General features: G+C 50.5%; 51 protein-coding genes (2 of these 51 only partly in view). 20 read left to right on the top strand and 31 right to left on the bottom strand.

Annotation, left to right across the window (positions count from 1 at the left end; translation table 11 throughout):
- Positions 1-48: the beginning of a flagellar brake protein gene (locus ACHHZ7_RS11575; protein ID WP_048235228.1), read on the bottom strand. The gene continues 687 nt to the left of window position 1, outside the view; only the first 48 of its 735 coding nucleotides appear in the window; its start codon is at positions 46-48; the stop codon falls past the left edge of the window.
- Between the two features lie 201 nt (positions 49-249).
- On the opposite strand from ACHHZ7_RS11575, the gene ACHHZ7_RS11570 reads away from it, so the two are divergent.
- A complete protein-coding gene (locus ACHHZ7_RS11570) occupies positions 250-504 on the top strand; it encodes a GlsB/YeaQ/YmgE family stress response membrane protein (protein ID WP_048212573.1) in 255 nt (84 codons plus the stop codon).
- A 41-nt stretch (positions 505-545) separates the two neighbouring features.
- Here ACHHZ7_RS11570 and ACHHZ7_RS11565 read toward each other — a convergent pair whose 3' ends face one another.
- The 19 genes from ACHHZ7_RS11565 to ACHHZ7_RS11475 form a co-directional block, all read right to left on the bottom strand.
- Positions 546-2,516 (bottom strand): TonB-dependent siderophore receptor, encoded by a 1,971-nt coding sequence (locus tag ACHHZ7_RS11565; protein WP_060682086.1) that lies wholly within the window; start codon positions 2,514-2,516, stop codon positions 546-548.
- 23 nt (positions 2,517-2,539) lie between these two features.
- Positions 2,540-3,397 carry a ModD protein gene (gene modD, locus ACHHZ7_RS11560; RefSeq protein WP_060682087.1) on the bottom strand — a complete coding sequence of 286 codons (858 nt, stop codon included), beginning with the start codon at positions 3,395-3,397 and terminating at the stop codon, positions 2,540-2,542.
- Positions 3,394-4,206 (bottom strand): class I SAM-dependent methyltransferase, encoded by an 813-nt coding sequence (locus ACHHZ7_RS11555; protein ID WP_071446210.1) that lies wholly within the window; start codon positions 4,204-4,206, stop codon positions 3,394-3,396. Before ACHHZ7_RS11555 ends, modD begins: the two co-directional genes overlap by 4 nt.
- A gap of 9 nt (positions 4,207-4,215) precedes the next feature.
- Complete coding sequence (locus ACHHZ7_RS11550) at positions 4,216-4,977, bottom strand: ABC transporter ATP-binding protein (protein WP_060682088.1); 762 nt, start codon at positions 4,975-4,977, stop codon at positions 4,216-4,218.
- Entirely contained in the window at positions 4,974-5,933 is a 960-nt protein-coding gene (locus tag ACHHZ7_RS11545; protein WP_375294534.1) for a FecCD family ABC transporter permease, read from the bottom strand. Before ACHHZ7_RS11545 ends, ACHHZ7_RS11550 begins: the two co-directional genes overlap by 4 nt.
- 26 nt (positions 5,934-5,959) lie before the next feature.
- Positions 5,960-6,982, bottom strand: a complete 1,023-nt coding sequence (locus ACHHZ7_RS11540; RefSeq protein WP_060682090.1) for an ABC transporter substrate-binding protein — start codon at positions 6,980-6,982, stop codon at positions 5,960-5,962.
- Between the two features lie 207 nt (positions 6,983-7,189).
- Positions 7,190-8,902: an alpha,alpha-trehalase gene (locus ACHHZ7_RS11535; protein ID WP_060682091.1), complete on the bottom strand. Its 1,713-nt coding sequence runs from the start codon at positions 8,900-8,902 to the stop codon at positions 7,190-7,192.
- A 170-nt stretch (positions 8,903-9,072) separates the two neighbouring features.
- A complete protein-coding gene (dhaM, locus tag ACHHZ7_RS11530) occupies positions 9,073-10,503 on the bottom strand; it encodes a dihydroxyacetone kinase phosphoryl donor subunit DhaM (protein ID WP_048235235.1) in 1,431 nt (476 codons plus the stop codon).
- A 10-nt stretch (positions 10,504-10,513) separates the two neighbouring features.
- A complete protein-coding gene (gene dhaL / locus ACHHZ7_RS11525; RefSeq protein WP_020996617.1) occupies positions 10,514-11,146 on the bottom strand; it encodes a dihydroxyacetone kinase subunit DhaL in 633 nt (210 codons plus the stop codon).
- An 11-nt stretch (positions 11,147-11,157) separates the two neighbouring features.
- Entirely contained in the window at positions 11,158-12,228 is a 1,071-nt protein-coding gene (dhaK, locus tag ACHHZ7_RS11520) for a dihydroxyacetone kinase subunit DhaK (RefSeq protein ID WP_060682092.1), read from the bottom strand.
- A gap of 275 nt (positions 12,229-12,503) precedes the next feature.
- Positions 12,504-14,615, bottom strand: a complete 2,112-nt coding sequence (locus ACHHZ7_RS11515) for a hypothetical protein (RefSeq protein ID WP_060682093.1) — start codon at positions 14,613-14,615, stop codon at positions 12,504-12,506.
- A 38-nt stretch (positions 14,616-14,653) separates the two neighbouring features.
- Positions 14,654-16,513 carry an STY4199 family HEPN domain-containing protein gene (locus tag ACHHZ7_RS11510; RefSeq protein ID WP_164091693.1) on the bottom strand — a complete coding sequence of 620 codons (1,860 nt, stop codon included), beginning with the start codon at positions 16,511-16,513 and terminating at the stop codon, positions 14,654-14,656.
- 396 nt (positions 16,514-16,909) lie between these two features.
- The gene (locus ACHHZ7_RS11505; protein ID WP_032943729.1) at positions 16,910-18,184 is read right to left on the bottom strand and encodes a Glu/Leu/Phe/Val dehydrogenase; all 1,275 of its coding nucleotides are present in this window, start codon (positions 18,182-18,184) and stop codon (positions 16,910-16,912) included.
- Positions 18,185-18,506: 322 nt separating this feature from the next.
- Positions 18,507-19,475, bottom strand: coding sequence for a spore coat protein U domain-containing protein (locus tag ACHHZ7_RS11500; protein ID WP_060682095.1), 969 nt, complete (start codon positions 19,473-19,475; stop codon positions 18,507-18,509).
- A gap of 13 nt (positions 19,476-19,488) precedes the next feature.
- Complete coding sequence (locus ACHHZ7_RS11495) at positions 19,489-21,774, bottom strand: fimbria/pilus outer membrane usher protein (protein WP_060682096.1); 2,286 nt, start codon at positions 21,772-21,774, stop codon at positions 19,489-19,491.
- Positions 21,775-21,829: 55 nt separating this feature from the next.
- Positions 21,830-22,552 carry a molecular chaperone gene (locus tag ACHHZ7_RS11490; RefSeq protein WP_003833508.1) on the bottom strand — a complete coding sequence of 241 codons (723 nt, stop codon included), beginning with the start codon at positions 22,550-22,552 and terminating at the stop codon, positions 21,830-21,832.
- 14 nt (positions 22,553-22,566) lie between these two features.
- Positions 22,567-23,097: a spore coat protein U domain-containing protein gene (locus ACHHZ7_RS11485; protein ID WP_003833507.1), complete on the bottom strand. Its 531-nt coding sequence runs from the start codon at positions 23,095-23,097 to the stop codon at positions 22,567-22,569.
- A gap of 309 nt (positions 23,098-23,406) precedes the next feature.
- Positions 23,407-24,138, bottom strand: a complete 732-nt coding sequence (locus ACHHZ7_RS11480) for a MerR family transcriptional regulator (protein ID WP_008784993.1) — start codon at positions 24,136-24,138, stop codon at positions 23,407-23,409.
- A 203-nt stretch (positions 24,139-24,341) separates the two neighbouring features.
- Positions 24,342-25,571, bottom strand: a complete 1,230-nt coding sequence (locus ACHHZ7_RS11475) for a diguanylate phosphodiesterase (RefSeq protein WP_060682097.1) — start codon at positions 25,569-25,571, stop codon at positions 24,342-24,344.
- A gap of 318 nt (positions 25,572-25,889) precedes the next feature.
- Between ACHHZ7_RS11475 and ycgZ the strand changes: the two genes are divergently transcribed.
- The 4 genes from ycgZ to ACHHZ7_RS11455 all read left to right on the top strand — a co-directional run bounded on the left by ycgZ (position 25,890) and on the right by ACHHZ7_RS11455 (position 27,425).
- Positions 25,890-26,126, top strand: a complete 237-nt coding sequence (gene ycgZ, locus ACHHZ7_RS11470; RefSeq protein ID WP_003833500.1) for a regulatory protein YcgZ — start codon at positions 25,890-25,892, stop codon at positions 26,124-26,126.
- 40 nt (positions 26,127-26,166) lie between these two features.
- Positions 26,167-26,439 (top strand): hypothetical protein, encoded by a 273-nt coding sequence (locus ACHHZ7_RS11465; RefSeq protein ID WP_060682098.1) that lies wholly within the window; start codon positions 26,167-26,169, stop codon positions 26,437-26,439.
- Between the two features lie 34 nt (positions 26,440-26,473).
- The gene (locus ACHHZ7_RS11460) at positions 26,474-26,740 is read left to right on the top strand and encodes a biofilm development regulator YmgB/AriR family protein (RefSeq protein WP_008784990.1); all 267 of its coding nucleotides are present in this window, start codon (positions 26,474-26,476) and stop codon (positions 26,738-26,740) included.
- Between the two features lie 133 nt (positions 26,741-26,873).
- Positions 26,874-27,425, top strand: coding sequence for a LuxR C-terminal-related transcriptional regulator (locus tag ACHHZ7_RS11455; RefSeq protein ID WP_060682099.1), 552 nt, complete (start codon positions 26,874-26,876; stop codon positions 27,423-27,425).
- A 76-nt stretch (positions 27,426-27,501) separates the two neighbouring features.
- Here the strand turns inward: ACHHZ7_RS11455 and ACHHZ7_RS11450 are convergent, their stop codons facing one another.
- The 3 genes from ACHHZ7_RS11450 to ACHHZ7_RS11440 form a co-directional block, all read right to left on the bottom strand.
- Complete coding sequence (locus ACHHZ7_RS11450; protein WP_003833490.1) at positions 27,502-28,761, bottom strand: MFS transporter; 1,260 nt, start codon at positions 28,759-28,761, stop codon at positions 27,502-27,504.
- A gap of 65 nt (positions 28,762-28,826) precedes the next feature.
- Complete coding sequence (locus tag ACHHZ7_RS11445) at positions 28,827-29,774, bottom strand: aminoimidazole riboside kinase (RefSeq protein ID WP_060682100.1); 948 nt, start codon at positions 29,772-29,774, stop codon at positions 28,827-28,829.
- A gap of 30 nt (positions 29,775-29,804) precedes the next feature.
- Positions 29,805-31,241, bottom strand: a complete 1,437-nt coding sequence (locus ACHHZ7_RS11440) for a glycoside hydrolase family 32 protein (protein WP_060682101.1) — start codon at positions 31,239-31,241, stop codon at positions 29,805-29,807.
- 174 nt (positions 31,242-31,415) lie between these two features.
- On the opposite strand from ACHHZ7_RS11440, the gene ACHHZ7_RS11435 reads away from it, so the two are divergent.
- The 7 genes from ACHHZ7_RS11435 to fucO all read left to right on the top strand — a co-directional run bounded on the left by ACHHZ7_RS11435 (position 31,416) and on the right by fucO (position 39,511).
- Positions 31,416-32,411, top strand: a complete 996-nt coding sequence (locus tag ACHHZ7_RS11435; RefSeq protein WP_048216224.1) for a LacI family DNA-binding transcriptional regulator — start codon at positions 31,416-31,418, stop codon at positions 32,409-32,411.
- A gap of 523 nt (positions 32,412-32,934) precedes the next feature.
- Complete coding sequence (locus tag ACHHZ7_RS11430) at positions 32,935-33,789, top strand: amidohydrolase (protein WP_060682102.1); 855 nt, start codon at positions 32,935-32,937, stop codon at positions 33,787-33,789.
- A 13-nt stretch (positions 33,790-33,802) separates the two neighbouring features.
- Entirely contained in the window at positions 33,803-35,182 is a 1,380-nt protein-coding gene (locus ACHHZ7_RS11425; protein WP_060682103.1) for a PTS transporter subunit IIC, read from the top strand.
- A 28-nt stretch (positions 35,183-35,210) separates the two neighbouring features.
- Positions 35,211-36,206 carry an aldo/keto reductase gene (locus ACHHZ7_RS11420; protein ID WP_060682104.1) on the top strand — a complete coding sequence of 332 codons (996 nt, stop codon included), beginning with the start codon at positions 35,211-35,213 and terminating at the stop codon, positions 36,204-36,206.
- Positions 36,207-36,253: 47 nt separating this feature from the next.
- A complete protein-coding gene (locus ACHHZ7_RS11415; protein ID WP_060682105.1) occupies positions 36,254-37,354 on the top strand; it encodes a mandelate racemase/muconate lactonizing enzyme family protein in 1,101 nt (366 codons plus the stop codon).
- Positions 37,355-37,383: 29 nt separating this feature from the next.
- Positions 37,384-38,280 carry a dihydrodipicolinate synthase family protein gene (locus ACHHZ7_RS11410; protein ID WP_057066760.1) on the top strand — a complete coding sequence of 299 codons (897 nt, stop codon included), beginning with the start codon at positions 37,384-37,386 and terminating at the stop codon, positions 38,278-38,280.
- Between the two features lie 79 nt (positions 38,281-38,359).
- Entirely contained in the window at positions 38,360-39,511 is a 1,152-nt protein-coding gene (fucO, locus tag ACHHZ7_RS11405) for a lactaldehyde reductase (protein ID WP_057066758.1), read from the top strand.
- Positions 39,512-39,564: 53 nt separating this feature from the next.
- Here the strand turns inward: fucO and ACHHZ7_RS11400 are convergent, their stop codons facing one another.
- Positions 39,565-40,176 carry a GntR family transcriptional regulator gene (locus ACHHZ7_RS11400; RefSeq protein ID WP_048216229.1) on the bottom strand — a complete coding sequence of 204 codons (612 nt, stop codon included), beginning with the start codon at positions 40,174-40,176 and terminating at the stop codon, positions 39,565-39,567.
- Positions 40,177-40,705: 529 nt separating this feature from the next.
- Between ACHHZ7_RS11400 and ACHHZ7_RS11395 the strand changes: the two genes are divergently transcribed.
- Genes ACHHZ7_RS11395 through ACHHZ7_RS11380 form a run of 4 tightly spaced genes read left to right on the top strand, consistent with a single transcriptional unit; the run spans position 40,706 to position 44,643 of the window.
- Positions 40,706-41,626 carry a YafY family protein gene (locus ACHHZ7_RS11395; RefSeq protein WP_060682106.1) on the top strand — a complete coding sequence of 307 codons (921 nt, stop codon included), beginning with the start codon at positions 40,706-40,708 and terminating at the stop codon, positions 41,624-41,626.
- A gap of 38 nt (positions 41,627-41,664) precedes the next feature.
- Complete coding sequence (locus ACHHZ7_RS11390) at positions 41,665-42,762, top strand: chemotaxis protein (RefSeq protein WP_395149085.1); 1,098 nt, start codon at positions 41,665-41,667, stop codon at positions 42,760-42,762.
- Positions 42,763-42,808: 46 nt separating this feature from the next.
- The gene (locus ACHHZ7_RS11385) at positions 42,809-44,380 is read left to right on the top strand and encodes a hypothetical protein (RefSeq protein ID WP_060682107.1); all 1,572 of its coding nucleotides are present in this window, start codon (positions 42,809-42,811) and stop codon (positions 44,378-44,380) included.
- Complete coding sequence (locus ACHHZ7_RS11380; RefSeq protein ID WP_060682108.1) at positions 44,377-44,643, top strand: YkgJ family cysteine cluster protein; 267 nt, start codon at positions 44,377-44,379, stop codon at positions 44,641-44,643. Before ACHHZ7_RS11385 ends, ACHHZ7_RS11380 begins: the two co-directional genes overlap by 4 nt.
- A 171-nt stretch (positions 44,644-44,814) precedes the next feature.
- Here ACHHZ7_RS11380 and ychF read toward each other — a convergent pair whose 3' ends face one another.
- Both ychF and pth read right to left on the bottom strand, forming a co-directional pair.
- Entirely contained in the window at positions 44,815-45,909 is a 1,095-nt protein-coding gene (gene ychF, locus ACHHZ7_RS11375; protein ID WP_003020818.1) for a redox-regulated ATPase YchF, read from the bottom strand.
- A gap of 115 nt (positions 45,910-46,024) precedes the next feature.
- On the bottom strand, positions 46,025-46,609 hold the full coding sequence (gene pth, locus ACHHZ7_RS11370) for an aminoacyl-tRNA hydrolase (RefSeq protein ID WP_003020814.1): 585 nt from the start codon (positions 46,607-46,609) through the stop codon (positions 46,025-46,027).
- Between the two features lie 274 nt (positions 46,610-46,883).
- On the opposite strand from pth, the gene ychH reads away from it, so the two are divergent.
- Positions 46,884-47,165, top strand: a complete 282-nt coding sequence (gene ychH, locus ACHHZ7_RS11365) for a stress-induced protein YchH (RefSeq protein ID WP_060682109.1) — start codon at positions 46,884-46,886, stop codon at positions 47,163-47,165.
- A gap of 126 nt (positions 47,166-47,291) precedes the next feature.
- On the opposite strand, the gene lysC is transcribed toward ychH, so the two are convergent.
- Positions 47,292-48,653: a lysine-sensitive aspartokinase 3 gene (lysC, locus tag ACHHZ7_RS11360; protein ID WP_060682110.1), complete on the bottom strand. Its 1,362-nt coding sequence runs from the start codon at positions 48,651-48,653 to the stop codon at positions 47,292-47,294.
- 608 nt (positions 48,654-49,261) lie between these two features.
- On the opposite strand from lysC, the gene ACHHZ7_RS11355 reads away from it, so the two are divergent.
- Together ACHHZ7_RS11355 and ACHHZ7_RS11350 are read left to right on the top strand one after the other, a co-directional pair.
- Positions 49,262-50,647, top strand: a complete 1,386-nt coding sequence (locus ACHHZ7_RS11355; RefSeq protein ID WP_008784983.1) for a diaminobutyrate--2-oxoglutarate transaminase — start codon at positions 49,262-49,264, stop codon at positions 50,645-50,647.
- Between the two features lie 15 nt (positions 50,648-50,662).
- Entirely contained in the window at positions 50,663-52,126 is a 1,464-nt protein-coding gene (locus ACHHZ7_RS11350; protein ID WP_060682111.1) for an aspartate aminotransferase family protein, read from the top strand.
- A 97-nt stretch (positions 52,127-52,223) separates the two neighbouring features.
- Here ACHHZ7_RS11350 and dauA read toward each other — a convergent pair whose 3' ends face one another.
- The 4 genes from dauA to lolB all read right to left on the bottom strand — a co-directional run bounded on the left by dauA (position 52,224) and on the right by lolB (position 56,719).
- Entirely contained in the window at positions 52,224-53,906 is a 1,683-nt protein-coding gene (dauA, locus tag ACHHZ7_RS11345; RefSeq protein ID WP_008784981.1) for a C4-dicarboxylic acid transporter DauA, read from the bottom strand.
- A gap of 124 nt (positions 53,907-54,030) precedes the next feature.
- Positions 54,031-54,978: a ribose-phosphate diphosphokinase gene (gene prs, locus ACHHZ7_RS11340; protein ID WP_001518537.1), complete on the bottom strand. Its 948-nt coding sequence runs from the start codon at positions 54,976-54,978 to the stop codon at positions 54,031-54,033.
- A 269-nt stretch (positions 54,979-55,247) separates the two neighbouring features.
- Entirely contained in the window at positions 55,248-56,099 is an 852-nt protein-coding gene (ispE, locus tag ACHHZ7_RS11335; protein WP_032943712.1) for a 4-(cytidine 5'-diphospho)-2-C-methyl-D-erythritol kinase, read from the bottom strand.
- Positions 56,096-56,719: a lipoprotein insertase outer membrane protein LolB gene (gene lolB / locus ACHHZ7_RS11330; protein WP_003833422.1), complete on the bottom strand. Its 624-nt coding sequence runs from the start codon at positions 56,717-56,719 to the stop codon at positions 56,096-56,098. Before lolB ends, ispE begins: the two co-directional genes overlap by 4 nt.
- Before the next feature lie 211 nt (positions 56,720-56,930).
- Between lolB and hemA the strand changes: the two genes are divergently transcribed.
- On the top strand, positions 56,931-57,671 hold the 5' portion of the coding sequence (gene hemA / locus ACHHZ7_RS11325) for a glutamyl-tRNA reductase (protein WP_060682113.1). It continues 516 nt past the right edge of the window; the window shows 741 of its 1,257 coding nt (coding positions 1-741); its start codon is at positions 56,931-56,933; the stop codon falls past the right edge of the window.

The raw sequence follows: 57,671 nt of genomic DNA, 5'->3' as shown, positions 1-57,671 counted from the left end.
CACCGCTAACGGATTTTGCTTCAGGAACTGCTCATTGTAGTTACTCACACCTAATGACTCCTGGATGCCTGGTTTGTCGTTGGGTTATCGGCATTAATCGACGGAACTTAATACAAATGGATGAAATTTTTTACCAAACCCAATGAATTAAGTCTGAGTGATAAAAGCATGTCGCGATGGCTTGCCTATACTTTAAGTGCTGGCGCAGGAATGTCTTGCGCGTGCGTTCACTGGAAAGAGGGCCTGAAAATGGGAATTATTGCCTGGATTATTTTTGGTCTGATTGCGGGGGTTATCGCCAAACTGATTATGCCGGGGCGTGATGGCGGTGGGTTTATCCTGACCTGTATTCTCGGTATTGTCGGTGCTGTGGTCGGTGGATGGTTGGCAACGATGTTTGGTATTGGCGGCGATGTCAGCGGATTTAATCTCCATAGCTTCCTGGTGGCCGTGGTCGGCGCGATTGTTGTGCTGGGTGTCTTCCGGCTTGTACGGCGAGATTAATCGAACGGCCCCTGTGGGGGCCGTTTCTCTATGTCGCTAAGTTAGAATTGATACTCAATTCCCGCCCAGTAATTACGGCCTTCTTCGATAAATCCTTCGCTGTACACGTATTGTGTATCGAACAGGTTATTGACCGAAGCGTTGACGCTAAACCCGTGACCGATGGCGTAGTCGGCGCGTAAATGGGTAATGGCGAAACCTGCGGCTTTCTGCGAGCCGTCGCTATTGCTATAGCTCGATGAGCGGGCCTCTTCAGACAGCGTAATGCTCAGCGGATCCCACGGTTTCAGCGTCATCCATGCGGTGAGGGTTTGCGTCGGCAAATCGGTTATTTTGCCGATGTCGCTGCGTTTGACGTCCGCATGAATCAGGCCATAGCTCAGCCCAACATCCAGCATATCAAAGACTTTACCTTTAACGCCTGCATCCAGACCGGTGTAATCCACCCGGCCGCTGTTCTGATTCTGGATGGTATCAGCATCAATATTGTGTGAAAGAATGGCATCGCTGATGCGGTTGTAATAGACGCTGGCTTCGAATCCCCAGTCTTTACCAAGTGAACCATTCCAGGTCAGATCCACGCTGCGGGCGCGTTCCGGTTTAAGCTGCGGATTGACCAGCGCCACCTGGTTATAGGCCGGTTTCGAGGTGGTGTAGCGCTCTTTCAGTGTTGGGAAACGTGTTCTGTCAGAGTAGGACAGCGCTAATGTGTCTGAATTTTCAAAGTGATATTTGGTCATCATCTGCCAGTTGAAGGCCGACTGATTGTTGTCATCATAGTGGGTGACGCTACCATTTTTTTCGTGCTTCATGCCTTCCAGACTGTCGCGCCAGTCATAGCTTATTCCAGCTACTACATCGACGTTATCCGCCGCTGCCCACTGGTATTCGCTGGCAACGGACCAGGTGCGGTCTTCGTAGCGATCGTAAGCCGCATTCGGAGCGCCTTTCTCGCGGTGAACATCATCTTTCCAGTTCACGGCGAAAGAGAGCAAGTCGTTTTCACGCATATCCGCAGCGAGCTGTAGACCAGCGCCATCGCTATAGTCTGAATAATGACTGTAGTTGCCTTTCTTGTTTTTCAGATCGGCAAGTGAGTTGTACATCATCAGCGTATTTTCAAAGGTATCGCGATACAGACGGCTTTTTAGTGTGAAACGATCGCCCAGATGGGTGGTGCCCTGATAGTAATAGCTCTCTTTATCGTACTGTGGCCATTGCCAGTAGCGTGATTTCTGACTGCTGGTTCCAGCGTACGGCGGGTTATCTTTTTCACCGTCCTGATTAATATAGGTCAGCACATATTCGTCATTACCACGCGGAGTAAAGCCCAGCTTCACGATGCCGCGTTTGTCATCGGCGGAGGAGTTAATCATCTTGCCGTTGCTGCCCGCAATAGGATTGTCCACGCCGTGCGGTAAGCCAAGGAAATCCTGCTTCAACTGACTGCCGCTGAGCTGGATGTAGCCGAGATCGTTGCTGGCGCCAAATGAAGCGTGCATATCGTGGGCATTGTCTTTGCTACGACTCCAGCCCTGGCGATAGCCAATGCTGCCTTCAATCGGTTTGGTGGGCTTTTGGGTGGTGATATTGATGGCGCCGCCCATCTGGTTCGGCCCTTGTAACAGCGACGAGTAGCCTTTGGAGACTTCAACCGAAGCGATATCGGAGGTCAGAAAACGGCCTAAATCGAGGTTGCCATCATAGGGGATGTATACCGGCACGCCGTCAAAATAGACGGGAACCTGACGGCTGTCAAAACCGCGGACTTTCACCTGCTGTTCATTGCGGTTGCCTGACTTTTGCAGCACGACGCCGGGGACAACGCTCAGTGCCTGCGCCACGTTTTGCTTATCCAGTTGCTGCATCGTTTCCTGGCCGAGAACCGTAGTGGTTGCGGCGGAGGCCGGACTTGACCAGACGGTCATGGTTTCGCTTTCCTGCCCAGCAAAAGCACTGTGCGCGAAAGCAAACGACAGAGCTGTGTAAAGACAACTTTTGTTGAAATTCATTATTTTTAGTCCATTTATTAATGTTATATGCCACGTGCGTCCGGGCTCAGGCTAACTTTGATATCCGCGGGCGGAGCGTAGTAAGGCGCGGAAGTGATGAAAAGTCTGATGCCACAGTCGAGATAACTCGCCAGCGAGGCGAGGGTAATGCCGCCAGTCAGCGCCAGCGTGCAATGGGGGGCCAGAGAAGGGGTCTGGCGGACAATTTCTGTTGCTTGCTCAGGGGTAAATTTGTCGAGTTGCAGGACATCGGGCGCGGCGCGTAGCGCGGCTAATGCCTCATCTGGCGTATCTGCTTCAACCACAATCTTTTTTTCTGGCGCATGGCGGCGTAAGCGCGCAATCGCGCCGGCCCAGTCGTTTGGGTTGGTAAGAAAATGACGGTGATTAGCAAACAGCAGTACCGTTTCGGCGCATCCTCCGCGATGGATAATGCCTCCCGCGGCGAGTATTGCCTGAGTCGCCAACAAACGCGTGCCGGGAATGGCTTTTCGGGTACAGGCAATCTGCCCATCAGGATAGCGTTGGCGCAGTTGGCTCAACATGCACTCAAGATAGCCCGAAACCCCGCAGCTCCACTCCAGGACATTTTGTACCGCTTTCCAACCCTGGTGTAGCGCCGCCGCATTCCCATGTGCGCGAATCAATCGCTGTCCTGCACTTACCTGTTCACCATCGGCCACCATGTCGCTGACGGTCAGCCCTAATGAGGTGAGCATTTGTCTGGCAACGGCGGTGCCGCTAACGCATCCGCCCTGGCGATGGTAAAACGCCATAACGCCCGGCTGTGCGCCGATCCCCAACGCGCGGGTAGTCAGATCGCCGCCCTGAATATCTTCCAGCAGCAGCGCGTCGGTTTGCGCCTGCGAAAAGTAGATCATCGCAGCGCCTCCCGCGGCACGCTGTCCCACCAGATAAGCGCCCAGTCACGGCTGGCGGGGGCAATCGTGCGTGGATCCTGCTGTTGATACCAGGTTTCCAGACGTTCGACCTCGTCGGCGCTCAGTTCACCCATACTCCAGCGCACGTTTTCCAGAAAACGCGTCCAGGTGCTGTTGTCCTGCTGGCAGTTGGGTCCGCGGATAAAATCAACATGCGCGTGGATCCCCATCTGATACAGGACATTAAGCGCATAGATATAGTTGGGAAGCTCAATCACTTCGCGGCCCAGTGCACGCTGAATGGTGGGGGAAACGAAAGATGAACTGACGAGATGAGTGGTGTAAACCCGCAGTCGGGCCTGATTATTCAGTTTGGTCATCGACTGGCGCATATCGGCAACCAGCGTAGAGCGCGAGGCGACGGCGATATCGCACTGGGGTAAATCATCCCAGTGTTCCTCCCAGGCCCGCTGCACCCACTGCACGTGACGGGCGTTCATTTGCGCAGCGCGGCGGGCAGCTACGCTTAGCATGCCCTGGCTGTAATCTACGCCGTAAATTATTGGCATCTTTTTAGCCAGCGCCAGCGAGACGGTACCGGGACCGCAACCCATGTCAAACAGCGACTCCGCCCCTTTCAGGTCGATTTTCCCCAGCAGTTGCAGCAGATAGCTGTCGGTTAATGAGGCGCAATTTTCCGCCATTTTTTCCGCACGTTTATCCCAGTGCTCCGGCTTTTTCTCGGTTCTGTTCGCCAGCTGTAACTGTTTACGGTAAAGATCGGCAAAATCAATGTCGTCAATGAGCATTATTATTCCTTAGTTATGTGAGCCAAAGAGATGGTGAGCGATTTGTGACGGTGTAACGCGATACAGTTCCGCCAGGCGATCGGTGGCAAGCTGATGTTCAGGAAGCCCTTGTGACACTTCGCCATCCGGTTCAACGCGTACCACGCTGTCGGCAATTGCCCGGGCGTGCAACGGATGATGCGTCGACATCAGCAGGGCCATACCCGAATTTTTCAGCGTCACCAGCGTGTCGAGCAGACGGATTTGATGCCCAAAATCCAGGCTGGAAGCAGGTTCATCCAGCAACAAAAGACGCGGACGCTGCGCCAGCGCGCGGGCAATTAACACCAGTTGCCGCTCTCCGCCGCTCAGCGTGTTCCAGCGTCGGGGCGCCAGGTGAGAGATTCCCAGCATCGTCATCTGCTGGTGCGCATTTTCACGCTCTTTAGCGCCGGGAACCGCAAATGCCGCCAATTGCGGGGCCAGCCCCATCATCACCATGTCCAGCGCAGTGAAGGCAAACGCGCCGTCATGTGCCTGAGGAACCCAGGCAATAGCGGCGGCGCGTTGCCGATCGCTGAGATGATTTATGGCGACGCCATCAAGCAGAATGTCACCGTGAAGCGGCGAAAGAACGCCGAGAATGGTGCGCATCAGGGTGGTTTTTCCACTGCCGTTGGCCCCAATCAGACAACAGACGGAGCCGGGCGAAACCTGAAATGAGACATCGCGTAACACGGGCTGGTGACTGTGGTATCCCAACGACGCATGGCGGACGGTCAGAAGCGTCATGGGCGATTTCCCCGTAGCAAAAGCAGCAAAAAGAACGGTGCGCCAATAAATGCCGTCAGGATCCCCAGCGGGATTTCTGTGCTGCTCAGCGTGCGGGCAAGAGTATCGGTGAGCAGCAGCAAAATGGCGCCGATCCCCATGGAAACTGGCAGCAACTGCTGGTGGTTATTGCCACTGAGGAGTCTGCCGATGTGCGGTACAACCAGCCCAATCCAGCCGATAATGCCCGCGATGGCAACGGTACAGGCGGTGATTAGCGTTGCGCCGACGATCAGTCCCAGCCGCAATCGCGAGACGTTGATCCCAAGCGATCGTGCTTCATCATCCGACAGGGTGAGCAGGTTCATGCGCCAGCGCAGCAGCAATAGCGGGACCAGTCCTGCCAAGATCAGCGGTGCCGAGAACCACAGGTCGTGCAAAGTGATCGTCGATAACCCGCCAAGCAGCCAGAAGGTGATAGACGGGAGTTGGGTATACGGGTCGGCCAGCGTTTTGATAAGCGAAATTCCCGCGCCACATACCGTACCCAGCGCAATCCCGACCAGCACAAGTGTTAACACCGGGTCGTGACGCTTGACTCGCCGGGTAATCAACCAGACACCGGCGACCACGAATAAACCGCCCATGAACGCATACAGCTGAATGAACAGGATCGGTAAACCTAACAGGATTGCTAAACAGGCACCTAAACCCGCACCCGCCGCCACGCCGAGAATATCCGGTGAGACCAGCGGGTTGCGGAACATGCCCTGATAGGTGGTTCCTGCGCCCGCCAGCGCCGCGCCGAGCAGCAATGCAGCCAGTATGCGTGGCAGGCGGATTTGCCAGAAGACGATTTTGTCCTGCATTGGAACGCCATCTGCACCGGCCACGAGATTCAAAACCTGTTGTGCATCCAGGCGATACGCGCCTGATACCGCGGCGACGCTCGCGCAAAGCACCACCGCAGCAATCATCAGAAAACCGAGGGTTGATGTTTTCATCAGACTGCCACCAACCTTTGATACTGTGCGTCGCTTAGCGTGGTGTGCCAGAACAATTCACTGTAGTTCTGCATATCGGTTTTAAAGCTCGCTTCAACCTGTGGATCAAGCCAGGCGTGCAGGCGGCGTAACCCCAGTAAACGGTTGATGCCAGGAGGTGCATCCAGCCAGCCAAACGGCAGACCGCTGAGAAACAGAATGCGCCGGTCAGCAACCGCTTTGACCCCTTGCCAGACCGGATCTTCTCGTAGGAACTGCGCTGTCACTGCATCCTGCACCAGGATAATATCCGGCTGCCAGCTGAGCAGATTTTCCATTGAGACCTGTGTGAGCCCCTGTCGTCCGGGGATGTGCGCCACATTGTGCAACCCCAGTAGTTCTGCTGCTTCGGTATGCAGAGAACCTTGTAAACCAGTCTCCAGTCCTCTGGCACCGCGCGCGGCATAAAAACGCAGATTCGCCGCGGGTGAATGCGAGAAAGCTATTGCATCATCGATAAATCGACGGGCCAGCGCGGCCTGCATTGCGGTTCGCGAGACGACGCCCAATACTTCACCGACTGCGCGTAACTGTTCTGGGGTATGGCACAATTCGCCGTTAATCAGCAGCCAGGGAATGTGTGTTTGTGCGCTCACTTGTCTGGCCTGAGAAAGCCAGGTTTCATCGGCATTACCGCAGTCAATAACCAGGTCAGGTTTAAGCGCCAGGAGTGCTTCAAGCGAGAGCGTGCTGGCGCGCCCCGCCAGCCTGCCGAGTTTCGGCAAAGTCCGAATGTTATCGTTAAACGGGATGGCGGTCTGGCGAGAGAAATCAAAGGAGGAAAGCCCCACCAGTTTTTCCGGTGCGACGGCCAGCAGCAGCATGTCAGCAGGCGCGCCCGCGCTGACCACGCGTTGGGTCGTTTCTGGCTTCGGAGAGTCTCCAATGGCCACAGTCAGCGAGGTTTGAGCAAACGCGGGAAGATGACGTAGCAGCAGTGCAGATGCCACGAGTTGGGCAAACATCCGTCTTGTCAGTGGCATTATTGTTATCCTGAAGGTTACAAAATCGCTATATATTTACATATACAGCGAATAAAAACATGTTCAGAATCAATTTCTCACGGATGAAAACCCCGGATACCCCATAAGGGCTAGAGGCCATAGAGACAGCTGGAAGGGGGAAATATAAGAAAGAAAAATCCGCGACGAAGCGCGGATTCAGGAAGTAAAACGGCTCAGGCTATGATGTTATGGCGTCGGTTGAGTCTGTTTTTTAGACTCGACTGGCGCAGTACTTGCCGGGGTAGGTCGTGATGCGGGTACGTTGTCACAGGGCTTTTCTTTGGCGCAAATCAGGTCGAGCATTTTCAGCGTTACGCCGTTGGTCCAGCCGAAACCATCCTGCAACGGATACTCACCGCCGCCACCGCCGGTTCCAGTGGTGCTCACGTCATACTTCTCAACCAGCTTTTTCTCGCGATCGTAGGTGTGTTGAACATTGGTGAGGAATCGCCAGGTCACGTCCATGGCAACAGTATCCTGACCGTAATTCTGTAACCCGGATGCTGCTACCCACTGGAGCGGGGCCCAGCCATTGGGGGCATCCCACTGCTGGCCGCTTTTCACCGACGTGGTAGCAAGGCCGCCCGGTTGCAGCAGATGTGCCTGGGTGGCCGTGGCGACTTTACTGGCGCGATCTTTTGCCGCTGCATTGACATATAGCGGGAACAGGGCGGCAGCCGTGAGCTGGTTGCGTACTTTGTGGCTTTTCAGATCGTAGTCGGCATACCAGCCTTCTTTGTCGTTCCACAGGTACTTCTCGATCCCTTTTTGTCGGGCATTAGCGAAGCCATCGTACTGCGCCGCTTTGGCATCATCACCAGCAGCCTTGCTGGCGAGGGCGATCATTTTTTCCATTTTGTACATTAGCGCATTGAGATCGACCGGAACGATGCTGGTGGTGCGCAGAGTGCCCAGCTGATTAGGATTGTCCATCCAGCGGGAACTAAAATCCCAGCCGGATGCGGCAGCTGAACGCAGGTCGCGGTAGATTTCTGTGGCCGGGCGGTTTGGGTTGCTTTTAGCGGTGGCAATATCCTCTACCCAGGACTCTGGCCGAGGCGAATCGCGCTCATCCCAGTAGCGGTTCAAAATGGTGCCGTCATCCAGTTTAACTACGCGCTTATTTTGCTGACCGGGCTGGAGTGTTTCGACGCCTTCCATCCAGTAGCTGTACTCTTTGAGCATCTGTGGGAGGTATTTTTTCAGCGCGTCATTCCCGTCGTGCTGCGCCAGTAGTTCAACCATAAAGGCAAAGAACGGCGGTTGCGAACGACTCAGGTAGTAGGTGCGGTTGCCGTTAGGAATGTGTCCCCAGGAATCAATCTCGTAAGCGAAGTTTGCCACCATGTCCGAGACCTTATCCCAGTGATTGCTCTCGGCAAGCCCCAGCATGGTGAAATAGCTGTCCCAATAATATATTTCGCGAAAACGCCCGCCAGGTACCACATACGGTTCCGGGAGCGGCAGCAGCGAATCCCATTTTTCAGCGTCGGTTGTCGAACGGGTGAGTACCGGCCACAGGCCATCGATATGTTCGCGTAATGATTGCCCGGCCGGGGGCACGTATTTCTCGCCGTCTTTCGGCAAGGTGAAATTCACTTGCACAAAATGGCGTAAGTCGAATCCGGACTGGTTTTTCTGCATCCGGTAATCGGCAAGGATCATTAATGGATCGCTGTTTGGCACCGCGTCCGCAAAGGTTTTCTGGTCAGGAAACAGTTTGGCTGTTTGTACATCGTTAAACAGGGGGCCAAGCAGAATATCAGGCGGCGCAGGCGTAGCGGCTGGTGCGTCCTCGGCGTTGACGGCAAAAGAGGAAAGGGCAAAAAAGGTGCTTGCGAGCGTCAGTTTTATTGCAACAGAGAGCAGGCCAGGATGGCGAGTTGCTGGCGTTATCATCGGTTAATCTCCTTAGCGGCGTGCCGAAGTAGCGGCATTTACCATGAGAAAACCTTAGTTCAGGAATGACCGTTGCGCGTGATCGGCTCCCCATTTTGCGAATAAACAGACATTTCCCGGCGTGAATAGAGAAGAAGCACACCCTTTGTTGGAAAGGGTGTGCTTCGGAATCAGTTTGCGCGGGTTATCCGCTGTGTGACACAGTCAATGGTCAGAGTATCGCCCATCTTGATGCTATCGAGAGCCGCGCCTTGCTGACACATCCAGCACAGGCCCATTTCACGAGCGATAATCGCCGGATGTGAGGCTTCGCTGCCGTCCCGCAGGCAGATACCTTTGATGGTCTTCGGATCGAGTTGCAGTACCGTAGACGGATAAATGACATCAGCGACCAGGATAGTGGGGCGCAAGAACGCGGGAATTTGTGCGCTCTCTCCCGTCAAATGCTGCAGTGAACGGGACAGCAAATCTTCAATATCAATGTATCGCGCCTGCAGATAAGGATCATCGAGCTGTAAATACTGCTGGCTGAGATCGCTCAGCACCTGATGCCAGGCCCAGGCGGCGCTGCACTGCTTTTCGCGCATTACATCGCAGGCCATTTCAAACAGTTCAGGATCGTCCAACAGCGTATGGTGACCGGAGAAGATGGCGGCGATATCTGCGGAATATCGTTCTTCAGCAAGTGCAGTGAGTTCGCTCAGATCGTTCAGCGTACTTTGGATGGCGGTCTGTAATCGCTGTTGCTCAGCCTGGAGTGATGCGGCTGGCTGCGGGTTTACCTCGGGCGAGAACGGCGTGTGACAGAATGCCGTCCCCGTGACTTTTGAGGGAGCCTGAGTTGCCTTGTTATCAGCATTAGCGGACTCGAGCGATTCACCAAAATTCTCCGCTGCCAGCTGTTTAAATGCGGCCAGCGCATCCTCTGCCTGTTCGCCTTTGGCAATCAGGCGCAGCGTGTCATTACAGCGTACCTGCAGCAGAGCTATCTGATTCAGGCTATCAGGAACCACACACTTGCCGTTTTTCTCCAGCCACATGTCGGCGTTAAAACCAGACAACGCGGAAACCAGCCGCGAAGCCGGGCGAACGTGGATGCCGTTAGGGTTTTTCACCACAATGGCAACAGAACGGGCATCTGCATCGGGAGACAGTGCAGCAGATGCGGGTTTCGCTGCGGATGGCGAAGGTAAACCCAGTTGCTCACATTTGGCGTCGAGGGCGTTCATGGCATCACGGATGACCCGATCGATATCAGCACCCGCGGCGGCGCTAACCGTCGCGGCCAGTGTGCCTTCAACCAGTGGTGCTGCGCACAAACGCACTTTGGCGGCAATGCCAGGGTCGAGCAGTTCCAGCGCGGTTTCCGCACTCAGTAATGCACTACCGATATCCATCATCACCAGCACGTGGTCCGTATCGGCCACGGACTCGATGGCTTCCATCACCTTGATCGGATCGGTGCCAATCGGATTCTCAGGATCATCAATGCCTGCGGCAATGGCGATTTTGCAATCACCGCCCATTAACATCTGCCGGGCCAGCGCACCGACGCCTTCGCCCAGTTGGGCGCTGTGAGAAACAATAACCAGGTTTACCATCGCTTTATCCTTACTCTCTGGACGCCTGAGCTAGCATTTGCATCATAAACATGACCGACGTTGCGCCGGGATCCTGATGCCCAATACTGCGCTCACCAAGATAGCTGGCACGGCCTTTGCGAGCCTGCATGGTGATGGTGCTTTGCGCTGCGGCTTCCGCTTGCTGGCTTGCCGCTTCCAGCGCTGCCTGTACGCTTAACTTTTGCTCGCAGGACTGACGTAAGGATTCGACAACCGGTAGCCAGACGTCGCACATGGTTTTGTCGCCAGGTTCAGCCTTACCGCGGCTAATCACACCTTCTGCGCCATCACGCATCATTTGATACAACTCTTCAAGCGTCAGGCTTTGATGAGCCTGAGTCACCTGAGCGGCGCGAATAAAAAAGGTGCCAAACAGCGGTCCACTGGCCCCGCCGACGCTTGAGAGCAGCACCATACCGGTGTTTTTCAAAATAAAGCCGATGTCTTTGTCTGCGATGGACGGCAGCTTTTCAACGACTTTGCTGAAACCACGATGCATGTTCAGACCGTGGTCGGCATCGCCGATCTCTCGGTCAAGTCCGGTGAGAAAATCACTTTCTGTGGTGAAGATCTCGCCGCAACGATAGAGCCAGTTAACAATTTGCGTTCTGTTGAGGGACATCATGAATCTCCTTATTTACCCCAGTTGAGGGCAGGGGTGTGAACCGGTGCATCCCATAATCTCAGCGTTTCGTCATCTACCTGTAACAGGGTGATCGAGAAACCGGTCATATCCAGAGAGGTACAGTAAGAACCGATCAGGTTGCGCTCAATGACGATGCCTGCATCCTGACAACGGCTTTCCAGGCGGTTATACACGCCGAAGAGTTCAGACAACGGCGTCGCACCGAGATTATTGACCAGCGCAATAACGCGATCGCCACTTTGTAACGCACGCTTGCTTTCTTTACCTTCCTGCCACGCGCCCTGGACGTTGTCCCAGTGGCGGAGTGTACGGCTGTAGTTACCGTTTTCCAGCAGGGTATCGAACATTTCATCAACGGTCTGATCGAGAGAGGTGAAGGGGCGACGGTCAATGCCGGGTTCCCCGTGGATACCTACGCCAAACTCCATTTCGTTATCCTGCAGCGTGAACGACGGTTGTCCAGCGGCTGGAACGGTACAGGCGCCAATGGCTATGCCAATGGAGTGGCCCTGGTTATTCAGCTTACGGCCCAACGCCGCACAGGCTTCCAGCGAATCACCGCGTTCGGCGGCCGCGCCGACCAGTTTTTCGATCAATACAGTATTCGCCACACCACGTCGACCGGCGGTATACAAACTGTCTTTCACCGCCACGTCGTCATCCACCACCATGGTGGTGACTTTGACACCGCTTTCATGCAGCAGCTCGGTGGCGGTTTCGAAATTAAGAATGTCGCCGGTGTAATTTTTGATTATCAGCAGCACGCCTTCGCCACCGTCAATTTGTATGGCGCATTCGAACATTTTATCCGGCGTGGGTGAGGTAAAAATCTCACCTGGACAGGCGCCAGAGAGCATGCCCTGACCAATGTAGCCGCAGTGCATAGGTTCGTGTCCGCTGCCGCCACCGGAAAGCAGAGCCACTTTGCCCATCACCGGCGCATCTGCGCGGGTGACATATACAGGATCCTGATGCAGTGCCAGGGAAGGATACGCTTTCGCCAGTCCGGCGAGTTGTTCATTCAGTACGTCTTCAACACGGTTGATCAATTTTTTCATTATTTATGCTCCGCAGACAGTCCTGGATGGCTGCCAAATTCGGGCAGGCATCTGATGTAGGGTATCGGTTGGTTCAACGTCACGGCGACCGCTCGCTGCCGATAAGGTAATTTTGCACACGGGTAGTCAAAAGAAAATTGATGTGATTGGTGTTTCAATACGGAACATTAGCATCTTTTAATGTTCCATATTGAAACGTGGTGGTGCATAAAACAGCGGAAGTGAGAGATGCGGCAAAGTTTATGCTGACGGCATCATGAGTAAAACGTTATTCCTTACTCTTCTTTGCCATTAAAATCGAAAAACCAGAACAAGATAAAACCAATAAAACCAAAAATTAGCAGAATAGCCAGGGTATAGACTTCATATCGCGCGGCATCTGCAGCAATCGTCTGTAACTTGTCCATTGCCGGGGCTGGCTGCTCTTTGAATAGCATGAGTTGCCATTCATAAAGGTTTGTTGTTTTTATCTCTTTAATCGGTTCCCAAATATGGTTAGCCGCCGCGCCGAGTGCTAAAGCAGAAAACAGTGCGCCGTAAATACGTTGGCGTTTTTCCTGACGCTGACTAATAGCCTGGCGCATGAGCTGATCCAATTGCTCTATCTGCGTCATGAGCTCCTGACGTTGCTCAGACAATCCCCACTGCCGAGAGAGATCTTCACTCAGCTGGTTATGTAGGGCATCGTTGCCGACTAAAGCACCTTTATTCATGGCTTTTAGCGCCTGGGCTTTGGTTTCCAGCATCATTTCGGACCAGTCAGATAGACGACGAATTTTTCCCTTTCGGTTGTGTTTTTGCTGCGACTCGAGCAGATCCTTGAGCCACTGTTCAATCTGTTGGGCAGAGTTCGCCAGAAAATTTTCATACTCATGGCTTACATCCGCTACAGAAATGGCCGCTTTAATCAGTATCGCCAGATGTTTATCCTCTTCTTCGCGACAGAAGATTGTGACGCCATGACGGTGAGCGATAACCAGAATATTGCTGTACCATTGGCAGTGGTACTCGCTGGTGGGGGGGAGATCCGCAGGACTCCTAACGACGCGCGTGCTATCGCTCTGTGCTGCCAGCCAGGCATGAAAGGTGGGGGTATCGATCATTCGCATCAGCGGGACGATCGTAATATCACCACCCTCCGGGATGCGATGCTGATAGACACGAATGCATTTACCTTTTGTGCGGCAATCAAGTTCGGGTAAAGCTATTGGCACAATGGCGTTATCAAGATAACGGGTAAAATAATTTTCCCAGATTGCGGGCAAAACGTCTTTTTGCCAGGTCAGTTTCGAGCCGGGCTCTCCGAGCGCAAGCTGCTTCGGTGCCGCAATTAGCGTCATTCTGCCTTGATCGTCGTACCAGGGTTGGTTCGGTGCGCCTGGGATCAATTTATCGCTTCCGGCCAGGCGATAGCTTTCGAGAAAACGCGGAGTATCGCGCGGGCGTAGCCCTTGCCAGGCCACATCTTCACGTTGTTCCAGAGCGGACCACAGGGCATCAAGGCGTGTCCCCTGAATCGGGTTGAGCGAAATAACGATATCATTTCCCGTACCCACTTCTCGCGGTCGATAAATGGCCAGCAACCCAAATCCGTTGTGCGTCCAACTGCGTTCTTTATCGCACCGCGCGAGAATTTTCAACATACCAGAGGGGAGCGTTTCGGTAATAAACAGTGCATCAACCACCGTTTGCCGCCGGCCTGTGCCGAGATCCAGCAGGAGTTGGCAGGTAACCGAACGCTTGATAACGTGTTGGTAAATCTGTTGCTCATACGCCAGACTTGCGACCGCACTTGCATAACATTGCGTGTGCATGGGCATAATGCCTGCGGTGGGGTCTGGGTTGGCTATCATCATATCGCTCAACAGGCGAAGGCAGGCCAGCATGTTGTGGCGAACAACGGCAGTATCATCCATGGATTGCTCGCACAGGCTGCTATGCGCGAGTGCGGATAACAAGCAAGCGGCAGATCGAGTTGTATCATCACCGTCCAGATAAATACCGCTTTCCCATGCGGTGACGTATTCCAGCCACGGATGTGTTGATAGCGACAGCGAACCAGCGGCATCGAGATGGTTCAAAAACAGCAACAGCGTAAAACAGGTATCCAGAGAGAAATCTTCGATAACGATTCGTTGTATTCCCTGGACACTTGAGAGTTTACTGCGCCATATAGACCATTGACGATCGTCGGCATTTGCCACCAGTTCACTCACCGAATTGTAGTGACCTGCACGGTATCCTTTGTTATTGAGCGCGACACCCTTTTGGCTTTCCGTATCATTGCCGTCGCCCAATCCGATCAGTAGGCTGCCTGCCGGTGCATCACGCTGCGACGGATTGAACTCGAAAGTAAACAGCGGCCATGCATTATTGAATGCGAACATATAATTCTCTTTCGATGAATGTGTTGTTGGATCGCTCATTATTTGACTACGTTATAAATGACCCGTTGTGAGCGACTCCAGTTATCGCCAATCGCAATATTGGGTTCATGGTTTTCTTGTTTTACGCAGTAGTTCTTAACCAGGCTTTTTAACTCTGCCTCGTTGAGTGTGCCGAACATCAGACGCGTATTCAGTTCTTTCAATAACACATCATGGAGTGAATAAGTGGTCGGTCTTTGCAGTGAAAATTGCGCCGCGTCAGCCAGTAACTCACGCGCATTATCGGCCATCAGACGGCGCTCACAGCGACCTGCAGGTTCATTTTTGGCCATTTCTTCATCGTAAGCTTTCTTCTGGGCTTTCTCAAAATTAAGCGCTCTGTCCAGTTCCGCTTTAATACCCTGAACATCCTTGGCAGAAGAACAGAATGTTTTTAAATAACGAATCTGTATGGGGGTCAGCGTGCCATTGTGGTCCGCTTGCTGACGTAATTTACCGGCCATTCTGAGGCAGCCGTTTTTTTCATCCATCAACGACGCTGATTGTAATAGGGCATTCAACGTTTCCTGGCGATCTTCCTGTAATGCGGCTTCGGCATAATACAGTTTCCAGCGCATGCCTCCGGCAAGAAACAGATTGACAACCTGGGTATCACCGCGATCGATAGCGGCGCGAAGATTTTTTTCATCCCAGGCAATGCCGATATTCGCCAGTTCTTTACGCGGATCGTTACTGGTTTCTTTTTTCGCCCCAGCAACCGTTTTACCCACTTCCCCGAGATCGCTACGGATGGACTCCGTATTCACCAGCGTCTTGGTTGAGGTTCCGAAAGTCAGTACTGAGCCAACAATAATGACGACGATACCGCCCAGCACCCAGGCTACTCGATTGCGAATGATGCGCGTATCAATTTTGATTTTTCCAATATCCTGAGCCTGAGCCACCAGATCATCCTTTATTTCCTGAACGTCACCGCCGAGATTTTCAATTTTTTGGGCTGTCTGTTCGAAATAGTGAGCAACCTCAGCATTGCTGTCATCAAAAAAGCGATCAGGGTTAACTTTTACCCGGCCTTCGTCGAAGGCCTCCTGTACCGGCTCAGTAATTTCTTGGTAATAGTAATTCATCAATGTTGTTTGGACGGAGGTTACCCGCTTATGATGCGCCAGACGGTTGCGAATTACGCGAATATCGTCAAGAAAGGTATTCAGTGTTCTACGTTTATCGTTAACAAAGCTGAGCAAAGGGGTATATTGATAAAGTGGAGAGTAGTGGATGGGATATTCGTCTTTATCAATAAATAGTGAGGCGAGTTCACTGAAAAGGGTACCGCTCAATACGTCATCACGATCGGCAACGTTGAGCCATTTTTTTACACGTTCCTGACCAAATAGTTTGTTTAGGTGCTCAAGTAGGGCTTGTTGGTTATTGTACGCTTCATTAATTAAACTACGAATGGTCAGCTCTAATGCTCGTACCTGCTGCAAACTACGTAACTGCTTTTCTTCGCCTTCGTTATGCAGCGTCGTTGAATAAGTTAATTGAGGCTGTTTTTCTCGCAAATATTCGAGCTGCCACAAAAAACGCAACGCGGCAATGGTCAGATTTCTGTCGGCAGGCTGGCCATCTGTATTTCTGCCGAGCCATTTGTTCAAGGTGCGTAATGCCGCAAGAAAGCTCGCCATTTCCTGCTCATTATAGTTAAACCGGGCCGCTACACTGCTCCAGTTGCCCAATCTCTCTCGGGCTTTATCAAGTGAATAATAAAACGTATCAGGCGAAAGTTGCGTGGGGGCTGGCATACCCAGCAGGGATAAAATTTGTGGAAACGCGCTGTCGAAAAGAGACAGGCAACGAGTAAAATGGTTGTGCTCAGAAGCAGATGAATGATCGACCATTATATTCTCACGTGGTTATTCGCTGAGTTTTCCCGGCCCGATCTAATCGCACTGTGTCAGGCAACTTTCCCTGCAGCCAGAATGCCATAATTCGACAATTATTCGGGATTTTTAATCGGTTCGTCAATATATATGGGGGGCGTAATATTGGTAGTAGACATTGCAACCAATAATGCGTTGCTATGGGTTCTTAACGCAAATTATGGTTGCAGCGATGGAATTTAATGTTTATTGGCTAACAAAATGCGCAGATATTGGGTAAGTAAAACGCAGAAAGCGGGGCAGATGAATCAGGCTACTACACGCCAATAATGCCACAAATAATGCAGCATTATTGGCGTAACTCACGACTGGCGTTTATCGTCGGTCAAAAACGTTGGCATATCTGCCGTCGTATTAGCCCGGATAAATTCCGCGATCTTTACGTGCCAGCAGAATGCGTTCGCAGGCAACAATGTAGGCTGCGGTACGCAGGGAGCAGGATTTCTCAGCTGCTTTTTCCCATACGTGCACCATCGCATCAGTCATGATTTTGTCCATGCGATTGTTGATCTCTTCTTCACTCCAGAAGAAGCTTGCCATGTCCTGGACCCATTCGAAGTAGCTGACGGTTACGCCGCCTGCGTTACATACGACGTCAGGTACCACGATGATACCGCGGCTTGCCAGCATATCATCGGCATCCGGGTAAGTCGGGCCGTTAGCGCCCTCAAGTACCAGTTTGCAGGTCAGTATTTCTGCACGCTGACGGGTAATCTGTCCTTCCAGCGCGGCAGGGATCAGGATATCCATCTCCACGCTCCAGAAGGCTTCGCTGGCGATGGTTTCAGCGCCTGGGAAACCGGCAATCTGTTTGTGCTCCAACTGCCAGGCAGACAGCGCGGTCATGTCGATACCCGTGGAGTTAAACAGCGTTGCGGTGTGATCCTGAATAGCGACGACACGCGCACCCGCTGCGGCGAACAGGCGGGCGGCTTCGCTGCCGACGTTACCGAAACCTTGTACCGCCACGCGAGCGCCTTCAACTTCAATGTTTGCACGACGCGCGACTTCCAGACCACTGACGAAAACGCCGCGACCGGTGGCTTTATCACGGCCTAACGAGCCGCCGAGGTGAATAGGTTTACCGGTGACCACACTGGTCACGGTGGTGCCGTGGTTCATGGAGTAGGTATCCATCATCCAGGCCATGACTTTTCCGTTCGTACCTACATCCGGCGCAGGAATGTCTTTCTGCGGCCCAATGATAATGCCGATTTCGCTGGTATAACGGCGGGTTAAACGCTCCAGTTCACCTTCAGAAAGTGAGAACGGATCGACGCGCACACCGCCTTTGGCTCCGCCGTACGGCAGGTTCAACGCTGCGCATTTGATGGTCATCCATGCAGACAGGGCCATCACTTCATTAAGATCAACATCAGGATGATAACGCACACCGCCTTTGCCCGGACCGCGGGAGAGGTTATGTTGCACGCGATACCCTTCAAAATGACGGATAGTGCCGTCATCCATCTGCACCGGGATATCGACAATCAGCGCGCGTTTTGGGTGGCGCAGGGTATCCACCCAATGGGAAAGTTCGCCCAGGTAAGGGGCCACACGCTCGATTTGTTGCAGGTAGGTATTCCAGGCAGATGTGCTGCTATCTGAAGCGTAAGATAACTTATCCATGATAAACCTTAGTTTTAAAAGTAATATGTTCTTAATTTGGCCGTGGTATACAGTGAATCTCACCATATAAACCTAAATTTAACATTTTTTTCATAGAACAGCCTGTCTGGCTAACACGGATTATCAGTATGAGTAGTGTGGGTTTTGGCTTGGTGGTGAATAGTTATTCTTTGTTTTGGCTGTCAGCGCGGTTGTTTTGCGGTTTGTGTAGTTTAATATGCATAAATTGTAAAAATCGCAATTTGTCAGATTTATGACGCACCTCTAAAAGTAAATAATATGATAATAAAATGTGTTTGCTTTATTACTGTTAAGCTGGGCGTCAGTAGGTCACTGCGATGGTGACAGTATCGGCATAGTTGTCTGGCGTGTAGTTTGCGCTGGGAACGGTGGCGTAAACCGGGTAGGTAGTCGTTGTCCCCGTACCGTTGCCCGCAACGGTATTGAGCGATGTATTGCCCCACACCATACCGGAAGGACCTGGCGTCGAACTAAGCTGGTAGGGGACTTTATCCGTATTTGACCCCGAGCCTGCCATCACGCCGCTGCCTGCCGTATTGCCGTTGGAGGGTTGAAGTCCGATGGTGTAAGGCGTGTTATTGGAACAGGCTACGCCTACGTTATTTGACGCCGTGAGATTACGACCCGTTCCGCTGGTGGGAGCAAAGCTGATGTTAGTCGCGGAGGTGATATTACACTGTTTGCTGACAGCAGCTGTGACGGTGAAAGGAAACCTGGCGGCAACGGTATCACCACAGGTGGTTGGCGGGAAAAGCAATCCGGGATTGAGGGTGACAAGGGCTGTTGCCGTCGTATAGCTATCCTGATAATTTCCGGGGACGGCTGCCGTTTGTGGCGTGACGATCTGCGCCGATACCGTGAGTGAACCCGTCACTGGCGTCAGATTCAGCAGGTTAAGCTGTACCATGGGAAAAGTGGTTCCTGACTGATACTGGCTGCCCCAGACTTTGGTGCGCCCGCTATCCTGGTAAAGCTGGTATGCCAGCGTTCTGGCGGGGTTTCCGCTTAACGACATATTTCGGGTTGTCACCTGGCCACTGACGGCCGAGGCGCCAATATTAAAACAGAGATTGATCCCTGCCAGCACGTCACCAAGCTCTTTGGTGCAAGTGTAACTGAACGTCATTGATGACGTTGCGCCTGTCGCAGACAGTGGATTGACCGAACCTAAATTTATGGGTTGCACATTGCTCACCGAACAGGTTACCGCATGGCTAATTGCCGGACAAAAAAGTACGGCAGCGATGAGTAGCAGATGTCTTAACCTCATGAGCGCACTCCTGTTAGTGTGGGCGACAAACCAGTGGGCCTATTTGCACAATCCCCTTTGCTGACGCGGGATAGTCAAATTGCACGCGACAACTACCGGTGTCCGTATCAACGCGCAGCGTGTTGTGCTGCTCAAGAGTGTCGAACCATGTCATTCCATCAAAGCCAACGACAGACGATTGTCCTTTTTCGTTGATGGCGTAAGCCATGCTGCCTTCAGGAATTGGCTTACCCTGATTGTCGACGAGGATAATCTGCGCAGCGCGGACGGGGGTGATGCCAAAGCTAACCAAAGTACCGGAACGATCGGCTGGCGTGGCATTCGTCTCAACGCGTGCGATCCGCATATTGGCAGGGAGATCCATCGGGTCAATACTGATCAGGTTTTTTTGATAACTGTTCAACGGGGTGACCAACAGTAGTCCCTGGTCATCGCTGCGGCCAATCAGGTTATTTTGCAATTTGACTGGAACATCAGGCACGCCGTCAGTTGAGACGACGGCAAAACCATTATTGATTTCTCTTGCTGCAAACAGGCCGCCTCCCATGGTCACCAGCGATCCGGTTGCGCCTGCATAACCGTAATGGTTATCCGGTAAACGGCTGAATCCCGCGTACGCTTTACCATAACGTCCCAGATATCCCACTTCGCCCTGGCCACTTTGCCGGGAAGCCTGCTGACTGGCAGCCAGATTCCAGCCCCAGCCGCCGTCGGCAGGGGGCGTCAGGCTGGCGTTGAGCTGGTAACCGGTTTCGTCGTTGGTACGTTGTAGGGTGCTGCTGGCGCTCAGATTGTTGTCGGTCGTGATGGTTACCATCAGATAGAGGCTACGATCGCGGTTGTCGTCAATGTTCTGGTTGAATCCGGCATTCAGTGAGATGTTGTCGGTGAGAGATTTAAACCAGCTGGCATTGGCGTAGCGCACCGCATTTTCGTGTGGATATCGAAACTGCAAATAGCTCAGGCTGACATTTCCAGCTGCTTCCAGCGAATAACCAATAACCGTGTTGCTGTTAAGCGTGGGGGGCGGCTCACCGTAGTGGGTGGCGACATCGCGATAATCGCCGGAAGTTGCCGTGGAACTGGTACTGAAATTAAACCGTTCGCCGGACCAACGGTAACCAAAACTGTACAAAAACCCGTTCTTTCCTGAGTCGGTACTTGCGGCAAGTGAGGTCGAAAACGTGCCGCTGCGGGTTCCTGGGATCCAGTCGTTACTGAAGCCCGCGTTAATCAGTCCATCGCTGGTTTCCGCGTGAGTCCCGGCGGTGAACGTATTGCTAAACCCGCGACGCCACGTAGCGCTCAATACCGGTGCGCTGGCATAATCAAAAGAGGAGTAACCATAATTTTCGCGTACCGTGCCTAATTCTGCCGACCAGGCGGTTAATCCTTCCCGCAGGAGTTGCTGATCGTTGTAGAACGAGAAATTTTGTACGCTCGTTCTGCCCAATGCATCTGTCATCATCACCTGACCCGTTCCCGCGCCGCTGATGTTAGGCATCGTGTTGATCTGAAAGCTACCTGCGGGGACTTCTCCGTTGTAGTACCTGACGCCGTCGACGTACAGCTCAACGTTTGACGGCAACGTCGCGGATCCCAGATATGCTGGAAGCGGGGTGGTTGGCATATAGGGCTGTAACCCAAAATCGGTGCCTATCTGAATGCCGCCGATTCGCGTCGGTCGGGACCAGATGAGTGAACTAGTCAGGGTATCGCCAACGGTTAACGCCAACATCGAATCAGGAAATGACGTACGCCAGCTGGTGTCGAGGCGCTCAACGCTGTTATCGGCATATTCCTCGGTAGAGTACTGCGTCAACTGAGTGGTGCTGAGCACGCCGGCCGTATTGAAGGCGCGAATTTCGCTGAAGGTATTGATTGCGCTTTCATCCCCCTGTTGCGTATAGATATCATAATTGAGCAGCGCCCCGCGTGATGTTGTTGCCGTTGGCGCGGTTTCGGTGGGCGAGTTAAGCTGCGTGGTCGCAAGATCGAGTGAACTGAGCGGCGCAGTAAGCGAGAGCGTTTGCAACTGAACGTTGTAGTCAATGGTTAGCTGGGGGATATCGTTCAGGCAGACGGCGTTAGTGGCGTCTGGAGCAAAGCGAAAGCCCATTTTACGCAGAGTATCTGCTCCTGCATAAAGCTTTCCATTATCGTAGCCAAAATGAACCAGCCCAACGGGATTCCCATTTAAGGTGACGTCGAGATACAAATCGACTCCCGTAATCTGCGAGGCGCTATTAATAACACCATTTTCGTTCTGGTTATTATTCAGCGTTTGTGCGCAAACCATTCCCGATATTAATACTCCATTGAGAAAGCAATATTTCACCAGAAGCCAGGATCTGTTACAGATCTTGTACTGTTTTTTGGCCATTGATTGTGACTTCAACTTTCCCGCCGTAATGATTATTCCTGGCTGACGGGGAAACTATCCAGCGCATTGTTGATCCGGGTAAAACGTAGCCTAATAGTCCGGGTGTAATGACTTTTTTAGTACCGTCAGGGCTTATAAATGTTGCAGCAGATAACTGTGCATGCCCATTTCCCTGATTACTGACTTCAATAAATTTTTTGCCATCCAGCTGCTGTAATTTCCATTGCAGTTTTGCCTGCGTTTGTGCCGCTGATGTTGGTTGAATGAAAACGGGAACAGAATAATGCAGCACAAACTGAAGCTTGTTTTTTTCTACTTTTGCAGGCGGTAACTCATCTATCGACAAACGATAAGCGTCTTCGGCATGTGCCGAGGGAGGGCTTGTACGAATAACGCGTATCAGCTGTCGTTCTCCAGGGGCTAATGCTAACATCGGCGGGCTAATCACCAGCCCCTGAGAGGGGGAGAGTTTGTCGTCATAAGCGCTTTGACTCCAGCGAAAAACCCGAACCTGGGCATTGAGCACATTTTCACCCGCGTTACTCAGCCAGATACCATCGGCATTTTGCGTCGCTTGCAACGTTAACGTGACCGGGGCTATTTGCAGTCCGCTGGCGGTGGCAAGATTGACGCTCGCAACCATCCCTAGCAGGCATGCGCAGGCACACTGCTTTACAGGCAGTTTTACTCTCATATGGCTTCCTGAAGTTAGTAGTTAACGTTAACCGTTACCGTGTCGGCATAGTCGTCAGGAGTGAAGTTGGCGCTCGGTGCGGTGGCATAAACAGTATACGTTTGCGCCAGACCTGTACCCGTCGCCGCTACCCCATTTCCAGGTGCGGTGTCGGTGGCGGTATTCCCCCACACCGGACCTGTTGCTGATGTACGATTTAGCTGATAGGGCACTTTGTCGGTATTGGTGGCAGCGTTAGCTACGGAGGACATGGCGCCAGATCCTGTTGTCGTCCCTCCATTGGCAGCCGACGGTGCCAGACCGATAAAATAGGGCGTGGTTTTTGAGCAATTAATTGAAATAGTGTTGCTTGCACTGGTATTTGTCGCCGTGGTATTCACCGGACCAAGTGTAATATTTGAAGCCGAACCGGCAGTCACGGTACAGGCTTTTTGAATCGTCATCAGCACCTGAAATGTTCCGTTAACGGTTGCTGCATTTGCCACAGAAATAATGGAAAAGGCGCAGCAACAAAGAATTAAGCGTTTGTCTAAGACTAGAGCCATATCCTTTACCTTTTTCAAATAACCACATTTATTACTTTAGAAAAACAATAATGTGGCACAAGAAGACATAATTTAACCCTAGAATAAGTATTAGACGTACGCCAGTTGATCTAATGAATTTTACTTAGGAAAAAGGTGATATCGTCTGCAAAAAAATAATACCAATGGGTTAGTATATTGTTTTATTTTTATGCTATGGCCGGGGTTAAGTCAGGAGGATAGAGGGCAACATATTCCTTGGGTGGTACTCAAAATAACCAGCCAAAAAATGAGAGTTGTATGATTTATCTTACACGTATTACGTGTAGGTTACGGGCTGTGGAAGATGACCTTATAACCTTGTTCATTCCAGTGTTGGAGCAGTTCATTTTGTCTGCGGGTTGGCGTAATACCGGTCCAGACAAAAAGGGTTTGCCCAGGGAAAAGTTCAGGTCTTGGCGATTCAATGGGTTCAGCCAGAACGGCAATATGCCAACCAGATTGCGATAAGCGCCAGGCTTCGAGCCACAGACGGGTTCTGTCTTCAACATCCCAGGCCATCAGGAGGGCATCCTTTCCTGACTTGCGCCGCGTTTCAGACAGCAGTGTGGCAACATATTCAATCAATGCGCCATCAAGCATGCTGTTCATTATGCGGGATGTATTATGGTCAAGTATCAGCCGTTGACGTACGGGAAGATAAACGTGATCGATCAGCGCATCTACGGGGTGAACGCGACCGAGTGCGGTAATTTTGGCTCGCAGCTTCGGCGGATGCGCCATGCGAAGAATGCTCATCATCTCTTCTTGTAATTGATTCCAGTCGTCGTCAGCTTGACGGGTACTGGTTTCCAGCAATGCCTTAACTTTCCCAACAGGTATGCCATTGCTAATCCAACGTTTTATTTCTTCAATACGCTGAATATCTTCTTCATCAAAGAGTCGGTGGCCACCTTCACTGCGTTGAGGTTTGAGTAAACCGTAACGCCGTTGCCATGCCCGAAGGGTGACAGGATTTATCCCGCAACGTTCTGCGACATCCCCAATGCTGTAATAAGCCATAGTTCCCCCGGACACTCCTGATTCTCCGTCACCGATATGCGGTTCCTGTTACTTTGTACAACATGCATCAAATTGTACAAAACATACAGAGGATTCTAGCAAAATTAAGATTTACTTTACTATCACGCAGGGAGTAAATGCTGAATTTTTATGTTCAGCATGAGGGCGGTTGTTGTGATTGTTTATTTATAACAATGCGTTAGTTATTTTGACGCTGAGAAATCATTTTTCTCTGGCCATGCAACAGACGGAATACCATTCAGGCAGGCTTGTGCAAAAAGGTTACCCTGGAAGATTTCAATACCTGCGGACTCAAGCCACATCCACTCTTCAGGTTTTTCAACGCCGACTGCGGAAATCATGATTTCCAGTGAAGTGCAACATTTGATAATTGCCTGAATGATGGCCTGTCTTGGTCCACTTTTATGCACATCCGTGATCAGCTCGCGGCTTATCTTAATTCGGTCGGGTTGAAAACGAGACAGAAGCTGAAGCCCGGCAAAACCTGCCCCAAAATGATCTATCGCCACACAGATCCCCGCAGCCTTGAGTGACTTTACGGCCTGCGCGAACGTATCAAAGCGCGATATAACTTCGCTTTCGGTAAACTCTACAATGATTTGTTCAGGCACCAGTCCGTGCGCCGCGATTTCGTTTATCAGAAAGCTGACTGCATCGGGTTTGTTTACCAGGGTCATGGGGAGCAGATTGACTGACAGCATTTTGTCGTTAAGTCCCAGCGCGCTTGCCATTGCAAAAGCAGTCTTTTTGCTCTGCAGATCCGCGGTATACAGTTCTTCAGGATTTAAGTTGCCAAAATAAGTTGCGGGCGTTTCACCGTCTCTACCACGAATAAGTGCTTCCAGAGCAATGACGCGCTGCGACATAGGATCGATAATGGGTTGAAAAGCAAAGCTGAAATCGATATTGGACTGGAGTGTGCTTTCATCCAGGAGAGTACAAGAGTCGTCGGCAATAAAACTCCAGTAATCAGGCGCAGGTATTTCAAAATAACTCGATTTTTCCGTCGCAAGGACAAATGTGCGGAAAAACTGTAATGCCCGGTCATCATAGGTGAGCTGAAATTTTGATGTTCCCTTGTTAAGTACCGCTTGCAGGACGTCATTGCGTTCATGTTTTTGTAAATCAAATAACTCCATTCCCACCTTTCCGAATCTTCTCGCAGGCGCGTAATCACACATCAGCTCAACGATATTGTGGTGTCGTGGATCGTTACATATACAATGATAAATCTCTTTTACCTGCTCCTCAGGTCCTTCAAGCAGTTGGAAAAAGTGGCGGCCATTAAAGAGTAAAATCCCCGTAACATCGGATCGCCGGTTTTTTAGATTTGCGGCTGTCACCATATCCTCAAGCGCTCTGAGGGGGGCGTCATCACGTAGATGGCTACGGTAAATAATGGTCGTGAGCATGGACAGTCCGGGATCAAGGGAAGGGAAGAGATATGGACAGTATCAAACAAACCAGCTTATGTCCTGATTTTAATACATTATTCTAACTTTATTTTTACAAACAAAGACCCTCAAACAGATCGAATTCATTCGTTAAACGAAGTGAATTGTACAACCGAATTTGATTTCATGTAGTTTGGTATTTATCTAACTTACTGATTGTATTGATTTAGCACTTTTTGATAAAAATTGATGGTTCGCGTTGTACACATTTTTGGTACAACTTTGCTACTGTTATAAAACTTAATATTCACCAGCATTTTGTTACAGGAGCATGACATGCAGCAGCATACCGTTCGCACTGATACTGCAAGCGCGATTTCTCGTTACTTTGCGAAGGCGCATCTGCCAACTCAACAGGAAACATTGGGAGAAATCGTCACTGAGATACTCAAGGATGGACGAAATCTGAACCGCAAATCACTTTGCACCAAGCTTCTGTGTCGTCTTGAAAAAGCATCCGGGGAGAAAGAACAGAAACACTACAATGCGTTAATTGGCCTGCTTTTTGAATAAAATAAACCCCTTACTTATAGGGGTAAGTAGTGAAGGAGTTATGAAGAAAACTGATAGTGAACGCCTGAAACATGAAATTACAGGTTTGGCTGTGCTAGAAATTTTGCGAATGCATACAGACGTTTCGTTAGCTGCAGTGATTAAGCAATTGCGACTTATGCAGGCCAGTGAAATAGATGGCACACGCAAGCATTTAATTGACAGCGTTATCAATGATTTTACAAACATTAATCCGGGGAAGATACGTAGAAAACCGGATAAAACCAGAGATGAGAGTGCTTTCAGTGCCAGCAAAAACCCTAAATTACATTAAAGATAATCTTCCAGACTATACAAGCGAGGTTACCATGCTTCATGAAATTAATGTCCACAGTGTAATGACGGATAAAGCTTTATCAAGTTACTTCCATAATGCAGGTGAGCTATTAGCAGATGAGTCTGTGGTATTGGGTCAGGCGGTAACCAATGTAATTCTGGCAGGTGATAATGTTAATAATAAAAACATCATTTTAAGCCTGATTAGTTCTCTGGAATCAACAGTTGACGTTGTCCAGGCAGATGTTATCAGAAAAACCCTGGAAATAGTGCTGCGCTACACAGCTGACGACGTCTAAAAAGTCTTCATATTAATATAATATGTACAGTACCTTTGTTATATGCTGAAAGCACTCATGCTGAGCATTTTTTTGATTAAGACTATACATAGCACCCTCTCTAGAACAATTGTGATTTTTCATTGAGGCCATAATGATGAACATCGTTCAGGAACACACTGGAAACGCAGATTTATGGATTGATGATATTTTTATCAGGCAAGGGCTAAAGAATATTCTTGCAGATATTGTTTTCGAAGATGATAAGACGCATCTGGTTTTTTTCACTGCCAATCACTTTGAGGCGGTAAAAAGGCAAAATTACGATCTGAAAACGCATCGTCTGGTACTGCTGATTGATGGTCATCTGTACAGATATCTCAATGATTTATCACTTTACAGACTGCCAATAGATGTTAGCGTTGCCACATTCAAACAATTTATTATTGATATTACTCATTCTGGCGGTATACACGACAATCAGTCGGAACTAAATATTTCTCTGACTGCGCGAGATAAATATATTTTAACGCAGTTAGGGGAGGGGCGAACTATTTTTGAGATATCCGCCTTGTTAAATCTACATTTGAAAACGATTTACCAGGCCAGGCAGAATCTGATCAAGAAGCTTGGTTGTTCTGGGCTGATTGATTTTCAGGGAATACTGCGAGCGAAAATATTCCGCAACTGGCTGGAACATGCCTGAGTAAATCGACAGTTCGTACTTACTGTTGGGGGATACGACAGGGCCAATGACCCTGTCCGATATATTTTAAACTTCGCTACTCTGTCACCAGTTCATTTCCCATCTTCTGCTGATGATGCTTTTTGCTCAACGAGAAATAGCCAAATATTAGCGTTATTACCACAATGCTGGCCATAATCAGGAAGATTTCCTGATAGCCCACTTTATCAAACAACTTACCGACAGGCAGTGACAGCACGATAATGCCAATGGAACTGGCGATATTGAAGCCAATGAGATATATCGTTGATGACAGGCGTTTGTCAAAATTCGCTACGCTGAATTTAAACACTGAAATAACAAACAGTGGAACTTCCAGCGCATGAAGCATTTTAATCAAGGAGATAATATAGATATCGGTGAACAGTGCTGAACCCAGGATTCGACAGGTCATGATTGTGCCACCCAGCAGCAATGCGGATTTAGGCCCGATGCGGTTAATCAGGAATGGAACCAGCGCCATACCGACGGCTTCCATAAAGACCTGTACCGAGTTGAGATAGCCGTATACGCGTGGTGCCAGTTCGGGATCGTCAAATAAGCTGGCGTAAAACACCGGGAACATCTGCTGATCGTAGATGCTATAGAACGACCAGGTGCCGACGACAAAGATAACGAAAAACCAGAACTGCGTATCTTTAAAGATAGTGAGAAAATCATTTCGGGTCAGCGCGTCAGGTTCAGGAGAACGCGTTTTTACAGAAGATGGGGCGGGTGAGTTGGTTTTGAACAACACGTTAATCAACAGGAATAACACCCCCATTACCGATACGCACCAGAAGTTAATGTGTGGGTTGATGCTGAAGAAGATACCGCCAACAAATGTCCCTGCGGCGTAGCCAAGCGATCCCCACAAGCGGGCGGTGCCGAATTCAAAGTTGAATTTGCGGCTCACTTTTTCGACGAAGCTTTCTACCAGACCACAACCCGCGAGGTAGCCAAGGCCAAAGAAAATGGCTCCCAGCGCCATACCAAGTTTGAAGTTGGAGGTCAGCAGCGGTTCGTAAACATAAATCAGGAACGGGCCGCTGAGCGTGATGACTATCCCCATCAGCCAGATAAGGTGTTTACGGGTGCCGAGCTTATCCTGCAGAAAACCGTAGACCAGCATAAACAGCATGCTAAAGAACTGGTTTACGGCATACAGCATTCCTAGCTCCGTTCCGGACAGGCCAAGTTTATTTTTTAGCCATATCGCATAAAAAGACCACCACAACGACCAGGCGGCAAAGAAAAAAAGCAGATACCCGGACGAGTACCGATATTTGTCATTACTGAACGGCATATTTATCTTCATGATTTTTCCAATCCAGATCAGGTCATTGTAAGGTCTTTCTGATACGACGTAACGAGTGCGCTTTATTACGGGGTAATCGTCCTCCGTAGCGACGGTTGTGACTGAATAAAGCTGCTCAGGTGTTGGTTGTCGGGAAACGCGCTTAGCGCGCCACGCCGGGTGGTCGCCAGAGCACCACAAGCGCTGGCCTGCTCGATAAGTGGAAGTAGCGTTGACGTCGATTTGGGCCAGCCTTCCTTGGCGAGTGCCGCCAGCAGCCCGGCCATAAAGGCATCACCGGCGCCAGTGGTATCGATACTTTCGACGTTATAGCCGCTTAAAGTTAGCCTGCTGTTTTGCCAGAAAGCGATAGCGCCGTCGGCACCGCGGGTGACGATTTTCAGGCGTGCAGGAAAATCAACCAGACGTTCGCAGGCGCTACTGAGACAGTTGGTCTGCGTTAGCCACAGCAGCTCTTCTTCCGACATCTTCAGAATGTCGCTCTGCCGGGCAAACTCGTTGACAAGGTCAAACATCTGCATCTCGTTGCTCCACATCTGCGGACGCAGATTGATGTCAAAGCTCAGAGTACCGCCGGTCTGTCGCAATGCGGCCATAGCCTGGGCGAGGGTGGCGCGGCAGTCAGGGGCAACCAGCGCCAGCGAGCAGAAGTGCAGAATATCGGCGCCAAAGTCGGGCAGGCTCGCCGGGCTGAGAAATTGATCGGCAGACGGATTGACCAAAAACTCAAACTGCCGCTCGCCGTTGGGAGCCAGTGAAACCAGTACGGTACTGGTGTGCTGATGTGCATCAAACTCCAGACTTCCTGTATCCACCTGCGCTGTTTCCAGCGTCTGATGCAGAAAGCGACCAAAAGTGTCATTGCCCACACGGCCAATAAAACCGCTGGCGCGGCCAAGGCGAGCCACGCCGATTGCCACATTGAAGGGAGCGCCTCCCGCGCAGGCTTCAAACTGCATATTGTCGCGCGGCAATAAATCCACCACAGCGTCTCCGAGCGTCCAGATAGTCATTATTTTTCCCCAAAGCAGTAAGACGGGTGTTTATTTGGCGCTGAGCGGCCAGGCATGCCCTTGATTAAAAATGGCGTGTCCGTTCAGGCTGAATAAGGTCAGTTGGCGATCGTCCGGTTCAGGATAAATACGACTGCTAAGGGTATATTCACCGTGATTGACAAATACCTCTACCGAGGAGCTGTCGATAAATAAGCGCAGATCCAGCCGGTCACCAACTGGCAGCGGCACGCTGCGATAACCAGAGAGACCATGCTGCGGGTAGCGACGATCCAGCACCAGACGCTGTGCCTGAGCATCGACGTAGACCCGTAGTCCGCCACCCAGCGCGATACCATATTCTTCAGCACTGCTGCGGGCGATATCGATGCTCAGTTCGACTTCAATAGCGTGCGCCTGCTCCTCTACCATCAGGGTGCGATTGTGTAGTTCGCTGACCGGCCAGACATGAAGCTCACCGCGTAATAATTCCAGCTCTTTCACCGGGTTCATACGCAGCCGCTGATCGGTATCGAGCGTCACCTCGCGGGGGAGGGTAAGCATGCCCGCCCAGCCGTCGGCTTGTTCTGGCATTGGCGATTCCCACATCGACAGCCAGCCAATCACGATGCGGCGCCCATCCGGGGTGGTAAATGACTGGGGGGCGTAAAAATCATGCCCGTGATCCATCTCCTGGAAGGCGTGGGTGACGTGAAAATGGAGATTATCCTGCCATTCGCCGACCATATAGCCGCTCTGGAACAGGTTACGGTAATCGTATCCGTCTGCGGCGATGCCCTGCGGCGAGAACATGAGGACGAGCTTATCGTTGAGTGGGAAGAGGTCTGGGCACTCCCACATGTAGCCCATGCCGTCATCGGCTCTGCCGAGTGTGCTGGCAAACTGCCAGTGCTGTAGATCTTGCGAGCGATAGAGCTGCACTTCGCCCACGTCATTGACCTGGGCACCCACCACCATGTACCAGTTGTCTCCCGCTTGCCAGACTTTCGGATCGCGAAAATGGTGTACGCCTCGCGGGGTATCCAGAATCATGCCCTGGCGTTCAAAGTGAATCCCGTCGGTGCTGGTGGCCAGGCACTGTACCTGATACAGGTTTTCCTCTTTCGCCTCGCCGTCAAACTTGTGTCCGGTGTAGATCAGGGCCAGCTTATTACCTTCAACCACCGCTGAACCGGAAAAACAGCCGTCTTTATCTTCCGGCCCTTCTGGTGCCAGTGCGATGGGTAAGTGCTCCCAGTTCACCATATCGCGGCTGCGCGCATGGCCCCAGTGCATTGGTCCCCAGACCGGCTGCCACGGATAGTGCTGATAGAACGCATGGTAGTAACCATCGAACCAGGACAGACCGTTGGGATCGTTCATCCAACCCGCCGGTGGCGCCAGGTGATAGCGTGGATACCAGCGCGGGTTTACAAGGTCTTTCTGCTGGCTTAAGGTTTTGTTGGCTTTGGAAAGTAGTGACGTCATTTGCTTGTCCCTGTAAGTGAATTGATCAAAAGATAACGTTAACATTCTCGGTTTTCTCGCAGATTTGATGGTAATATCGATGTTAATCACAAAAGTTAACGTTAACATTTTGCGGGCGTTATCGAGATCGCATTTTCAGACCCCGGCAAAGTGAACATCGGCGAAGGAGAGGGTATGGCATCTTTAAAGGATGTGGCGCAGCGGGCTAACGTCTCGTTAATGACCGTATCGCGGGCGATTAACGAGCCCGAACGACTACGGCCTGAAACCTATAAAAAGGTGATGGAAGCGGTAGATGCGCTGGGGTATGTCTCCGATCTCTCCGCTAAAAAAATTCGTGGCGCGAAAACCACGGCTAACACGATTGGGGTGCTGGCGTTGGACACTATGACTACGCCATTTTCCGTGGAGATAACGCTCTCTATCGAAGAGACCGCGCGGGCGCACGGTTGGAATAGCTTTGTGGTGAATATGTTCAGCAATGACAAGCCAGAGAAAATGGTTGATCTGCTGTTGGCGCATCGCCCGGACGGTATTATCTACACCGCGATGGGACTGCGCCAGGTACCGGTACCGGAAAAGCTGCATAAGTATCGCTGCGTGCTGGCGAACTGTGAAAGCACAAGCGGCCCTTTCCCCACCTATATTCCCGATGATGAACAAGGGCAATATCTTGGCGTGAAAGCTCTGTTGGCCGCAGGCTATCGCCGACTGCTGTGTATCCACCTACCGAAAGGAATTGTGGCGACCGATCGCCGTCGGGCGGGAATGGAGAGGGCTTGTCGTGAAGCGGGTGTCGACCCTGATGCAATGTTCCACCACTATCTTCCGCCGGGCGAGCGCCACCATATTGATGCGGCGGAGATTGCCGGGCATTACCTGAGCGGCGCGCGCCCGATGTTCGATGCGGTGGTGTGCGGTAACGACCGCGTGGCTTTTGTTATCTACCAGCTCTTGCTGGGGCGAGGGCTGCGCATTCCGCAGGACGTCGCTGTGCTGGGCTATGACAATATGGTGGGCACCGGCGAGCTATTTTTGCCGCCGCTCTCAACGGTACAGCTGCCGCACTATGAAATCGGGCGTCTTAGCGCGCTGCATCTTATCCAGGGGCTCGATCACCGGGATACCGTGCGGGTAGACAGCCCCTGGCTTCCGCGCGCCTCAATATGATTAACCTAACTGCTTCGTTTCATCAACCGGAGGGATGTGTGAATTATGTGGGGGGTATCGCTAATTTGCTGGTGGATGTTACAAAACTGAAACGTGGGGGTACTGCTAAGTCACGGTTTAGCGCGCAAGGCTCAAAGTTGGGGCGTGTATTAAACTCTCGTCGTAATTTAGGGTTTCAATAAAATAACCGTTATTTATTAATGTTAACGTATCAATACATCGTAACTTACGAAACGTTTAGATTTTAGTTCGTACTTACCCATCTATCGCTCTTCTCTGCTCATTCTGCTTCTCTAACTTCAGCGGGACGCACAAGCGTCCACCACATTAACCACATGCAATAGTTCAGCTCAGTGACATCGGATTCTACGGCGGTTATAGGCTTTTACGTCCCTTTTTTAGCCTACAGATAAACCGTGAAAATTGTGATCCCGTACTCAGATAGTGCATTCCGTGGTTGCCTTTTAACCACAGACTTTTATTGTATTCTCATTGTATACAATAAGAATACAGGAAGGTGAGTATGAAAGTGATTGATACCCATAACCATATTTGGCATTGCCAGGGAGAGCATTTTGCCTGGATCACAGACGATCTGGCGGCAATTCGCCGTGATTTTCTTATTGACGATTTGCAGGCCGTATTGGCTGAAAACCACATCGAAGGCGCCATTTTAGTACAAGCCATCCCTTCAATTGAGGAGACCGAATGGCTGCTGGAAATAGCTGAGCATCACGATGAAGTAAAAGGTGTTGTGGGATGGGTGGATATAAACCACGGGGCTGGGATCGCAGAGGATTTGCAGAGACTGCAGAGAAAATCCCGCTATCTGAAAGGGATCCGCTATATGTCTCAGGGCTTGCCTGAGAGCCATTTAGTGACCCCGCAATTTATCCAGGGGGTACGTTGCGTTGGAGAGCAGGGGCTGGTGTATGAACTGCTGGTTACGCACCAACAGCTGGAGGCGGCAAGCCAGCTTATCTCTGCTTGTCCGGAAGTGACCTTTGTTATCGAACATGCGGCAAAACCCGCAGTTCGCGACGGAGAAATTACCCGCTGGCGTGAACAGTTAATGTTGATTGGTGAGGCTTACAGCAATGTTTTTTGCAAACTATCAGGCCTGGTCACGGAAGCAGATTATGCCCGCTGGACGGGACCTGAGCAGGCGAGCCAGGAGCTGGAACCTTATTTTAGCTCGGTTTTTGCCGCATTTGGTGATGAGCGAGTGATGTATGGCTCCGACTGGCCTGTTTCTCTACTGGCATTACCGTACGCCGACACTTTAGGGCTTTACCAGAACTACCTGCAATCTCACCAGGCTCTTTCCAGCGATAACTTTTTTTATCGCGTGGCAGAGAAGGTTTACTCATTAAAGTAACAGGGGGGCACTTATGGAAGTCGTTCAATATATCCTCGGATTTGGCCCGGCAGTGGTCATTCCAATGATTATGTTTTTATTTGCCGTGCTATTTGGCGCGAAACTTGCCGATGCGGCGAAAAATGCAATGACGGTAGGTATTGGTTTTCTCGGTCTTTCGTTGCTGATCGGTTTTATGGTGACATCACTCAGCAGTTCGACAGAAGCGATGGTAAAAAACCTCAATCTTCATTATGAAGTATTGGATCTGGGCTGGCCGTTAATTAGCGCCTTCAGTCTGGCTGCGCTTTCTCTACCGATTGTTTATGCGTTATGTTTTGCCACTAATTTGTTGATGATTTCAACCAATACCACCAAAACCCTTAACGTTGATTTTTGGAATTACTGGCACTTTGTATTTGCCGGAATCATCGTTGAACAGGTGACGGGTTCATTTTGGATGGGAATTTTTGCAAGTTGGATCACATTTATTATTACGCTAAAAATCGCCGATTACATTGCCCCACATGTGCAGAAATTCTGTGACACGCCAAACGTGACCATTACTCAGGCGGAGATCGTCGCATGGGCCCCGCTGGCATTTTTAATGGACCGTGTAATTGATCGCATTCCGTTGATTAACAAAATTGACCTTAATCTCAGCAAAATTGAAGCCAAACTAGGGTTTTTTGGTAGTCCGTTAGCGATGGGGGCCATTCTGGGGGTGATCATCGGTATGCTTGGCGCGCTACCTTTCAGCGATATTATTAAGAGTGGGATGAATTTTGCTGCGGTCATGGTGTTATTACCGACGATGGCGGGAGTGCTGGTCAGTGGTCTGGTACCGATTACTGAAATTGCTTCTGAATGGGTAAAGAAACGTTTTCCAACAAAGTCACTTTATTTTGGTATCAGTGGTGAAATTGCTTTTAAAAATCCTGCGGTATTGTCTGTAGGTATTTTGATGGTGCCACTCACGATCCTGATTAGTACTATTTTGCCTTTTAATACCATGATGCCATTCGCCGATATTCCTTATCTGCCGATATTTGTTGTCTTTGGCACGGTTGCATGCAACGGAAACATGTTCCGCGGATTAATTAATGGCATTGTCATCGTGTGTGGGATCCTGTGGTTTGGTTCGGATCTCGCGGTTGTGTCGCAGGCTTTGGCCGAAAAGGCGCAACTGAATGTGCCAAAAGAGATGATGGCCTCATCAATTGATGGTGGCTCACACGCTATATCTTATATCTTCTACAAAATGTTCGAGCTGTTAAAAGGAATGAATCCTGCACTCTTGTGTCTTTTTTCTATCGTAGTGACTGGGATTGTTATTTATGTGCTGAAGTTGATTTTTAATATTAATAATAAATCAACGACCGCGGCCTCATTAACTGCTAACAAAGTTGACTAAGAATACTGATAAACATCAGGGGAATATTATGATTACTCAGAATACAATTAAAAGTGTAGGGCTTAGTGTACCTTCTTTAACCTTCGGCGCAGCCAGCCTGGCTAATTTATTCAGAACGCTGAGCAATAACGAAGCAATGGACATTGTTGATAAGGCAATTCAGGTTGGCTGGCGCTACTTTGATACTGCACCACATTATGGTAGCGGACTTTCTGAGTTGCGTTTAGGTTTGGGATTACGTGGACTGGAGCGTAGCGAATATGTTTTGTCCACCAAGGTTGATCGTCTGCTGCAATCCCGGAAACAAGAGCCAGGCCTTGAAGCAGGGGAATTTTTTTATGATGAGAACCCTTTTAACCGACAGGCTGATTACTCCTATGAGGGCATCATGCGCTCATACGAAAACTCTATCCAGCGGCTGGGAACCCGTTATATCGACATTCTCTATGTACACGATCTCGGCACTTATACCTACGGCAATACGGAACTGGAACGCCAACATTTTAAAACCTTCTGCGAGTCAGGGCAGAAAGCACTAGAAGAGCTTAAGCGCAATGGCGATATCAAAGCCTGGGGCGCAGGCGCGAATGAAGAGGCAATCCTGATGGAGGTGATGGATAACGCTGCCCCGGATATCTTAATGCTCGCCAACCGCTACAACCTGCTGGAAACAGACCGCCAGGCGTTCTTTGCTAAATGTGAAAGCAACAATGTTTCGGTGGCAGTTGCCGCACCTTTCGCTACCGGAGTTTTAGTCGCGAAAGATAAATCGAAGGCGTTGTATGAATACGGTTCCGCGCCAGCGCAGGTTATTGAAAAAGCAAATGCGATAGAAGCGCTATGTGCAAAACATGCCGTGCCGATTGGTGCTGCGGCGCTGCAATTCCCATTAAGAAACCAAAATGTGGTCACCGTAACCTGCGGCGTTCAATCCGTAGAACAAGCGTTGACTAATTTTGCCTGGGCTAACTGGGATATTCCGCAGGAATTGTGGGATGAACTGGCCAGCATTGGTATTCAGTAAGCATCATTTGTAACTTTGCGAAAAAATTAACAGATATTGAGGATGTAATGAAAATAGTTAAAGCCGAAATCTTTATGGTTGATTTGAAACCTAAAGTAAAACGTGTCGATGCAATTCAGTCTTTTGTCTCACAAGAGACGCCGATTATTCGTTTAACAACATCGAGTGGAGAAATTGGTGAAGGCTATACCTACACAATTGGCACCGGCGGCTCATCTGTGGTTGCGCTGTTACGAGATCACCTGTTACCGAAATTGATTGGTCAGGATGCGACGATGATTGAGGGCATCTGGGAATCATTGCTGTTCTCAACTCATGCGACCTCGGTTGGCGCCATTACGTCTCTGGCACTGGCAGCCATTGATACCGCATTATGGGATTTGAAGTGTAAGCGCATGAATTTGCCACTGTATAAAGTCGCAGGTGGTGCGAAGTCGCGCATGAAGTTATACACCACCGAAGGGGGCTGGCTGCATTTAAGCACTCAGGAATTAGTTGATGATGCGCTGGCTGTTAAGGCGCAGGGATTCTGCGGTTCTAAAATCAAAATTGGTTCTGAAAGTCCGGTGCGTGATATCGAGCGTTTGACTGCTGTACGTGAAGCGGTGGGTGATGAGTACGTGATCATGACTGATTGCAACCAGGCGTTTAAATTCTCGGAAGCCAAACAGCGAGCAGCGTTGTTGGAGCATATTAATCTTTCATGGATTGAAGAGCCGCTTCTGGCGCATGATGTTGATTCTCATCAAAAATTGTGTGAGTCAACTACCATTCCTGTCGCGGTGGGTGAGTCCATTTATTCTATCCAGCACTTCAAAGAGTATTTACAGAATAATGCCGCAGATATTATTCAGGTTGATGTGGCTCGTATTGGTGGTATTACACCATGGCTTAAAGTTGCACATATGGCGGAATGCTTTAATACAATTGTCTGCCCGCATTTCTTGATGGAATTGCATATATCATTATGTTGCGCCATTACTAATAGCCGTTGGCTGGAGTATATTCCACAGCTCGATAGTGTTACTCTTAATAAGGTGAATATTCACGAGGGATATGCTTTCCCACCAGAAGAACCTGGTTTGGGTATTCAGTGGGACTGGCAGAAAATACAGGCTGATACTGTTGTTTACCATGTCATTGAATAAAATAATTTTTATTTTCTCAGGAATATATTATGTCTGATAATCATGCTCAATTTCACGGTGCATGGTGCCCATCAATTACGCCTTTTGATCAACAAGGAAATATTGATTTATCGGCACTGCAGCAGCATTTGCGACGGTTGGAAGAGGCTGGGACTCATGTCGTATTGCTAATGGGAAGTATTGGGGAGTTCACCGCATTAACGCTGGATGAACGACTGATGCTTATCCGTGAGGCACGGAAAATGTCATCGCTGCCGCTGGTGGCAAATATATCAGCTACCTGTATGGCGGATATGATACGTCTGGCAGAAGAGGCCTGGCATTGCGGGTATCAAGCAGTGATGATTCTACCTCACTACTATTTTCAACAAACGCCGGCCCAACTATTGGCATACTACCGCGATCTGGGGCAGCGCCTGAATGGAAAATGGTTCGCATACAACTTTCCTGCCCGAACTGGATGCGATCTGGACGCGGTACTGGTAGCGCAATTAGCGGCAGAATTTCCCAATTTTGTGGGTGTTAAAGATACTGTTGATTGTCTCTCTCATACTCGCGCAATTATTCAGTCAGTCGCGTCCGTTAGAGACGATTTTGTTGTTCTGTCCGGTTATGATGAATATCTTATCCCAAATCTTCTGGCGGGTGGCGCGGGAGTTATTTCAGGATTAAATAATATTTGTCCCGAACTTTTTGTGCAGGCAATTAAAGCCTGGGATGAAAATGATCTTACCCAGCTTACTGGCATACAGCGTGAGATAAGCCGACTTTCTGCTATTTATAATATTGGTAATGATTTTGTTACTACAATTAAAACCGCGGTGGCTCATAAGTTTCAGTATTCTGGGGAGAAATCAAGAAGCTTTGCGGGGGAACTAACTCGTCAGGAATCGCAACAGATTGACATAATGTTCAGTATCAAATAATCATAAATCAATAACAGCATACATTATGCTACGGCAATGCTGTATTGCTGTTATACCTCTCTGTTATAAGGTATAGAATATGTCTTATAGAATGATATTAAATGAAACCTCATATTTTGGCGTGGGTTCAATTAACGCTATCGTTGATGAAGTTAAAAAGCGAGGTTTTAAAAAAGCGCTGGTAGTTACTGACCACGATCTTATCCAGTTTAATGTAGCGACCAAGGTACTTGATATTCTTGATAGCGCAGGGTTGCCTTATCAAATTTTTGATAAGGTCATACCTAACCCGACGATTGACGTCGTGCAGCAAGGTGTTGAGGCATTTCGTCAGGCGGGCGCGGATTACCTGGTCGCTATTGGTGGCGGTTCACCGCAGGATACGTGCAAAGCGGTAGGGATAATCATTAACAACCCTGAGTTTGCCGATGTCCGCAGCCTCGAAGGTGGGGCTGACACTAAAAATGCCGCTGTACCGATGATTGCCATTCCAACGACCGCGGGTACGGCAGCTGAGGTGACTATTAACTATGTGATTACCGATGTAGAGAACCGACGTAAGTTCGTTTGCTATGATCCTCATGCTATTCCGGTCGTTGCCATTATTGATGCTGACATGATGGCCAGCATGCCGCCCAGTTTAAAAGCGGCAACCGGTGTTGACGCGCTGACTCATGCAATCGAAGGATATATTACGAAAGGGGCATGGGAATTAACCGATACGCTTCATTTAAAGGCGATTGAGATGATAGGGCGTTCGCTACGCGGTTCGATACAGGGAATCGCCCAGGACGCTGAAGGCATGGCGGTGGGGCAGTATATTGCCGGGATGGGCTTCTCTAATGTCGGATTGGGCCTGGTGCATGGAATGGCCCATCCTCTGGGAGCATTCTATGGTACGCCACACGGCGTCGCCAATGCTGTGCTATTGCCGCATATCATGGCATACAACGCCGAGTTTACTGGAGACAAATATCGCCAAATTGCACAGGCTTTGGGCAATACTCAGGCCATGGTGATGCCGATTGAAGAGGCGCGTCAGGCGGCTGTAGAAGCAGTGGTGCAACTTAACCGCGACGTAAATATTCCCGCCCGACTGCGCGATATCGGCATGAAATATGAAGATATCGATGCTCTGGCAGCCGCGGCAATGGCGGACGTCTGTACCGGTGGAAACCCTCGAGATACCTGTATTGAAGAGATTAAAGCGTTGTACCGACAGCTCTACTAATTTTTAACTTCCCACATGACCGGTAGAAATACCGGCCATGTTATATGCATAGCCTATTTAAAGCTGGAAAACAGGCGGTTGTAGGAGTTGTTGACGTGATGGGCAATGGCTTCACGGGTTTGTTCTATATCGCGGGCAATAATACCGGCGCAAATTTTCAAATGTTCTTTGGATGAATCAATAATTGAATCATTTTTCATTTTGTCTGAACGCAGCATGCGTAACCGGTCATACATGAAGGTCAGCGTTTTAGTCACAATGGCGTTGTGGCAATCGGATAGCATTTGTTCATGTAGCTCGTTATCAGCTTCGAGTAATAAAGACACATTCGAATCATGAAAACCGACTTCAATTTTATCTTTAATTGTCTGGTAGCGTTGCGGGTCCTGGTTCTCCCATGACAAATTCAATACCATAATTTCAATGTCTTTTCGGATCTGGAAAATATCACGTATTTCACTGAGCGTAATGGGTTTAATGGTTTTCGTTTTATTTTTGGAAGGCTCAATCCAGCCTTCAGTCATCAGGCGAAACAAAGCTTCGCGCAGCGGCGTACGGCTGACATTAAGTTCCTGACATAGCTCATTTTCTGAGATAGCCCCCACCAACTCATTGGCGATGATTTTGGCCTTCAATTGATGATATGTTTTTTCGCTGATGTTCATAGTCTGGCTTTAATGAGGGTCATAATCATGTTTAATGAGATACAAATTAGCCCCTTGTCACTATGAAATCAATGGGTAAGCCCGGTTGTACAACGAATTAGCTCGTGTTTCAACGACTCAGTCAGCAGCACTAACAGCTCCCTGCGCATCCACATCCTTCTGCAGATGATGTTTTTTTACTCAGCGTGAAGAAACCAAATACTGGCGTTCATACCACGATACTGGCCATCATTAAGAAACTCTCCTGACAATCCACCTTTGCAAACTCAGCGTTGAATTTGGCTTAGTGGAAGAGATAGCCGTTAGCCAGTTTGATGAGGATGTATGCAGGTGGTCTTTTGGCCGACATGTCTCTGGCATTAACTCCTGATGAGGAGCGCTTTTTGTCCCTAAAAATTGTCCAATGTGACTAATGGTCAAATAAATTGTCGATTTCTCTAAAAAAAATGATCAGCGTGCCGATACACTGACAGGATATGTCAGCATTTTATATATAATTCATGTCAGGAAAACAGAAAAGTAGGTGCTTATGGCTGATTCAGCAAGGAGTTGCTCAGCAGAACGTTTAGTCGATATCCTAATAGAGCTGCAAACTTGTGGCGTTGTGAATCGCTATCAGTTGATGAAGAAATTTAATATCACTGAACGAACGGTCTATCGTGATCTTAATATGCTTTCCTCCTTTATTGAGGGGTGTGGTGGTGGAGAGTATCGATTGATACCGATTCGCGCGCAGAATAATAGCGCCTATGCCCTTCATGACCCTCTGGCAAAGCTGCTGGACGCCGACGCGGTTTTTCCTGATAGAGATGAGGATTTTTGGCTTAACTTAGAAAAACGAGCGGTAGAACAGCATGTTAGAGTTCAGTTTGGTCGCCCTGAACATTCAGTCAGAAATGATTTGCGAAAGTATTTTAACTTATTAGAAAAAGCGATTCAGAAAAACAGTGTCTGTCATATTTTATATAAAGACAAAACGCGCACCGTTCACCCTTATAAATTAGTTAACCAGAAAAATATTTGGTATCTGCAGGCGACCGAGGACGGAAAGCTAAAGTCTTTTTCGTTAAGTAAAATTCGGTGGTTGGATATCCGGAAAGAGCATTTTACGGTCGATACACCCACACTGTCTTTAATTGATGAGCATCGCGATCCTTGGGTAAGTGAAGAGACGTTTGAGGTGCGGGTGCGTATTAAACACAGCATTGCAGGCTACTTCGCAAGACGAGATTTACTGCCTCAGCAAGAATTAGTGCGTGAAGAGAATGATGGCGTGACTTTGCTTTGCAAGGCAGCACATCAGAATCAAATTATTCCACTAATTCTATTCTGGTTACCGAATATAGAAATTCTGGAACCTGAATGGTTGAAAAAAACGGTCATCAACATACTGCATAACTACATCACTGGCGATCGCGACTCTGTTCCTGTTCTGGAATGTGATGTGTAGCGGGTAACAACGACTTATTGCACAGGAGATTTTTATTTATGGCATTACCTTTCATTATTCTGGGCGTCGCGGCAGCGGCAACGGCGTTTGGTGGCAAAAAAGCTTATGATGGCTACCAGAAAAAATCTGAAGCCGACGATGTTTTAGATCGCGCGCAGCGTCGCTTTGATAAGCATAAAGAGAGCTTTGATCTGGCGAATGAAACAACGTCGAAAAAACTGGCCGAGCTGGGTGAAAAAGAACTGAAGATCGGTAAAGATTTCAATGAATTTAAAACGATTGCCGACGATCTGTTGGCGCGAATGGCTAAGGATGGGCATAAAGATCTTCGTCTGAAGGTACCGCAGCACAACATCAATAAAATTCAGAGTCTGGCGATTTCCGCCACGGAATACCTGACGACGGTCGTCGGTGCCGGGGTGTCCGGTGCTGCCGCTGGTTTTGCCGTGTACAGCGGCGTGATGGCGTTTGCCGCAGCGTCTACCGGTACGCCGATTGCCGCCCTGTCTGGTGCGGCGGCGTATAACGCCACAATGGCGGCTATTGGCGGCGGATCTCTGGCCGCAGGCGGCTGGGGAATGGCGGGCGGTGCGATGGTGCTTGGCGGCGCGGTAGTGGCTCCATTGATTGCTATCGCAGGCTGGGCTTACGATAGCCATGCCGAAAAGGCGCTTAACAATGCTTATCAAAGATCCCGTGAAGTGACTGCTGCGGTGGAAAAAATGAATGCGGCTGAAGCGCAGCTGACGAAGGTGCAGCAGTATGTAAATAGCATTTATGAATCAATAACCCGTATGCATAGCGTCTTTGTTCAACACTACTTTGAACCGCTGAAAGCGATGCATGCCATCATTGTTGAGCGTCATGAGAAGAATATAACCACTGAGATTAGTGAGTCGGAAGAGATCATGGCGATTATCGACCATGGTTATGAATTAGCCGCCATCATGACCGACGTGATCACCACGCCGCTGTTCAAGCCGGTGACGCAGGAAAACGGTGAAGCCGTTATCGAAGATGGCGTGATCCAACTGCAGACCGACAGCAACGGTATGAACCTGCTGAACAAAGAGATTCTGGACGAAAAACTGGCGGTTTCTGCTTCTGAGTTTGACGCATTTTCTTCTCGTATTTAATCGACGCGCCGGGCGAATCTGCCCGGCATTGCTATGGGCGAGCACAATGAACACAGCCAGGTTTGACTGGGGTGAAGAGTTACATCAGACGGTGGTTAAGAGTCTGACCACCTCTTTTGGGTTGGATTTTCTCTTGCTGGAGGATAAACACGGCGGCGATGTGAATACCATTCATAACGCTCGCGAGGGAGTGTATGCCACCGATGCCGAGCGTCAACGGTACGAGCAACGTGAAGGGTATGATTCTCATCATTACCATAGCCACGAAAACTACATTGCCACCAACCGGGCGGGAAAAAAGGCGCACGAGGCCGGTACGTTGACCGATACCTACACCGGTGAGAAATTTGCGGCTAATGATAAAAAGAACCTCGACCATATTATTGCCGCCCATGAAATTCACAACGATCCTGGGCGTATCCTTGCCGAATGCGATGGTGCCGATCTGGCTAATGATTCATCAAATCTGACCTTCACGAATGAGTCGCTGAATAAGGCGAAGAAGGCGAAAACGATGGATGCCTTCGTGCAAACGCTACAAGAACAGCATGCTGTGACCACGCAGGAAATTGCCCGTTTACGCAGCCAACCAACGCTTTCCGAGCAAGAGCAAAAACAGCTGAATAAGCTGGAAAATAAAGCCGCCGCCGATTTTGAACGGATGAAAGAGGCCGACAAAAAGGCGCGGGCAAAATACAACAGTACGATCAATCAGGAATATTATACCAGCAGTAAGTTTGCGAAGAATGTCGCCACCGCCACAATGAACAATGCGTTTCGCATGGGAACGCGGCAGATGTTGGGACTGATTCTGGCAGAGACCTGGTTTGAGTTCCGCGAGCGTATTCCCGTGATGTTTGAGAAGCATCGTCATTCATTCGATGCCGGAGACTTCCTGCAAGATGCGGCGGAGGCATTACGCGCAGTCTGGCAGCGAGTGCAGGGTAAATTCAGCACTTTCCTGACGTCCTTTAAAGACGGTGCAATCGGTGGCGTGCTCTCCAGCATTACGACGACGCTCTTCAATATCTTCTTTACGACTAAGAAGATGATGGTGCGCCTGATTCGTGAGATGTGGAACAATTTGGTACAGGCTTTTAAAGTTATGGTCTTTAACCCTGAGGGGTTAGCGCCGGGGCAGCTCGCTAAAGCGGTGAGCAAGCTGGTGGCTGCGGGTGTAGCCGTGGCTGCTGGTGTGGTGGTTAACGAAGCTTTAGCCAAGATGCTCGTCTTTCCTTTTGGTCCGGAACTGGCCGCTTTCTGCGGTGCGCTGGCGACAGGTATTCTGACGCTGGTAATGAACTACTTCCTGGAACACAGCGCATTGATGAAAAAGGTCTGGGCGTTTCTGGATACGTTTAAAGATAAGTATCAGAAAGCACTAGAATATTATCAGCAGGTGAATGCTGAACTCGATCGTTATCTACTGGAGCTTTCTGCGTTAGAGTTTGCTATTGATACGTCAGCGCTATCGCGTTTCTCGCTGCATCTTAACGCGGTGAACAGTGAAATTGAGCGTGGTTTGTTGCTGCGAGCAGAGGTTGAGCGCCGAAATATTGCGCTACCGTTTGAAGCAGGGAATACCCGCTCTGTGCGTAGCTGGTTAAGTAAGCTATGACGCTAACGCCCGCGTTTCCCTGTAACCAGTGTGGCGCTTGTTGTCGCCACGTCGATCGCGCCAGTGAAACGCAATTTCTTGATCGCGGTGACGGCATTTGTCGTCACTATCAGATGGAGACAAAGCTGTGCGCGATTTATGAAATACGTCCGCTTATTTGCCAGGTAGAAAAGCAGTATCAGCTTAACTACCAACAGCAATATAGCTGGCAGGAGTTTATTACGCTTAATCGTGAAGCGTGTTTAATTCTGGAGAAACTGTAGGGCGGTATGCTTCACGAAGGGGTCAGCGTCAATATGTACTCATTTTTGACGGTGCTGTGACGAGATGAGTTGAGATGCTGTGAAAACAAAAATCCACGCAATTGCGTGGATTTTATAGGTTTTTTCATTTTCATGAGATTCGTTGCAACCTCATGAGACAACACATTTTATTTAGACGTTGAACAGGAAGTTCATGATATCGCCATCTTTGACGATATAGTCCTTACCTTCGGCACGCATTTTCCCAGCTTCTTTCGCACCTTGCTCACCTTTATAGGTGATGAAATCTTCAAACGCGATGGTTTGTGCGCGGATAAAGCCTTTCTCGAAGTCGGTATGGATTTTACCGGCTGCCTGCGGAGCCGTGGCACCGACAGGAATGGTCCATGCACGGACTTCTTTCACGCCAGCAGTGAAGTAGGTCTGCAGGTTCAGCAATTCGTAGCCAGCACGGATAACGCGGTTCAGGCCCGGCTCTTCCAGACCCATTTCAGCCATGAATTCTTCACGGTCAGCATCATCGAGTTCTGCGATGTCAGCTTCAACGGCTGCGCAAACGGCAACCACAACAGAACCTTCGGCAGCCGCGATTTCGCGCACTTTATCGAGGTACGGGTTATTTTCAAAACCGTCTTCGTTGACGTTGGCGATGTACATTGTTGGCTTCAGCGTCAGGAAGCTCAGGTATTTGATGGCCGCTTTGTCTTCGTCAGTCAGCGTTTTCAGCGCGCGCAGCATGCCAGCGTTTTCCAGCTGTGGCAGGCATTTTTCCAGCGCAGCCAGTTCTGCTTTAGCGTCTTTGTCGCCGCCTTTGGCCTTCTTCTGCACGCGATGGATAGCGCGCTCACAGGTGTCGAGGTCGGACAACGCCAACTCGGTATTGATAACTTCAATGTCGTCAGCCGGATCCACTTTGTTATTAACGTGGATGATGTTGTCGTTTTCAAAGCAACGCACCACGTGGCCGATAGCTTCGGTTTCACGGATGTTGGTCAGGAACTGGTTACCCAGGCCTTCACCTTTGGACGCCCCTTTTACCAGACCGGCAATGTCGACGAATTCCATCGTTGTTGGCAGGATACGCTGCGGTTTGACGATTTCGGCCAGCTGATCCAGACGCGGATCGGGCATCGGGACAACACCGGTGTTCGGCTCGATAGTACAGAACGGGAAGTTTGCCGCTTCAATACCCGCTTTTGTGAGCGCGTTGAACAGGGTGGATTTGCCTACGTTTGGCAAACCGACGATACCGCATTTGAATCCCATGTTTAAATCACCTTAATCTTTTGATATTCAACCTGTTATGGAAAACAGATTGTAGAAATGTAAATAACTTTGCCTATTATACACAGCACGCGAGAAAAATGCCGCACATCGCTGCTTATTGCGCTTTAAAGGTGTGTAACCGGCTCGTCGCTTTGGTCAGGCCGTCTTTGAACAAAATCTCGGTACAACGTGCCGCTTCGTCAATTGCTTCATCAATTAACTTCTGTTCTGAAACAGGCGGTTTGCCTAAAACAAATCCGACAACTTTGTTTTTATCGCCCGGATGGCCAATTCCAACGCGTAAACGATGAAAGTTGGGGTTATTACCTAACTTACTAATGATGTCTTTCAGGCCATTATGTCCGCCATGACCGCCGCCAAGCTTAAATTTGGCCACGCCAGGGGGCAGGTCTAACTCATCGTGTGCGACCAAAATTTCATCGGGGTTAATACGATAAAAACTGGCCATCGCACCGACAGCCTTGCCGCTCAGATTCATAAATGTGGTTGGCACCAGCAGACGGACGTCTTCACCTTCAAGCGTAACTCTGGAGGTGTAGCCGAAGAATTTCGGCTCATCGCGCAGGGGAGCGCGTAATCTTTCTGCCAGCAGATCGACATACCATGCGCCTGCATTGTGTCGCGTTGCCGCATACTCTGCGCCGGGGTTCGCCAGGCCGACAATCAATTTAATCGCCACGTGTTTTGTCCTGAGTGTTTCGATAAACGACGTGTAGTTTACTGTCTGACGCTGCTGTTGACAAAAAACTGCGTGCTTATCGCCAAAAGCTGAATAATTGCACAAATGGACTATTAGAAAATGAGTGTGTTCAGTGGCTTATTTGTAAAGTTTTGTTGCATGAGTGTTTGTAATTGTGATCGCTCCCGCACTTGCGAACGGCAGTGTTGTCTATACTTTACACATAAGGATTAGGGGTATTCCCTGTAACAACCCAAAGTTCCGGAGGTGACACATGAAACGCAAAAACGCTTCGTTACTCGGTAACGTGCTCATGGCTTTAGGGTTGGTGGTGATGGTGGGTGGTGTTGGTTACTCTATTTTAAACCAACTGCCGCAATTTAATCTGCCACAGTTTTTCGCACATGGTGCCGTGCTCAGTATTTTTGTTGGTGGTGTCCTCTGGTTGGCGGGTGCCAGAGTGGGGGGGCACGAACAAATCAGCGATCGTTACTGGTGGGTGCGCCACTATGACAAACGCTGCCGTCGCGGTGATACCAATCATCGGCATTACTAAATAGCTCTCCCAACTCGGAGTGCAGTTGTTTGAACACAAAGTCCTGGTTTAAAAACCAGGGCTCTGCTTGTTCGTCAGTACTGGATTAAACGACTTCTACCCTTGATGGCATACTACAAAGAAGCGTTATTCGAATAATCGATAATGTAACGCTTTGATCGCGCTGTCTGCATTGTCAGCCGGCAACAGGATACTCAGGTTGTCGTTTGACGCCCCATGGCAAATCATTCGTACCGTATGTTCTTCAAGCCAGGCAAAAACGTCTTTGCAAACTCCCGCAGCCTGTGTGAGTTGATTCCCCACCAAAGTGACCAGCGCCAGCCCGGTTTCCACTTCCACACGACAGTGGGAGGACAAGGCGGTAAACAATGCGGTGGTCAACACATGGTCTTCACCTGAGGTTGCATGAGTGGCGTCCAGCGCAAGCGCAATACTATTCTCTGAGGTTGTAACCAAATCCACCGTGACCGCATGGCGAGCTAAAATGGCGAAGGACTGCGCCAGGAAAGAACAGGAAGGTTGCTTCTCCAGACTGTGTAACCGCAACAGCGTCTGTTTACGACGCACGGCGAGCGCGCGATAGCGAGGTGGATTATCGGTGGTGTTGTGCACCAGCGTACCTCCGGCGGCAGTATCCTTACTTGAGCCAACAAAGACCGGAATGCTTTTACGCATTGCCGGGAGCAGTGTCGCCGGGTGGAGGACCTTCGCACCGTAGGCGGCCATATCGCTGGCCTCGGAAAATGAGATATGGTCGATTCGTTTGGCCCGCGGCGCAATGCGTGGGTCGGTGGTGTAGATCCCTGCAACGTCGGTCCAGATGTCAACGCGTGTGGCGTGAAGCGCCTCACCGAGAAGCGTAGCCGTGTAATCACTACCGCCGCGTCCAAGCGTTGTGGTGTGTCCTGCGGCATCACGCCCGATAAATCCCTGAGTCACCATAATCGCTTGCTCAAGACGAGGGCGCAGGTGAGTCTCCGCCTGGTGGTGCAGTGTGCCAAGCTCGGGTTCGGCGCAGCCGAAGTTCGAGTTAGTACGCATCACGCTGCGGGCGTCAAACCACCCGGCCTCGGCATGCCGTTCACGTAAGACTTCAGTAAACAGTAGCGAGGACATCAGCTCGCCATGGCTGACTAACTCATCGCTTAACGCATCAGACGGCGAAACCATCGCCGTTTGTGCAAGTCGACGTATATTGTTTAGAAGATTATCAATTTCCGTGCTGATAACGGACGGCTGCTTCAGGCGGGAAATAATGTTGTATTGGATGGCGCGTAAAGTCTCAATCTTATCTAATTGTTGATGTGTTTCCAGACCTTCAGAAAGCTCAACCAGTAAGTTTGTCACGCCTGCTGAAGCAGACAAAACGACTAAACGGACATCTTGATCAGCAAGGACAATGCTGGCGCTGCGGTTCATCGCATCAAAATCAGCGACGCTGGTGCCGCCAAATTTGGCAACGACGGATGGTGGATAAATGCGAGTCATAACAATCTCATATCAGGGCGCCATAAAAGTATGGCTAGAAAATTTTCATTCTCGGCATAAGGGAACGAAGTTCGCCTTACGAAATGTCCGCCCGCGAACATTTCTGCTGACAACCCAGGGAATACCTGTTGTCGATAACGCGTGTCGCCTGTACGCGTTATCGGGTGCTGCGCATTAATTTTATCTACATAGCCTGCAAATAAGCGCGCCATACTAAGTGATTTATATTTAGGGATCGACTTTTTTATTCGATTTATCGACAAATAAGTGAAAAATCATGGCATCACAAGATATCGCGAGCATCATTAATGGTAAAAACGTGTAAAAAAATAATAAAAACACGAAAATTCCATGGTTTTTATTAGATTGTCTGCGTTGCAATTAGCTACAACATTGTTAATTAAATAGATATATTTCTTTAGGATTTAGTAATGGTAAATAGTTATTACGCTTTGAATTTAAAGGGGAAAGTTGTTATTTTCAATGCCGAAAAATAAATGATTGAGTCCTAAGCTAAAACAACATATATTAGCCGCGCTTTTTTACAGGTAATCCTTATAACCATTTATTCAATCAGGCGTTAATCTACACCTGGTTGTAGGAGTGATATGATGACGGATAAAGTCCGTATTGATACTTTAAGTGCTAATTCATTACCACAGAGCAATGATACCTTTTTAGCAAGACAGGCTGAGTTTGAATCTAATGTCCGCAGCTATCCACGTAAACTGCCATTAGCGATCGCTAAAGCGCAGGGCGTCTGGATTACTGATGTAGAAAATAATCAATATCTTGATTGCCTGGCAGGTGCCGGAACCCTGGCGCTTGGTCATAACCATCCTGAAGTGCTGCAGAGCATTCAAAGTGTCATCACAAGCGGCTTACCGTTACATACGCTTGACCTTACCACGCCGTTAAAAGATGAATTCTCATCTTATTTACTTTCTTTATTACCGGGTCAGGGCAAAGAATATTGCCTGCAGTTCACCGGTCCGTCCGGCGCAGATGCTGTTGAAGCGGCGCTGAAGCTGGCGAAGAAAGTCACCGGCCGTTCCAGCATCATCAGTTTCTCCGGTGGCTACCACGGGATGACCCACGGCGCGCTGTCCGTGACCGGCAACCTGTCGCCGAAAGAAGCGGTCAGCAACATGATGGCGGAAGTGCAGTTTATGCCGTATCCGCATCAATACCGTTGTCCGCTGGGTATCGGCGGCGACGCTGGCGTTAAAGCATTAACCTACTACTTCGAAAACCTGATCAACGACGTTGAAAGCGGCGTGCGTAAACCGGCTGCCGTGATCCTTGAAGCGGTGCAGGGTGAAGGTGGCGTGAATCCGGCTCCGGTCGAGTGGCTGCAACGCATTCGTAAAGTGACGCAGGAACACGGCATTCTGCTGATCATCGATGAAGTTCAGGCGGGCTTTGCACGTACCGGTAAACTGTTCGCCTTCGAACACGCCGGTATTGAGCCAGATATCATCGTGATGTCCAAAGCGGTTGGCGGCGGTCTGCCACTGGCGGTGCTGGGCATTAAAAAGCAGTTCGATGCGTGGGCTCCGGGCCACCACACTGGTACTTTCCGCGGCAACCAGTTGGCGATGGCGACCGGTCTGACAACGCTGAAGATCCTCAAAGACGACAAGATTGCCGATAAAGTTGCTGCCCAAGGCGAGTGGCTGAAAGGCAAACTGGCTGACCTGCAGAAACGCTACCCGGTTATCGGCCAGGTGCGCGGTCTGGGTCTGATGATCGGCCTGGAAATCGTGAAGCCGAACGAAGCGCAGGATCACATGGGCTGCTACCCGGCCGATGGCGAGCTGTCCGCGTTGCTGCAGAAAAAATGCTTCGAAAATGGGCTGATTCTGGAGCGTGGTGGCCGCAATGGTTGCGTGCTGCGCCTGTTGCCGTCACTGCTGATCACCAACGCTGAGCTGGAAATCTTCCTCGATAAATTCGAAAACGCCCTGCTGGGCGCTGGCGTGAAGCCGGTTTAAACGGAGTTGGATCGAATGTCAGACGTAAACCCGATTCTGTCCGGCTCGGCGCAAAGCATTGCAGCTTATCAGGACGCTATCGAGCAGAGTACGCAAGCGGTCGTTGAATGGTTAAAGCAGCCTGAGATGTATCAGGGTAAAACCGTTGAGCAACTGCGTGAACGTATCAACCTGAATTTTACGTCTCAGGGCCTGGGCAACCAGGCCGCTATTGAGCGTGCGGTTGAATACTTTCTCAAAGACAGCTTGTTGGTTCACCATGCGCAGTGCGTGGCGCATCTGCACTGCCCGAGCCTGGTGATTAGCCAGGCGGCGGAAGTGCTGATCAACGCCACCAACCAGAGTATGGACTCCTGGGACCAGAGCCCGTCGGCCACCATCATTGAGATCAAGCTGATCGAGTGGTTGCGTGAGCAGGTTGGATACCCGACAGGCGATGCGGGCGTATTCACCAGCGGCGGTACGCAGAGTAACCTGATGGGCCTGATGCTGGCGCGTGATGCTTTTTTCGCTCGCCAGGGGCACTCCATTCAGCAGGATGGTCTGACCGGTGATCTGAGTAAAATCAAAGTGTTCTGCTCTGAAAGCGCGCACTTCTCCGTGCAGAAGAACATGGCGCTGATGGGGCTGGGCTACCGTTCCGTCACCCAGGTGAAGACCGATGCGTTTTCACGCATGGATCTGGCTGATCTGAAAGACAAGCTGGCCCAGGCGAAAGCCAACGGTGAGCAGGTGATGGCAATCGTCGCCACTGCCGGTACTACCGATGCGGGCGCAATCGATCCGTTAGCGGATATTGCAGCGCTGGCTGCAGAACATCAGATTTGGATGCACGTGGATGCGGCATGGGGCGGGGCGTTACTTCTTTCTGATAAGTACCGTGACTTCCTGAACGGCCTTGAACTGGCAGATTCCGTGACGCTGGATTTCCACAAGCAGTTCTTCCAGACTATCAGCTGCGGTGCGTTCCTGTTAAAAGATGCGCGCCACTACGAGCTGATGCGTTACCAGGCGGCGTACCTGAACTCTGATTTCGATGAAGAGGCTGGCGTACCAAACCTGGTATCGAAGTCGCTGCAGACCACGCGTCGTTTCGATGCGCTGAAGCTGTGGATGGGCCTCGAAGCGCTGGGCAAAAAGCAGTATGCCGAGATCATTGATAACGGTGTGACGCTGGCGCGTGATGTTGCTGAGTTTGTCAAAACCCAGCCACATCTTGAACTGGTGATGGAGCCGCAGCTGGCAAGTGTGCTGTTCCGCTTCCGCCCGCAAAGTGACGACATGGCGTTTGTCGCGCTGCTGAACCAGCGTATTGGTGACGTTCTGCTGGCTTCTGGTAGCGCCAACGTCGGCGTGACCGAAGCAGATGGTGTCACCTGCCTGAAGCTAACGCTGCTCAATCCGACGGTATGTCTGGAGGATGTTAAAGTCCTGCTGGCAAGCGTGAAGGCAACGGCTGAGCAACTGTTGAACGCGTAAGCAATAAGCTTGTTATAAAAATGGCTCCCAGGTAAGGGAGCCATTTTTTTGTCTGTCATTTGCAATCCGGCGGCGTTTAGCCTGGCCGGGCTACACGTTAGCGGATATCTGCTAGCGCAGCATCTTTATTCGGGAAGAACGTCAGGCGCCCGGCAATAGGCTGAATACCCGCGCGCGCCATGGTACGTAGCGGCTGGAATTCCAGATTACTGATGCGTAATTCACAACCTTCCGGCAGACGTTTTACAAAGCGCTGGAAAGCGTCCAGACCACCGGCATCCAGTACCGGGACCGCGTCCCACTTCAAGACTACGATGCGTTTACCTTCAATACGCGACTCAAGATCGGTAAATAATCCTTCCGCCGCGGCAAAGAACAGCGGACCAATAACGCGCAGCACCAGCACATCGTCCGGTACGTCTACGTTGACCGGCGCCAGGCGAGTCATGCGCGCAATACGACGCATAAACAGCAGAGAGGCGAGAACGATACCGACGCTGATGGCAATAACCATGTCGAACAGTACCGTCAGCGACATACACATCAGCATGACAATGATGTCGTCTTTCGGTGCATGGCGCAGCAAATCCACGACTTTATGCGCTTCACTCATGTTCCATGCCACCATCAGTAGCAGGGCGGCCATGGCGGAAAGCGGTAACCAGGAAAGCAGCGGTGCAAGTACCAGCAGGGCAAGGATCACCAGAATCGCGTGGATAACCGCAGAGATTGGCGAGGTCGCCCCGGCGCGGACGTTTGCCGCAGAGCGGGCAATTGCCGCTGTGGCGGTGATACCGCCAAAGAACGGTGCCACGATGTTACCCAGCCCCTGGCCAATCAACTCGCTGTTAGCTTTATGCTTGGTGCCGGTCATCCCATCGAGTACGACGGCGCACAGCAGAGATTCAATTGCCCCCAGCATCGCCATCGAGAAGGCTGCCGGTAACAGCGCCTGTAACGAGCTCCAGCTCAGGGTAAAGTTTGACTCCGGCATATTCCACGGCAGGACCAGCTGCGGCAGCAACTGCGGGATACCATTACCCTGTGAGCCGTCAGCCAGAATGTAGTGGAACTGAGAACCAATGGTGGCGACATGGCCGCCGGTCAGGTTCACGATACCCATTACCGCGCAGCCTGCCAGCAGTGCGGGAAGGTGACCTGGCAGTCGGATCCCCAGGCGCGGCCAGAAAATCAGGATCCCCAGCGTCACTACGCCAATGGCGGCATCGCCAACGTTGATGGTCGGCAAGGCCATAAATAGCGCGCCGACCTTCTGCAGATAGTGCTCCGGGACATGGGCCATCTGCAGGCCAAGAAAATCTTTAATCTGCATGGTACCGATGGTGATACCAATACCCGATGTAAAACCTAACGTTACCGACACGGGGATATATTCAATCAGGCGGCCAAAACGAGCGAGGCCGAAAAGGATCAGGAATATCCCGGACATGAGCGTGGCAACCAGCAGGCCTGCCAGCCCAAACTGTTGCGACACCGGATACAGAATCACCACGAAGGCGGCGGTTGGGCCAGATACGCTAAAGCGCGATCCCCCGGTAAGGGCGATAACAATCCCAGCGACGGCTGAAGTATACAGGCCGTACTGCGGCGCAACGCCACTGCCTATTGCCAGGGCCATTGCCAGCGGAATGGCGATGATCCCAACGGTTATCCCGGCGATCAGGTCACGGGTAAAGCGAGAAGCGGTATATTTTTCTTTCCAACAAGCGTCGATGAGGGCGCGGAAAGGCATCACATGTGAGGAAAATAATCTGTTCACAATAATGTTTCATCCATGAGCGCATCATCTGTCAACTAAATGGCAGGTGAAGGAGGCATAAGTCATACAAATAAGTATTGCAGATAAAAAAACCCGCCGCAGCGGGTTTTTGAGCCGGGCTCGATTAATGCTCGAACATAGCAGAGATGGATTCTTCGTTGCTGATACGACGAATCGCTTCGGCCAGCATACCCGACAGGGTCAATGTACGCACGTTTGGCAGCGCTTTGATTTCGTCAGTCAGTGGGATAGTGTCACAGACAACGACTTCATCAATCACTGAGTTGCGCAGGTTGTTTGCCGCATTACCTGAGAAGATCGGGTGAGTGGCGTAAGCAAATACGCGTTTAGCACCACGTTCTTTCAGTGCTTCTGCTGCTTTGCACAGCGTACCGCCGGTATCGATCATGTCATCAACCAGAACACAGTCACGACCTGCAACGTCACCAATAATGTGCATCACCTGAGAAACGTTCGCACGAGGGCGACGTTTGTCGATGATAGCCATGTCGGTATCGTTCAGCAGTTTAGCGATAGCGCGGGCACGCACGACGCCACCGATATCCGGAGAAACCACAATCGGGTTGTCCAGGTTCAGCTGCAGCATGTCTTCTAACAGGATCGGGCTACCGAATACGTTATCAACCGGTACGTCAAAGAAGCCCTGGATCTGTTCAGCATGCAGGTCAACGGTGAGGACGCGGTCAACGCCAACGCTGGACAGGAAATCAGCGACGACTTTAGCGGTAATCGGTACACGAGCGGAACGTACGCGACGATCCTGACGTGCATAGCCGAAGTAAGGAATAACGGCGGTGATACGGCCTGCGGAAGCACGGCGCAGCGCATCAACCATAACGACCAATTCCATCAGGTTGTCGTTAGTAGGGGCACAAGTGGACTGGATGATGAAAATATCACCACCGCGTACATTTTCATTAATTTGTACGCTGACTTCGCCGTCGCTAAAGCGACCTACAGCGGCGTCGCCGAGTGAAGTGTACAGGCGGTTGGCAATACGTTGTGCTAGTTCCGGGGTGGCGTTACCAGCAAAAAGCTTCATATCAGGCACGAGAAGAACCTCAGGCATGCGTCCATTGGTGGAAAGAATCTGCCGAAAACTGTGCGGGCCAGGCAGTATCCTCTCCATGCGGTGTATTAAAGAGCGCGATGCAACGTCTGGAACAGGGTGACGTTGTCACCGCAACTCAGCTTGCCCGGCTTACTCGTTGTCCTTCGCGTTTCATTTGCGCTGGCATCAATTCCTCACACCAGTTACATACTGAAGTTGTATGCACCTGGCGATTCGTCATTTCGCCATCTTCCTGAAATCCGAAGGATTTAGAGTAACGCTCTGTGCAATGGGGAGAGGTTGACGCCTTTCGCCACAAAGCCTTTGAGCCATTCCGGGGCTTGCTCAAGCACCTGGCGAGCACGAGACTCAGTGTCAAATTCAGCAAAGACACAAGCCCCTGTACCAGTCAGGCGCGACGGCGCGTATTCTAACAGCCAGGAAAGCGCCGCATCAACCTCGCGAAAACGTTTTCTTGCGATAACCTCGCAATCATTGCCGAATTCACATTTTAGTAACGTTTTTATTGACCTTTTTGGCGTGTTGCGCGGGAGGTCGGGATCGTTAAAAATCACCGGTGTCGGAATACTGACTCCCGGATGAGCAACCAGATACCACTTTTCCTCAGGCTCGACCGGCGTCAGAATTTCGCCAACGCCTTCGGCAAAGGCCGCATGGCCGCGCACGAATACGGGAACATCCGCCCCCAGCGTTAAGCCGAGTGCCGCCAGTTCATCAACCGAAAGTCCGCACTGCCAGAGATGATTCAGCGCCACCAGAACGGTTGCCGCATTAGACGAACCTCCGCCAAGACCGCCGCCCATCGGCAGGCGTTTGTCGATACTGATGTCCGCACCGCTCCCTTTGGGAAGGCGATTGCTTTCAGATGCCGCTTTCATCAGCAAACGTGCCGCACGGACGATCAGATTGTCTTCATGCGCAACGCCTTCCACTGGGGTTAACAGGTGAATTTCGCCGTCGCTACGCGGTGCAATATCTATCGTGTCGCCATAATCAAGAAACTGAAATAAGGTCTGCAGCGTGTGGTAACCGTCCGCACGCTGTCCGGTGATGTATAAAAACAAATTCAGTTTTGCCGGAGAGGGCCAATGGGTCATCATTTCACAATCCAGTTATCCATTTTCAGCTTAATACGCTGGGAGCCGTCGGACAGCTCCATGTTTGCTGGCATCGCTGGCTGGGTTTTGCTGTCGTAGGCGCTATAGACCACTTTCCAGTTTTTACCGTCTTTGCTGTAGTTCACTTCACTCAGACGATATTGGTCGTCGAGCTTATAATCGGTGGCGTCACCTGGCAGGCCAAGGATCCACTGGCGCAGGCTGTTTAATGGGATAGGCATGCCGGTCAGTTTGCCGATCATCTCTTCAGCGTCGTCGGCGGTGTAATGTTTGCCTTTGTTATCGACCAGTTCGACGTTGCCAGGCTGCGCATTAAGTTCCAGTTCAGTGCTGCCCAGTGGGTTGGTCAGCAGGAGACGATAGCGGTCCTGACCGGTTTGCTGCCAGAAAAATCGGGCATACACTTTCTGTTGATCGGAAATATAGGCAAACGCACCACGCGTCTGATACTGGTTCAGGGCGCGAACTTCCTGTTGGTGCTGGCGCCACTGCGGAGAATCGGGGCTTTTACCGGGACCTTTAGGCGCGTTGAGCGTACAGGCAGTAAGAACCAGGGCCGCCAGCGGCAGCAGGCGAATCAGGCGAAAATCAGGCAGGGTCATAATGATGACAAATCCTTGAGATACGTTGCAGTTATAACTCTTAATGCTAGCGCCGCCATCAGACATCGTCTACGTTCAAGTTATCTTAAATCGCTTAAATTTGTGCACTAAGCTATTACTCCAAAAGGGGTCAGTCTCTTTTATTGACCGCACGCATCCTGTATGATGCACCCAGTCTAACCTTATCAACGCTGGTACTATTCCCGCACACATGACCCTTTTAGCGCTTGGTATTAACCATAAAACGGCACCTGTATCGCTGCGAGAACGCGTAACGTTTTCGCCGGATACGCTCGATCAGGCGCTGGACAGCCTGCTCGCGCAGCCAATGGTGCAGGGCGGGGTAGTGCTGTCGACGTGTAACCGCACGGAGCTGTATCTCAGCGTTGAAGAGCAGGATAACCTGCAAGAAACGCTGGTTCGCTGGCTGTGTGAATACCATAACCTCAATGAAGAAGATCTGCGCAACAGCTTGTACTGGCACCAGGACAACGACGCGGTCAGTCATTTGATGCGTGTTGCCAGCGGTCTGGATTCACTGGTGCTCGGTGAACCGCAAATTCTGGGGCAGGTGAAAAAAGCGTTTGCGGATTCGCAAAAAGGTCACCTGAACGCCAGTGCGCTGGAACGCATGTTCCAGAAATCATTCTCTGTCGCAAAACGTGTACGTACAGAAACTGACATCGGCGCCAGCGCCGTGTCGGTGGCGTTTGCCGCCTGTACCCTGGCGCGGCAGATATTTGAATCGCTCTCCACGGTAACCGTGCTGTTAGTCGGTGCGGGCGAAACCATTGAGCTGGTTGCGCGACATCTGCGCGAGCACAAAGTGAAGAAGATGATCATCGCCAACCGCACTCGCGAGCGTGCGCAGGTGCTGGCGGATGAAGTCGGCGCCGAGGTGATTTCACTGAGTGATATAGACGCGCGTTTACAGGATGCCGATATCATTATC

Source organism: Citrobacter freundii complex sp. 2024EL-00216, assembly GCF_043945515.1.
In the GTDB taxonomy this organism is placed as follows: Bacteria; Pseudomonadota; Gammaproteobacteria; order Enterobacterales; family Enterobacteriaceae; genus Citrobacter; species Citrobacter portucalensis.
This window is presented reverse-complemented; position numbering and strand designations above follow the sequence as displayed.

Bases quoted from the DNA above. Each gene is read 5' to 3' on its own strand.
- ycgZ (WP_003833500.1), top strand. From the start codon at position 25,890: ATGCAGCAGCATACCGTTCGCACTGATACTGCAAGCGCGATTTCTCGT.
- ACHHZ7_RS11400 (WP_048216229.1), bottom strand. From the start codon at position 40,176: ATGAACATCAGCGAAAAAACATATCATCAATTGAAGGCCAAAATCATC.
- ACHHZ7_RS11545 (WP_375294534.1), bottom strand. From the start codon at position 5,933: ATGATTGCTGCGGTGGTGCTTTGCGCGAGCGTCGCCGCGGTATCAGGC.
- fucO (WP_057066758.1), top strand. From the start codon at position 38,360: ATGTCTTATAGAATGATATTAAATGAAACCTCATATTTTGGCGTGGGT.
- ACHHZ7_RS11565 (WP_060682086.1), bottom strand. From the start codon at position 2,516: ATGAATTTCAACAAAAGTTGTCTTTACACAGCTCTGTCGTTTGCTTTC.
- ispE (WP_032943712.1), bottom strand. From the start codon at position 56,099: ATGATGACCCATTGGCCCTCTCCGGCAAAACTGAATTTGTTTTTATAC.
- ACHHZ7_RS11385 (WP_060682107.1), top strand. From the start codon at position 42,809: ATGAACACAGCCAGGTTTGACTGGGGTGAAGAGTTACATCAGACGGTG.
- lysC (WP_060682110.1), bottom strand. From the start codon at position 48,653: ATGACTCGCATTTATCCACCATCCGTCGTTGCCAAATTTGGCGGCACC.
- dhaL (WP_020996617.1), bottom strand. From the start codon at position 11,146: ATGTCCCTCAACAGAACGCAAATTGTTAACTGGCTCTATCGTTGCGGC.
- dhaK (WP_060682092.1), bottom strand. From the start codon at position 12,228: ATGAAAAAATTGATCAACCGTGTTGAAGACGTACTGAATGAACAACTC.
- ACHHZ7_RS11350 (WP_060682111.1), top strand. From the start codon at position 50,663: ATGTCAGACGTAAACCCGATTCTGTCCGGCTCGGCGCAAAGCATTGCA.
- ACHHZ7_RS11535 (WP_060682091.1), bottom strand. From the start codon at position 8,902: ATGATAACGCCAGCAACTCGCCATCCTGGCCTGCTCTCTGTTGCAATA.
- ACHHZ7_RS11490 (WP_003833508.1), bottom strand. From the start codon at position 22,552: ATGAGAGTAAAACTGCCTGTAAAGCAGTGTGCCTGCGCATGCCTGCTA.
- lolB (WP_003833422.1), bottom strand. From the start codon at position 56,719: ATGACCCTGCCTGATTTTCGCCTGATTCGCCTGCTGCCGCTGGCGGCC.
- ACHHZ7_RS11410 (WP_057066760.1), top strand. From the start codon at position 37,384: ATGTCTGATAATCATGCTCAATTTCACGGTGCATGGTGCCCATCAATT.
- modD (WP_060682087.1), bottom strand. From the start codon at position 3,397: ATGATCTACTTTTCGCAGGCGCAAACCGACGCGCTGCTGCTGGAAGAT.
- ACHHZ7_RS11500 (WP_060682095.1), bottom strand. From the start codon at position 19,475: ATGAGGTTAAGACATCTGCTACTCATCGCTGCCGTACTTTTTTGTCCG.
- ACHHZ7_RS11555 (WP_071446210.1), bottom strand. From the start codon at position 4,206: ATGCTCATTGACGACATTGATTTTGCCGATCTTTACCGTAAACAGTTA.
- ACHHZ7_RS11380 (WP_060682108.1), top strand. From the start codon at position 44,377: ATGACGCTAACGCCCGCGTTTCCCTGTAACCAGTGTGGCGCTTGTTGT.
- ACHHZ7_RS11440 (WP_060682101.1), bottom strand. From the start codon at position 31,241: ATGACGTCACTACTTTCCAAAGCCAACAAAACCTTAAGCCAGCAGAAA.
- ACHHZ7_RS11460 (WP_008784990.1), top strand. From the start codon at position 26,474: ATGCTTCATGAAATTAATGTCCACAGTGTAATGACGGATAAAGCTTTA.
- ACHHZ7_RS11435 (WP_048216224.1), top strand. From the start codon at position 31,416: ATGGCATCTTTAAAGGATGTGGCGCAGCGGGCTAACGTCTCGTTAATG.
- ychH (WP_060682109.1), top strand. From the start codon at position 46,884: ATGAAACGCAAAAACGCTTCGTTACTCGGTAACGTGCTCATGGCTTTA.
- ACHHZ7_RS11445 (WP_060682100.1), bottom strand. From the start codon at position 29,774: ATGACTATCTGGACGCTCGGAGACGCTGTGGTGGATTTATTGCCGCGC.
- ACHHZ7_RS11465 (WP_060682098.1), top strand. From the start codon at position 26,167: ATGAAGAAAACTGATAGTGAACGCCTGAAACATGAAATTACAGGTTTG.
- ACHHZ7_RS11485 (WP_003833507.1), bottom strand. From the start codon at position 23,097: ATGGCTCTAGTCTTAGACAAACGCTTAATTCTTTGTTGCTGCGCCTTT.
- ACHHZ7_RS11570 (WP_048212573.1), top strand. From the start codon at position 250: ATGGGAATTATTGCCTGGATTATTTTTGGTCTGATTGCGGGGGTTATC.
- ACHHZ7_RS11390 (WP_395149085.1), top strand. From the start codon at position 41,665: ATGGCATTACCTTTCATTATTCTGGGCGTCGCGGCAGCGGCAACGGCG.
- ACHHZ7_RS11510 (WP_164091693.1), bottom strand. From the start codon at position 16,513: ATGGTCGATCATTCATCTGCTTCTGAGCACAACCATTTTACTCGTTGC.
- ACHHZ7_RS11550 (WP_060682088.1), bottom strand. From the start codon at position 4,977: ATGACGCTTCTGACCGTCCGCCATGCGTCGTTGGGATACCACAGTCAC.
- ACHHZ7_RS11475 (WP_060682097.1), bottom strand. From the start codon at position 25,571: ATGCTCACGACCATTATTTACCGTAGCCATCTACGTGATGACGCCCCC.
- ychF (WP_003020818.1), bottom strand. From the start codon at position 45,909: ATGGGATTCAAATGCGGTATCGTCGGTTTGCCAAACGTAGGCAAATCC.
- ACHHZ7_RS11455 (WP_060682099.1), top strand. From the start codon at position 26,874: ATGATGAACATCGTTCAGGAACACACTGGAAACGCAGATTTATGGATT.
- ACHHZ7_RS11415 (WP_060682105.1), top strand. From the start codon at position 36,254: ATGAAAATAGTTAAAGCCGAAATCTTTATGGTTGATTTGAAACCTAAA.
- ACHHZ7_RS11515 (WP_060682093.1), bottom strand. From the start codon at position 14,615: ATGTTCGCATTCAATAATGCATGGCCGCTGTTTACTTTCGAGTTCAAT.
- ACHHZ7_RS11540 (WP_060682090.1), bottom strand. From the start codon at position 6,982: ATGCCACTGACAAGACGGATGTTTGCCCAACTCGTGGCATCTGCACTG.
- ACHHZ7_RS11480 (WP_008784993.1), bottom strand. From the start codon at position 24,138: ATGGCTTATTACAGCATTGGGGATGTCGCAGAACGTTGCGGGATAAAT.
- ACHHZ7_RS11425 (WP_060682103.1), top strand. From the start codon at position 33,803: ATGGAAGTCGTTCAATATATCCTCGGATTTGGCCCGGCAGTGGTCATT.
- ACHHZ7_RS11355 (WP_008784983.1), top strand. From the start codon at position 49,262: ATGATGACGGATAAAGTCCGTATTGATACTTTAAGTGCTAATTCATTA.
- ACHHZ7_RS11430 (WP_060682102.1), top strand. From the start codon at position 32,935: ATGAAAGTGATTGATACCCATAACCATATTTGGCATTGCCAGGGAGAG.
- ACHHZ7_RS11420 (WP_060682104.1), top strand. From the start codon at position 35,211: ATGATTACTCAGAATACAATTAAAAGTGTAGGGCTTAGTGTACCTTCT.
- ACHHZ7_RS11395 (WP_060682106.1), top strand. From the start codon at position 40,706: ATGGCTGATTCAGCAAGGAGTTGCTCAGCAGAACGTTTAGTCGATATC.
- ACHHZ7_RS11495 (WP_060682096.1), bottom strand. From the start codon at position 21,774: ATGGTTTGCGCACAAACGCTGAATAATAACCAGAACGAAAATGGTGTT.
- ACHHZ7_RS11505 (WP_032943729.1), bottom strand. From the start codon at position 18,184: ATGGATAAGTTATCTTACGCTTCAGATAGCAGCACATCTGCCTGGAAT.
- dhaM (WP_048235235.1), bottom strand. From the start codon at position 10,503: ATGGTAAACCTGGTTATTGTTTCTCACAGCGCCCAACTGGGCGAAGGC.
- ACHHZ7_RS11450 (WP_003833490.1), bottom strand. From the start codon at position 28,761: ATGAAGATAAATATGCCGTTCAGTAATGACAAATATCGGTACTCGTCC.